Genomic DNA, 41952 nt, shown 5'->3' with positions numbered 1-41952 from the left:
ATGACGAAAGCAGGTATGCCTGAAAGTGTGCGTATTGCCTGAAAACACAACCCGCTACGGGGGAGACTTACCCGAAATCTGATTTATTCAACAAAGCCCAGAAACTTATCAAGGAACTGACGGGTACGCGGTTGCTGAGGATCGGCAAATACCGCCTTCGCAGGCCCCTGCTCCACAATCCGCCCCTGGTCCATAAAAATAACCCGGTCAGCAACATCCCTGGCAAAGCTCATCTCATGGGTAACAATCACCATGGTGCGCTTCTCCAGCGCCAGCTGGCGCATCGTATTCAGCACCTCACCAACCAGTTCAGGATCCAGCGCCGAGGTCGGCTCATCGAATAAAATCACTTCCGGGCGCATGGCCAGTGCCCGGGCGATGGCCACCCGCTGCTGCTGCCCCCCGGACAACCGTTTGGGATAGCTATTTTCTTTACCGGTTAACCCCACTTTCGCCAACAGCTCAAGGGCCCGGGCGGTGGCCTCCGCTTTTGGCTCGCCTTTCACAATCACCGGCCCTTCAATGATGTTCTCCAGCACAGTGCGGTGCGGGAACAGATTAAAGCTCTGGAACACAAAACCGACATGCTGGCGCAGCGCCCGCACTTTCGCCTTCTGGCGGCTCAGCGGCTGGCTGGCGTCAATCGAGATATCCCCAACGGAAATAATACCGCTCTCGGGCTTTTCCAGCAGGTTAATACTGCGCAACAGGGTTGTCTTACCGGAGCCACTGGGCCCGATAATGGCCACCACTTCCCCGGACTGCACATCAAGATCGATGCCGTGCAGCACCGTTTGTCCGTTAAATTGCTTCACCAGCTGTTTGACATTAATGGTACTCATTTGCTGTCACGCTCCTGGCGGTTCAGTTGTTGCTCAAAATAATTTTGTAATACCGACAGCACCGTCGCCATAACCCAGTAGATTAACGAGGCAGCCAAATACATGGTAAAGACCTCCAGAGTACGGGAGGTGATCAGCTGTGCCTGGCGGAATAACTCCGGCACCTGGATAGTCGCCGCCAGGGAGGTGTCCTTCACCAGGCCGATAAAGCTGTTGCTCAGCGGCGGCAGCGCCACCCGGGCCGCCTGTGGCAAAATAGCCCGGCGCATGGTCTGCCACGGGCTCATACCGATACTGGCCGCAGCTTCCCACTGGCCTTTATCAATCGAGCCAATGGCTGCCCGCAGTGTTTCTGCCGCATAAGCCGCGGTATTCAGGGATAAGCCAATCATTGCGGCGGGGATGGGATCCAGCTCAATGCCAAATTGCGGCAGACCGTAATAGATCATAAACAACTGGGCAATCAGAGGGGTGCCCCGGAAGACGGAAATATAAAAGCGCGCCAGCCAGGAGAGTGGCCAGACCGGGGACAGGCGCATCAGCGCCAGGATAAACCCCAGTACCAGACCAAAAAACATCCCGCCAATACTGAGTTGCAGCGTAAAGACGGCGCCTTTGAGTAAAAACGGTGCTGAATCCAGCACCAGTTGAAGACTTTCTTGCATTAGTAATTATATCCTGCCAGAGGGCTGGTCAAACATGGGGATGATAGGCGAACAGCGCCGGCGCCCCGCCGGTGTGCACAAACAGGATGGCGCCATCGTCTTTAAAACGTTTACGGCTGATACCATCAATAAGCCCGGCCATCGCCTTGCCGGTGTAGACCGGGTCCAGCAAAATCCCTTCCAGGCTGGCCAGGAGTTTTACGGCCTCATTGCCGGCGTCATTTGGCATACCGTAACTGGGGGCGAAATAGTCATCCCACAGCGTAATCGGTGCTGTCGCCGTGATCTCCAGCGCATTTGCCACGCCCTGCTGCAGGGCGACGACTTTAGGCTGTTGCTGCGCCACGGTACGCGAAACGGTAACCCCGATCACTTCGACCTCAGGAAGCAAATGTTCAAGGCCCACCGCCAGCCCCGCATGGGTACCGGCACTGCCGGAAGCCACGACAACGCTGGAAAGATCAATAATATCTTCGCACTGGTGGGCAATTTCCAGGGCGCTTTCCACATACCCCAATGCCCCCAGGGCGTTAGAGCCGCCAACCGGCACCACATAAGGACGAAAGCCCTGCGCTTCGAGGCGTTCCGCCAGTTCAGCCAGTTGGCTATCCGGGGCATCCAGTGCGGCGCACATTTCGACTTGTACGTTATACAGATCCAGCAACAGGCGGTTGCCGTTAGTGAGGTAATTTTCCGCCGTGGTGCCAATGGGGTTTTCCAGCAGCGCGACACAATGCAGGCCCAGTTTCGCCGCCACGGCCGCGGTTTGCCGTACATGGTTTGACTGTATCGCCCCGGCGGTCACCAGTGTGTCAGCCCCTTCCCGTAACGCCTCGGCGGCCAAAAACTCCAGCTTGCGCAGTTTATTACCACCCATGCCCATCGGGGTTAAATCATCACGCTTAATATAAATTTTCCGGCCGAGATGATCAGAAAGCCGCGGCAGATACTCCAGCGGTGTGGGCGCGCCAATCAGCTCCAGGCGCGGAAAATGAGTGAGATGTTGCAGTGGCATATAACCTCCAGACGCACAAATTCTGCTTGATGCTGGTTATTATGCACCAGCACAGCAGGATCCAGGCCCCGGTAATGAAAAAAGGTGCTGTTTTCAGCACCTTTAAGATAAACAGACGAGCATTATTTAGTAACGTCGGCACCAAACCATTTCTGGGACAGTTTCTCCAGCGTACCGTCCTGATGCATCTTCGCGATCGCATCGTCCACCGCCTTGAGCAGATCCTCATTACCTTTACGCAGGGCAACACCGGATTCCTGACGGGAGAACGGCTCACCGGCAACCGCCAGTGTGTTATTGGTTTTCTTCACCAGATCCAGCGCCGCCAGGCGGTCAACCAGAATGGCATTGATACGGCCAACGCGCAGATCCTGGTATTTCGTCGGATCATCGTCATAGGTGCGAATATCCACACCCGGTACGTTCTGGCGCAGCCACTCTTCATAGTTGGTGCCCAGGCCGACGCCCACTTTCTTACCTTTCAGGTCAGCAGCGGTTTTAATGGTGTTTTCATTGCCCTTTTTCACCAGCGCCTGAATACCGGAAACGGTATACGGGGTGGAGAAATCATATTTTTTCTTACGCACATCAGAGATAGTGACCTGATTGATCACCACATCAATACGTTTCGAATCCAGAGACGCCAGCATCCCATCCCATTTGGTGGGCTTCAGATCGGCTTTCACGCCCAGATGCGCAGCCAGTTGCTGGGCAAACTCCACTTCAAAACCGGTAAGTTTGCCGTCATCGCCCTGGTAACTGAACGGCGGATAGGTTCCTTCCAGCCCCACCAGCAAGGTGCCGCGCTCTTTAACTTTATTTAACAGTCCTTCAGCAGCGACAGCCTGAACACTGGCGCCAGCAACCATCACGACAGCCAGAGCCCCCAACAGGGAACGGCGACCAAATTTTGCAAAATTCATAGATACCCCAAATCAATAATTTATTGCTAGTGTAGAACGATGCACTCCGTTGCGTTACAACGCTACGCTACAAATTATTCCTTTTCGTTATATAGGGAAAGTAGACTTTTCTCAGCGTTTGTGAGCGCTGCCGCAATCGAATAATATTCCTCCAACCTGCGGCTATTTTTGCCACCCCCTCCATACTCAATAATTCTATTCGCTGGCGAGGTGATTATGTCCAATCCAACATTATTGCAATGCTTCCACTGGTACTACCCGGCAGGCGGCAAGCTCTGGGAGACGCTGGCATCTGAAGCCCAGCACTTTCAGGCGCTCGGCATCACGATGGCATGGCTGCCCCCGGCCTATAAAGGCGCCTCCGGTGGCTATTCTGTTGGTTACGACAGCTATGATCTGTTCGACCTGGGCGAGTTTGATCAAAAAGGCAGCGTCGCCACAAAATACGGCACCAAAGCACAACTGCTTGAGGCGATCCGCGCCCTGCAGCACCAGCAGATTGCGGTTCTGATGGATGTGGTGGTTAACCACAAAATGGGGGCAGACGAAAAAGAGTCAATTACGGTGAACCGGGTCAATGCGGATGATCGCACCCAAATAGACACCACCCCAATCCCCTGCGAAGGCTGGACGAAGTACACCTTCCCCGCTCGCCAGGGGCAATATTCGGCGTTTATTTGGGACTTTCGCTGTTTCAGCGGTATTGATCATATCGAAAACCCGGATGAAGACGGGGTATTTAAAATCGTCAATGACTACACCGGAGAGGGCTGGAACGACCAGGTGGATGACGAAATGGGCAATTTCGACTACCTGATGGGCGAGAATATTGATTTTCGCAATCGGGCGGTAACCGAAGAGATCAAATACTGGGCCCGCTGGATGCTGGAGCAAACTGGCTGTAACGGCTTTCGCCTTGATGCGGTCAAACACATCCCCGCCTGGTTCTATAAGCAATGGATTGACCATGTGCAGGAAACCGCCCCCGATCCGCTGTTTATTGTCGCGGAATACTGGTCCCACGAAACGGATAAACTTCAGGCCTATATTGACCAGGTGGACGGCAAGACCATGCTGTTCGATGCCCCGCTGCAAATGAATTTTCATACCGCCTCGCGCCAGGGGCGTGACTATGATCTGAGCCAGATCTTTAGCGGCACCCTGGTCGAGGCCGATGCATTTCATGCCGTCACCCTGGTGGCTAACCACGACACCCAGCCTCTTCAGGCCCTGGAGGCCCCGGTCGAAGCCTGGTTTAAACCGCTGGCCTACGCCTTGATCCTGCTGCGGGAAAATGGCGTCCCCTGCGTTTTCTGGCCGGATCTCTTTGGCGCGGGCTATGAGGATACCGGCGATGACGGCAACACCTATCACATCGACATACCGGCCATTGCGGTACTACCGTCGCTACTTACCGCCCGTCAGCGCTTCGCGCATGGTGTACAAACTCTGTGGTTTGATCATCCCAACTGCATCGCCTTTAGCCGCAGCGGTACCGCATCGCAGCCAGGCTGTGTGGTGGTAATGTCAAACGGCGATGAAGGGGAAAAGGTTATCCCACTGGGGGAAAATTTTGCCGCGAAGGTATGGTGTGATTTTCTCGATCCTGAACGCCAGCACGTCGCCTGCGATGATCAGGGCCAGGGAACCTTCAGTTGCCCGGCGGGTGGGGTCAGTGTTTGGGTATTGCAGGAGGTGCTGGATCAGTAGTGATATACTGTCAGCCCGGGACCTTCCCGGGCAGCAGCCCTGAAATAAGACGCTTCAGGCGATTATTTGATACTGGCCGGTAACGGATGTTTAGCCAGGTAATCGGTACATTCTGGTGTCAGGCGGTTCACCTTGTGGAAGGTCATCCCGGCATAATTCAGGCTGGCAGTGTCGAGAGCAATATCGTAGATCTCAAGCTTACTGGTCACGTTATACAGATAATCATCCCGGCGCATTAATTTCCCCGGCACGGCAATCACCCGCTGCCATTGCCGGCAATCCAGGGTATCCCCATCTGCGGTAACCACCAGGCTGGCGATGGCTTCCGGGCTGACCAGTTTGCTCTGCGGGCCACTGCTCTGCCAATACCCAACCATTTCCTGAGGTGCGGGCACTTTTACAACGTGTTGGTAGTTGTCCACCTGCACACAGCCACTAAGTGCCAGTGCAGTGGCCAGAATTGCTATTTTTTTCATCCTCTTCCCCGATGCGGAGCAAAAAAATATTTTGGCATTAAAGCTCGCCGCCCGCCACCCCTGTAAGCACCGCGGTGAAAATTGATCAGGGATAAATAATCACCACATTGAGTAGTGGTTCTGATGGGTAAGGCGTATGATTCGCGCCTTACCTTTTGGCGCCCCGGCGCACAGAGTGACGATTCCGTCTGAGTTCAGAGGATAACCGCCATGTCCTGGCACGACTTCAAGCAACAATACCTTATCAAATTCTGGTCACCGGTTCCGGCGGTTATCGCCGCCGGCCTACTCTCTACCTATTACTTCGGGATAACCGGCACCTTCTGGGCGGTTACCGGTGAATTTACCCGCTGGGGGGGCGAACTGCTCCAGCTTGCGGGGGTTCATACGGAAACCTGGGGCTATTATAAGCTGATGCATCTGGATGGTACCCCATTGACCCGCATTGATGGGGTGATGATTATCGGCATGTTTGGGGGCTGTTTTGCCGCCGCCTTATGGGCCAACAATGTAAAACTGCGCTTTCCGCAGCATAAAATCCGGGTATTCCAGGCCATCATCGGCGGCGCCATTGCCGGGTTTGGCGCGCGCCTCGCCATGGGGTGTAATCTGGCTGCCTTCTTTACCGGGATCCCGCAGTTTTCACTGCACGCCTGGCTGTTCGCGCTGGCAACCGCCATCGGTACCTGGTTCGGGGCCCGTTTTACCCTGCTGCCGATGTTCCGTATTCCGGTGACATTGCAAAAAGTGACTGCCGCCACCCCCTTTACCCAGCAGCCGGATCGCGCTAAACGCCGCTTTCGCCTCGGAATGCTGGTGTTTATCGCTATGCTCGGCTGGGCCGCGTCCCTGGCTCTCCATCAGCCCAAACTGGGGATGGCGATGCTGTTTGGGGTGGCATTTGGCCTGCTGATTGAGCGGGCGCAGATCTGTTTTACCTCCGCGTTCCGCGATCTGTGGATCACCGGGCGCACCCAAATGGCCAAAGCCATTCTGGCGGGGATTGCCGTCAGCGCGCTGGGGATTTTCAGCTATGTGCAACTGGGCATGGCGCCAAAAATTATGTGGGCAGGCCCCAACGCCGTGATCGGCGGGCTACTGTTCGGGTTTGGTATTGTGTTGGCGGGGGGCTGTGAAACCGGCTGGATGTACCGCGCCGTTGAGGGCCAGGTCCACTACTGGTGGGTGGGTATTGGTAACGTGCTGGGCTCCACGCTGCTGGCCTGGGTATGGGACGATATCTCAGCACCGCTGGCAACCCGCTGGCCAAAAGTTAACTTACTGGAACGCTTTGGCCCACTGGGCGGCCTGCTGGTGACCTATCTGCTGTTACTGGCCGCGTTTTTGCTGATCGTCGCCTGGGAGAGACGCTTCTTCCGCACGAAAAAAGCTGCCGCCCCGGCAGCCACAATGGAGAATTCCCTGTGAACCAGCCTGTCCCTGATTTTCGGCTTGATATGCGCGGTGAGCCCTGCCCTTACCCGGCGGTGGCGACCCTTGAGGCACTTCCTCAACTGGCCAAAGGCCAGATCCTTGAAGTGATCAGCGACTGCCCGCAGTCGATTAATAATATCCCCCAGGATGCCCGTAACCACGGGTACACCGTACTGGATGTGCAGCAGGATGGCCCGACCATTCATTATCTGATCCAGCGCTGATCCCCGGCCCGGGCTACCCGGGCCTATTTACCCGGTACCACCCACGCCCCGCTGCGTATCATGTAATTTTCGGCGTGCTTAATCCGCTCCACCGCCTGGGCGCCGTGGCGGTTAACCAGCGCCGCCAGCAGTGATTCTGCCACCCCCATCCCGGCCACCACCGACGGGAAAAAAGACGGGCCATCGGTAGGAAACCAGAGGGATTTCGCCGCCCCCGCCGCCAGCGGAGAGGTCATCGCGTCCGTTAACGCAATAATTGTCGCCCCCACAGCACGGGCCGCCTCATGAACCATCAGGGACTCCCGGGAGTATGGGGCAAAACCGATAATCACCAGCACATCCTCAGGGCCAATCTCACGGGTAAACATCTCGTCATTACTGGCGAAGCCGTCGATCAGCGACACCTGCTTATTAAATAGCCGGTAGACATAATAAACCGACCAGGCAATGGGGAAGCTGGCGCGGAAGCCACAAATATAGACATGCTCAGCATCATCCATCAGAGCGATAGTCTCCCCCATGGCGGCGCGATTTTCATCGCGGCAGCGGGCCATATTGCGGGTATGGGCGGCAAACATATCGTCATACAGCCGGGCAGGATCGTTGGCCTCCTCCACCAGCCGTCTGGCCCGGCGGGTCGGGCTTTCGGCACTCACTGTCAGGCTGGTAATAAAGTCGTGCTTTAATGCCGCCCAGCCCTCATAGCCCAGGCGCTGCGCCAGGCGATGCAGAGTGGCGGGCTTCACCCCGGCGTTATGTGCGTAAGCGCGCATGGATAAGGTCATCACATCGTGGCTGTGGGTCAGGGTAAAGCTTGCCGCACGCTGCAGCTCAGGGGTAAGGAGCGATAATGACTGCTGGATACGTTGTCTGGGATGCATCTTTTTTATCCTGGTCAGTAACGGGCGTAACCTGTTGCTAATCATGAAGAATTAATGAAGTATCACAGCGTTATATCGCGAAAGGCTCAGGATAGGCAGAAGAAAAGATGAGAACCGGATCAATATCTCAAAATACAGAACCCGGGCAGGCCCCGGGTATGGTTTAACCCCCATCCGGCGCTTATCTCCGGCACTCACTTGCTGTGGCTTAGCTCTTGAAAGGGGTGAAGGAACTATACCCCATAGATGGCAATCACGCTTAGCTATTGTTGCCATGACAATAGTTATCACGGTAATTATTTTACAGAATTATCTGTTCCCCCGGGTTACGCATTCTCCCCGGAAGATCCCTCAACAAAAATCCCGTCCGGGTGGCCTTTTTCATTAAAAAACCAGATGCCCATAGGGTAATCTTCCAGAGAGACTAGGTACATTGTCCCTTCGCTAAACGCCTCAACCGCCAGCACAACACCAGGCCGACGCGGGCCACCATCTGTTTTTACCGTTACCCGATCGTTAATATTCATATAACCTCCAAATTTCTCTCCTCGCAGTGTAGCCCAAAACACAGGCAGTGATAATCATTCCCGTTTTGCGCCCTGCCGGGCAGAGAAATTCACGCTGCCCGCTATACTCTTTAATGGGCACGTAACCAGGGGTCCAGCAAATGAAACGTACAATACCCACCTTCCGTGCTGCCACGCAGACGCACGCAGATGTTGATGTTGATGCTTTGCTGGCGGCAATAAATGAGATCAGCGAGAGCGAAATCACCCTGACTGGCGGTGACGAGGACCCACAGCAAGTGACGATTGGCGGTTCCCGTTATCACACCCTCAGTGAACTGGCAGAAGCGTTCGAGCTGGATATCCGTGACTTCAGTAGCGTGGAATGTAATCGCTGAAGAAAAAGATCCCCGCATACGCGGGGATCAAGCTTGCCTGAGCAAGAAGCAGTTGAAAATTCGTTACACCAGGAACCCGATGCCCAGACAAGATATAGAGGTTTAATCTGCCAGACAAGCCCCATTCTGCCACCTATTTATTCTGTTTAACTCTCTGTTTTTGCTATACCCTGCCCAAGCCAGGCAGGGTGCCGCCCCGGCCGGTTTCCCCCGATAATCATCTGCAATCATCTGCGGGATCAATCACCATAATTGGTGGGTGGCGGTTCACCGGTACAGACCTGATCGCGGCCGTGAGTTTTCGCATAATACAGCCGTTTGTCGGCCCGGTTTTGTAAATGGGTAAAATCATCAGGCCCCGATTCGGTGGTGCAACTGACCCCAAAGGACGCGGTAATGCGGATAGTAGTCCCGGCATGCACCAGCAGCTCTTTGCTGCTGATGCGCTGGCGTATACGTTCCGCCACCAGCCCGGCATCCGCCAGGTTGACCCCGGGTAATAAAATACAGAACTCCTCGCCGCCAACCCTGCCGGCCACATCAGCACTGCGCAGGGCCGTCATGATTGTCGCCCCGGTATGGGCAAGGACCTTATCACCGGTGCTGTGGCCGTGTTCGTCGTTGATCCACTTAAAGTGGTCGAGATCCATCTGGATAACCGATAACGGCAGGTGCTGCTCGCGGCACGTTTTCATCTGCCGGTTGGCACTATCATAAAACGCCCCCCGGTTATATAACCGGGTCAGGGTGTCAAAGTTAGCCCGCCAGCTAAGCGCCCCCTGCAGGCGAATCATGCTGCTGACCAGCCGTAACATGACATACCAGCTCACCATCAGGATCACACTGCACAACACCCCCAGCAGCAGCAAAACACTGCTGATATTCCCGAACTCCCCTTTGATCCCTTCCCGCAGGGTATGGATCTTCACCAGAACCCCATCATAGCTTTTTAGCTTCGCCCAGGAGACAAAACGCGACCCCATGCGCACATAGCCTTCCATTTGATCACCGCTCACCACACTGCTCAACTGGTGCATCTGAGCCTGGCTAAAAAGGGGGTTCTGGGGCGGGAAAAAGGCACTCGATGCTATCTGATCGAAGTGGCGGTTGAACAGTAAAATGGTGCCATCACTTTTATTATGGATAGCGTTAAGCAGAAACGCATGGATAGAGTCCAGCGAGAAGTCCATTCCCAGCACCCCATACCAGTTCATGTCCATATCCAGCGGAACACTGGCAGTGATTCCGCGCAGCGGGTAGATGCTGGCGGTCCAGATAACCCCCCGGGAGCGGTTGACGTGCTCCCGGTTGCCCCCGAACCATGCGGCATCCAGAATCTGCGGCATAATCCGTTCACTGCGGTTACCCGAGGGCAGTGGCGAGGTGCTCATATAGTATCCCGCCCGGGAGACGTAAAACACCCGGCGCTGAAAATCCCGGCTGTAATCAGCAAGCTGTAATATATAACTGAGTTCGAGGGTCGCCGTCAGCTCACCGTCCAGATCGTCAAAATCCCGGGTCAGCGGCGGGTGGTGTTCAACAAACCCATCAGAGACACCATAAATCGGCAGGCCGCGCTGTTGATCCAGGCGGATCATCCAGTCGGGATCAGTACGCCGGGCATCGAATTGCCGAATAGCCTCGCGGACTTTATCGGTGGATGCCGGGGACTGGAGCGCATAGTGCATAGTGCTGCGGTAGAATAACAGATTGTCCACACTGCGCTGGAACTGGCGATCCACGGTGGATGCCACCCCTTCCAGGCCGGAAAGTTGCTCCCCGATGTAGGCCCGTTCCAGCACCACAGCAACCCGCCATGACAACAGTAACGACAACAGCAATACTGCACTAAAACAGCAGTTCACTACCCGAATCGGGTTTTTGATCCGGCTCAGCATTTGCCGGATAGAACCGTTGGACACTCGTGTACTCCCTGATACATCACAGGCACTCACCACAAAGACCAGGTAAGTAACGCGGTTAATTAGCGATTACCGGGCACCAGAGCCCCGCAATCCGGCATAAAGAATAATCTGGCGTACAAAACAATCTGGCACACAAAAAGAGTGTAGCGGTTCTGCACACATCGCACGCGGGAATCGCCTATCCCCCCTGCCCTATGACTCGCAATGCAAAAAACCCTCCGAAGAGGGTTTAGGGAGCGGTGCTGTACAAATGTTGCGAGGTGGCCGGGAAATGACAGTTCTCCGGCCAGAGATTAACGTTCACAGGCGAAAGCCTGCTCGCCCGGTAACAGTTCATCTTCGTGAAAAGCCTCACGCTGCACGGCGTAACCATCATACCAGCGGCACTCAACCATGCCGCTGGACAGCCCGGTTACCACCATGCGCTGCCCGCCACTCTTGTGCATCACTTCATCACTGACCACATAGACCATAAATGACTCCGGTATCAGGGGTGAAAATTCAGTGGTAAAACGTATTCAGCCAGCTCACCGTCGTACTTCTGACATGCAGCACGGTGGCAGCGCAACAAAACACATCCCTGAGTCTCACCCCGCTGGGGAGGTCACGCCTTCCGCGTTCTACCGTAATGCCGATCGCGAGAAGCGCCGCATTGCCACCCACCTGCACCTTGAATAATAGGGTATAGCTAATAGTGGCAATTTTGCGCAACATATATACAACATTTTTTTAATGGTCACCACCCCCGCGCAGGTGCTGAATGAATTCAACAACTAAAATAATCACGCCGCCACAAATAGCACCGGTCACAATGTTCACCACCGACGGTAATAACATCTCCCCCACGGCCCCCCCGGCGGCAGCCCACTGTGCTGTCAGATGATGCAACGGCGCGATACCGTGTACCAGAATGCCGCCCCCGACCAGGAACATCGCAATGGTCCCCACCACGGTGAGCAATTTCATTAGCCGTGGCGCCAGGGCCAGTAGCCCGCGGCCGAGCAGTTTTGCAGCACCGCTGTGGCGCTCAACCAGCCAGTATCCCATGTCGTCCAGTTTAACGATCACCCCGACAATGCCATACACCCCGATGGTCACCAGCACGGCTATCCCGGCGAGGATAATTATCTGATTCAGCAGCGGCGCCCCGGCCACGATCCCCAGGGTGATGGCGACGATCTCGGCAGATAAAATAAAATCGGTGCGAATCGCCCCTTTTACTTTATCGCGTTCATAGACCTGCATATCCGCGCTGTTTAGTGCTTCCAGCCGCTGGATCCGCGCCTGTTCAGGATCAACACCTTTATGCCGGGACAGACTATGGATAACCTTTTCCATCCCTTCGAAGCATAAAAAAGCCCCGCCCATCATCAGCAACGGCGTGATAGCCCAGGGAATAAATGCACTGATCAACAGCGCCAGCGGCACCAGGATAACTTTGTTCAGTAGCGACCCTTTGGCCACCCCCCATACCACGGGCAGCTCCCGGTTAGCGCGCACGCCAGACACCTGCTGGGCGTTGAGTGACAAATCGTCCCCCAGCACCCCGGCGGTTTTTTTCGCCGCAACCTTGCCCATCACTGAGATATCGTCCAGCAGCGTGGCGATGTCATCCAACAGCGTTAATAAACTACTTCCAGCCAACTTTTTATCCTTTTTTATACGTCATTACCGCCACGTAGTATGGACGAAAATAAACGGACCTTAAACATTTAACGCCGTCAATTAGAATTAACAAAACAGATACAATTAAATAACTCGCCAGCTATCTGTTTTTCTCGTTTACTAATAGCCTTGATCGTTGGTGTCACTGCTGCGAGGCTGTATGCGTGTTGGTCGTCTGTTACCCCTGCTCGGCGCGCTGTTTGCGCTCTACATCATCTGGGGCTCTACCTATTTTGTTATCCGTATTGGTGTTGAAAGCTGGCCACCGCTACTGATGGCCGGTATCCGTTTCAGCGTGGCCGGGTTACTGATGCTGGGGATCTTACTGGTACGCGGCCACAAGCTACCCGCCCTGCGGCCAATGCTGAATGCGGCACTATTGGGCTTTTTATTACTGGCAATGGGTAACGGCTGTGTCACCGTGGCGGAACACCAGAACGTGCCCTCCGGTATTGCCGCGGTCATGGTGGCCACGGTGCCATTATTTACCCTGTGTTTTAGCCGGTTATTCGGCATCGCCACCCGTAAACTGGAATGGGCGGGGATAGCCATCGGCCTGAGCGGTATTATTTTGCTCAACAGTGGGGGAAATCTCAGCGGTAATCCCTGGGGAGCCCTGATGATCCTCGCCGGCTCCCTAACCTGGGCTTTTGGCTCGGTCTATGGCACCCGTATTGAACTCCCCCAGGGGCTGATGGCGGGCGCGATTGAAATGCTTGCGGCCGGGCTCCTGCTGCTGCTCGCCGCCGGCATCAGCGGTGAAAAACTCGAGCACGCGCCGTCACTACAGGGCTGGCTGGCGGTGGGTTATCTGGCGGTGTTTGGCTCGATGATAGCCATCAGTGCTTATATGTACTTGATTCGCACCGTCACCCCGGCGCTGGCCACCAGCTACGCTTATGTAAACCCGGTGGTGGCAGTCTTGTTAGGCACCACCTTTGCCGGTGAGTCACTGTCGCCGCGGGAGTGGCTGGCCCTGGGGGTGATTATTCTGGCAGTGGTGCTGGTCACCCTGGGCAAATCGCTGTTCCCGGATAAACCCCGGGTAGTGCCCTGCAAGCGCGCGGACTGATTAATCAGGCAGGTCGCTGGTGTGGATCCCCTCAGGATCAATCTGCGCCAGCGGCCCTCCCGCGCACAGCCACTCTTCAATACGTTCGGACAACCACTCATCGTCCCGGCGTAACTTACCCCGCAACGCACATTCCCAGATGATCAGTACCCGCCAGCCATCGTCCCGCAGCTGGCGGATAACCAGGTTATCGCGGCGCACATTGGCGGCAATCTTGCTCAGCCAGAATTCAGTACGGGTAGCCGGAACCTTAAAGAGATAACAGTGGTGGTGATGCCAGAAGCAGCCGTGGGTAAAAATCACACTCCGGTAACCCGGGATAACAAAATCCGGCTTACCGGGCAGCCCCTGCCCCTGTGGCTGCCAGTCAACGCCGGTCTGCGTCAGCAATCCGGCGAGCCGTTTTTCAATGGCGGTGTCCCGGGTGCCGATGGCGCGCATATTTTTGCTGCGCACCGCCTTACTGTGAACGTCCACCCGGGTAACCCACTCAGCGCAGCGCGACCGCGCGCAATATCCGGCTTTCGAGTAACCTGGCCACGGCGGCAAACGCCGGGACAACCACTGAGTTACCGAACTGACGGTAGGCCTGAGTATCAGATACCGGCACCCGAAACGGCAGGCCACCCGGGGTTTCAAACCCCATCAGCCGGGCGCATTCCCGGGGGGTTAACCGCCGCGGGCGGCGTTTTTGGTTCTCCGGATCGGCAAAGTTCAGCTCCCCCAGCGCCTTGTCCCACCCGCGATCGACCAGAATCTCAGCGCCATCTTTAAAGTAACGGGCAGAGAGCGTGCGGGCCACACTGTGGGGGTTGGTCGGATCCACCAGCCCATAGCCAAATCCGTTGCCTTTGGCCTGGTGCTTGCGGGCATACTGGTAAAGGTAGTGCCACAGGGTTGGGGTTAAGACATATTTGGCATCCACCACTGGCTCAAGCAACTCGCCAAAGGTCGGCCGACGGGCAGGATAGAATTGGGGTAAATCCCGCAGGGTAAATCCGGGATGCAGATTCAGATCGCGGCGGAAGCCCACCAGCACGATACGCTCCCGGTGCTGGGGCAAAAAATGTTTACCGTCAACAATTTTCGGATCCGGCGCCCCGGTAACATCGGCATCAGCAACTTCATACCCCAGCTCATCCAGGGTCTGCATAATGATCCGAAAGGTATTGCCCTGATCGTGGCTTTTGAGGTTTTTGACATTCTCCAGCACAAAAATCGCTGGCCGCCTGGCGGCGATGATCCGCGCCACATCAAAGAATAAGGTCCCCTGTGTTTTACAGGCAAACCCGTGGGCGCGCCCCATGGCGTTTTTCTTCGACACCCCGGCCAGCGAGAACGGCTGGCAGGGGAACCCGGCCAGCAGGACATCATGAGCGGGCAGGGTCTGGCGAATATGTTCAGCGGCCTGCTCATCAGACACCGCGGGCTGATTACTCAGGGTCAGGCTACGGATATCCTGATTAAAATGGTGCTCCGGCCCGCAATACCAGTTGGCTTTATACGTGCGTACCGCAAATTTATTCCACTCGCTGGTGAAGACGCACTGGCCGCCAATGGCTTCAAACCCCCGGCGAATGCCGCCAATACCGGCAAACAGATCGACAAAGCGGAAACGGTAATCGGGATGGATAGCGGGAGGGGCCGGTAATAATTGCACCAGCGCGTGATATTCAGCGCTGCTGATACCTGCGACATTATTATCTCCGTCCAGCATGCGCTGCAACAGAGGGCGAGTCCATTTGCGTTCACCAACGGCATTCATCTGCGCCAGTAGCGCTACCGGGCGATAGATATCCAGTACCTGCACTAAAACATCAAGTGCCGGGGTTATATCCGGCGCGGCGTGGTGATCACGTTGTTTATTGTTGAATACACTGACTTCGGGCATCACGTCGACCATTTCTTCAATCGAAATAAGGACCAGAGTATCACAAAGCAGTTAACACAATAGGGGTTTTGATCGCGAAGCGCAGGCAACCTGGCAAACACGGGTAACGTGTTCGCCAGCGTGACAGTATTCTGCTGGCGGCGGCCTGCCCCGGGCATCAGCGCCAGAGGCAGACACCGGATATCACCAGATAACCGCCGGGATTAGTGGTGATGCCGCCGTGGCCGGGTGTACCAGACCAGCGCCCCCAGCAGCGCACACACGCCGCCCAGGACCATAAAGCCGCACAGTGCGCCCAGCCAGATCCCGGTTGCAGAGTTCAGCTCTGACGCCCCTGCCCCGCTGGTTGCGGGATCGGTGCCGCCAACGACCCAAAAATAACGACCCATTGCCCATACGGAGTAGAGGCAAAAACCATAAAATAACCACAGTGCCAGACGTCCACCTGGATCACGTGTCGGTTTTTCATCCATTACCTGAGACATACCTTCTTCTCAAATTTATTAGTTGCTTACCTGCGTTAATGCGCATTTATCGCGTGATTTATATCACAATTTGAAAGCATGTTCCTGGTATAACAGTCCTAAAATCCGCAGTTAGTACCGTTCCCGATAAATTACATTGCGCTTTATGCTAACGATTTGGGCAACTGCTAATCGAAAAGCCTGTCATCTCCTGGGCAGATAGTGGGTACCACTGCCCAATAAACAGACACCAGACAGTAAAATTAGCACAGATGGCGCAGAGAACAGTCTGAATCCCACAAATAGGTAACAAAATGGCCGGGCCGTCTCCGGATGCCATCCCCCACGCCCCCGGCACACCAGCGCAAGCAAAATGGCGACGTGAAAACCAACCGTCCGCCTGGGAAAATGCAATAAGCGCAACGGTAAAATAATATCTGGCTAATTTTTAATACAGTAAAACGAGATAATATTGATAGTAGTTCGCATTTACTTATACGGGCCATCCCGCGCATTTAATTTACGATAAGGCCTTATTATTTGCCTGGGGAAGGTGCGAACAAGTCCCTGATATGAGATCATGTTTGTCATCTGGAGCCATGGAACAGGGTTCATCATGAGTCATCAACTTACCTTCGCCGACAGTGAATTCAGCAGTAAGCGCCGTCAGACCAGAAAAGAGATTTTCTTGTCCCGCATGGAGCAGATTCTGCCATGGCAAAACATGGTGGAAGTCATCGAGCCGTTTTACCCCAAGGCTGGTAATGGCCGGCGACCTTATCCGCTGGAAACCATGCTACGCATTCACTGCATGCAGCATTGGTACAACCTGAGCGATGGCGCGATGGAAGATGCTCTGTACGAAATCGCCTCCATGCGTCTGTTTGCCCGGTTATCCCTGGATAGCGCCCTGCCGGATCGCACCACCATCATGAATTTCCGCCACCTGCTCGAGCAGCATCAACTGGCCCGTCAATTGTTCAAGACCATCAATCGCTGGCTGGCCGAAGCAGGCGTCATGATGACCCAAGGCACTTTGGTGGATGCCACCATCATTGAGGCACCCAGCTCTACCAAGAACAAAGAGCAGCAACGCGATCCGGAGATGCATCAGACCAAGAAAGGCAATCAGTGGCACTTTGGCATGAAGGCCCACATTGGTGTCGATGCCAAGAGTGGCCTGACCCACAGCCTGGTCACCACCGCGGCCAACGAGCATGACCTCAATCAGCTGGGTAATCTGCTTCATGGAGAGGAGCAATTTGTCTCAGCCGATGCCGGCTACCAAGGAGCGCCACAGCGCGAGGAGCTGGCCGAGGTGGATGTGGACTGGCTGATCGCCGAGCGTCCCGGCAGGGTAAAAACCTTGAAGCAGCATCCGCGCAAGAACAAAACGGCCATCAACATCGAATACATGAAAGCCAGCATCCGGGCCAAGGTGGAGCACCCATTTCGCATCATCAAGCGACAGTTCGGCTTCGTGAAAGCCAGATACAAGGGGTTGCTGAAAAACGATAACCAACTGGCGATGTTATTCACGCTGGCCAACCTATTTCGGGCGGACCAAATGATACGTCAGTGGGAGAGATCTCACTAAAAACTGGGGATAACGCCTTAAATGGCGAAGAAACGGTCTAAATAGGCTGATTCAAGGCATTTACGGGAGAAAAAATCGGCTCAAACATGAAGAAATGAAATGACTGAGTCAGCCGAGAAGAATTTCCCCGCTTATTCGCACCTTCCCCAGCATACTGCGGTGATTATTCCACGAACCGGCACTGGCAGAACCGGTGGCGGCGAAGGTCCACAGTGGGCGTTTGCGGATCAGGTTCACCGCAGCAGAAGGGTCACCGGTGCCCTGCAACAGCCCCGCCGCCCCCCGGACCACTTCGACACGCTCATAAAATGCCGTATCAAGTACCCCTTCCCCCGGCGTGTAATCACCGGAGATCGGCGTGGTCGGCACGCCGTCATACTGGAAATTCCTGATCCTGAACCCCCGGGCGTAGTAATTCACCCGCTCGGAATCGAGCGTGGTCGACGATACCCCGGTGGTATTGGCTAATACATCATTTATTGAATTCAGTTGCAGATCGTCCATCCGCTGGCGGGTCACCACAGAGGTGGACTGCGGCGTTTCACGGGGGGTCAGCGAGAGCCCGGTGGCAGAGTGCATTTCCCCGGCAGCCCAGGAGGAGTCGCTATCGGTGTCACTGCTCTGGCTGCTCTGGGCCGCTGCCGACACCACCAGCGTGTCCCCAGCGGGGGCATTGTGCTGCTGTTCCCCCCCGGTGGTGGCGGAAGATGCGCTATCGGCCGCCTCTGCGCTGGCGGCCCAGGTGGGAATCACCGCCAGAGCACACAGGCATGACATCGTGCTGAACCTTATATTCAGGGCGTGCAAAGCCCTATGGCGATACATAGCCATTGATTACTCCAGACATTACATGGCGCCAGGCGCAATAGCGCGATGACACGCGATAATTCGCCCGGTTATCGGGAAGACAGGGTGTGGTAAAACCGGCACAGCGCCGGCTGGCAATACAGAAGGCCGTTACAGGACCAGGGGCAGGTTATTATCCCACCGTATACGGGTCACTGCCGATTAGCCCATGACTCCGGGGGCGATGCCTCACCACCATTAATGCTGGCGCGGCGCTCACTGAGAAAACGCCGGGGCGGTGCGCCGACCATTTTTCTGAACATGGTGATAAATGCACTGGGGCTGTCATAGCCCAGACCATCGGCAATAACCTTGAGCGGCTGGCCCTGCGCTAATAACGGTAAAGCGGTGATAACATGCATATGGCGGCGCAACTTACTGACGCTGAGCCCGGTTTCCGCCACAAACAGCCGCGCCATATTGCGCTGGCTCATGCCTATCTGGCTGGCCCACTGATCGAGGGTGGCATGGGTGGCGGGTGCCGATAACATGGCGTCTGCCAGTTTGCGTAACCGCGGATCCGCTGGCATCGGCAAGTGCAACTGCTCTTGCGGTGCAGCAACAATTTCATCCAGTAATACCGTCATTAACCGTCCCTGACCGCCACGGGTATCATAATCCTCCGGCAGCGCGGCGGTGCGCTCAAGTAACGCCCGCAAGAACGGGGATACCGCCAGGGTACGGCACTGGCAAAACGCGCCATCAATGATGTCCGGCGCAATAAAAACGGCATATCCGCGCGGATTACCGCTATTCCTGGCCCGGTGCATCAGTCCGCCAGGTATCCACACGGCGCCCTGGGGTGGCACCACCCACACACCCTGTTCTGTTTCGAGGGTGATAAGCCCGGTATCGGCAAACAACAGCTGTGCCTTACGGTGCCGGTGAAACGGAAATTCCCAGATATCCGTGGTGCTGTTAAGTGCCATCACCGCCACAGGCCGGGCAATATGGTCCGGGTAGTCCGGGGCATACGCTACATCCACCTTACGCTTCCTTATTGATTGGTGAGTTTCAGAGACTGAGCAGTGATATAACTTTGATGCGGGCTTCCTGCTCACTGCCAACAACAAACATCGGATACCCCCAAAAATAAGCGAATGCCAGCGAGAATGTCTCTGCCGCCTGGCGAGCATCAGGGTCGGTAATAATCTGCACCTGGCCTTTGACCAGTCGCGACAGCGCCGCCCGGTTGATCCTCATCCAGCGAGAGACCACCCGGGCATCTTCCGGGTCTCCCCCACCGTCGAGGGGCAGGCCCTCCCCAATAAAGACAAACGCTTCTTCCCGGGCAAGCAGGCGAGAAAACTCGGCCAATACGCAATCTATCGCAACGCGGTGCGCAGGTTTACTATCTATGCGGACAACGGGGTACTCGCTAGCATCAATCTTCATGGCTGATTCTCTGTGACTCACACAACACAAACAAGAATCATTATCATATGAAAATTGTTACCGCGTGACATTACACACTTCAGACAAAAAATAGTGCAATCCGGCCAGTTATGACACTGCCGGGCCAGAAACCGGAGATGATTGGAAGGAATAGTGTGCTCAGCGGGCCGCTGGAGAGGCTTGATTGAGGGGAGATTCCGGCACAACCGCACCGACAGAGTGGCGGATAATCAGCTCCCCGGCCAGGGAGGATTCACTCACCTGGGGGATACCCAGTAAATAGGCAACCGCCTGTTGCACCATCGGGATCAGCGGAATATTGACCGTGGTTAACCCCGGGGAGACAAACGCCGACACCCGGGCATTATCGAACCCGGCCACAGAGCAGTCTTCCGGGATCCGATACCCGCTATCCTGTAGCGCCTTCATCGCCCCAAGGGCCATATCGTCGTTCCCGGCCAGGATGGCGCTGAACGGAATATTGCTTTCCAGCAACCGGCAAGTGCTCTGGTAACCGCTCTCCATTGTCCAGTTCCCCTGGACGATATACTCCTCGCCCAGCGCGATCCCCCGGGAAGAGAGCCCGTCACGCCATGCCTCCAGGCGCATTTCATTGGTCGGGGAATGGCGGTTACCGCTCAGAAAAGCGATATGCTGATGGCCGCAATCCAGTAAATGCGCCACCATCAGCGCCGCGCTGGCGTAATGCGGTAAGGCAACGCAGGCCCCGGGATGTTTGTCCAGTTGACGGTTCAGGACCACAATTGGCACCGGACTACGGGTAATTATCTCATCCAGCTCCGCGGTGGTCAGGAAACCGGGATACACAATAATACCGGCGCATTTCATTCCCACCAGGCAATCAATCGCCTGTTTTTCTTCATCGGCAGAATGTTTACCGTCAGCAAAGATCAACTGGTGCTGGTATTTTTCACTGCAGGCGGCGGCCCCGTACACCAGGGTAGAAAAGTAAGGGCCATCGTACAGGGTGTTTGTCATGACAAAGCCGATCATCCGGCTTTTTTGGGTGGCCAGTTGCTGGGCCAGTAGATTGGGGCGGTATCCGGTCTCCTGGATGGCTTTATACACGCTGGCTTTGACTTCTTCGCTGACAATATCTTTGCCATTGAGCACCCGGGACACCGTGGATTTAGAAACGCCAGCGGCTTTTGCAACATCCGTCATTTTTACCATACAACCCTTCCCCAGCAGGCGCTTCATTGACTGTCTACAACCTTCGAGAATGTAATGCGTTTTACCCACAACGGCAAACGGAATCTCGAATACCAGGCTGCACCGTTAACCGGGCAGCCTGGTCAGGATTATGCCAGAGACATCAGTGAATTACCGGCGACGATTTTGCCGCTTCCCTGATGAACCGTCAGTTGATAATCCTCGCTGTTCATCACCAGGAACGGCGTGGTGATATCGTAACCGCTGGCAATAATGGCGTCTTTATCGAAGTAAATTAACGGCGCCCCGGCGGTTACCCGATCACCCGGTTTCACCGCGGTACGAAAGTGCTGGCCGTTCAATTTTACCGTATCCAGCCCCACGTGAATCAGCAGCTCCGCGTCGTTATCACAGCGCAGCCCTACCGCATGGCCGGACTCAATCACCGTGGCAACTTCGGCATCGCACGGCGCAACAATCACCCCTTCGGACGGGATAATCGCCACACCATCACCCAGCAGTTTTCCGGCAAAACTCTCATCCTTCACCTGGCTTAAGGCAATAACCTCTCCCCCTACCGGGCTGACCAGCGCCACAGGCCCGCTGGACGGGGCTGCCGGGGTGCTGTCCGCAGCCGGTTTTTCTGGCTGAGACGGCTGATCACCGGGCATATCCGGCTCGCGAAAGCCAACAATAAATACTAACGCCGTGGTCAGGACCACCGTGACACCCAGCCCCATCACCATGCCGGTAAAGGATTCCGGATTTTCCGGGCTGATGGCGTTAACAATGGTCAGTAACCCCGGCAGCCCGGCATAGGCGTAGTAATAGCTACTAAAGAAGCTGGCAACCACTGCCCCCGCCGCCCCGCCAATACAGCCGCAGATAAACGGTTTTTTCAGTCGCAGCGTGACACCATAAATAGCCGGTTCAGTGATACCGAACACCCCGGTAAAACCGGCAGACCAGGCAACCGGTTTAAAGCTTTTCTGCCGGGTTTTCATGGCCACGGCAAACGCCGCCACCATCTGGCCGACCACAGCCAGGGTCTGGAATGCCTGGAACGAATCCCGGCCATACATATCAAAGTTGGCCATGATGACTGGCGTAATCCCCCAGTGCACCCCGAAGATAACAATCACCTGCCACACCCCGCCGATTAACGCCGCAGCCAGCGGTGGTGCTGCTTCAAATAACCAGTTGTAACCGTGGGCAATACCGTTGGCCAGGCCCGCAGTGAGCGGCCCTATCAGCACCAGGGTCAGGGGGACCATCACCACCACACAGATCAGTGGTGTAAATAGCGGCGCGACCACGCTGTGCAGCACCCGGTTAACGCCCCGCTCCAGGTAAGAAAGCCCCCATACCAGGAACAGAGGCGGCAATACCGATGAGGTATACACCGTTTTAGCCAGCGGCAGGCCGAGGAAGGTCAGCCCCTCACCGCTGGCAATTTTGGCCGCCAGCGCGGCCCAGTCCGGGTTGATCAGGGCACAGCAACATAACAAAGCAATATAGGTATTACACTTAAAATGCTTTGACGCCGTGAGTGCAATAAATACCGGCAGGAACGCAAAAGGCGACCAGGAAATAAAGTTAAGTACCGCAAATGTGCCGGTAGTATTAAACGCCGGGAAGAAGTGCTTAATGATAATTAACGCACCCTGCAATAACCCCGCGGCGGCAAGAATATAAACAATCGGTGCAAACACCGCCGACATGGTAGAAATAACTGCATCCAGTGGGCGCTTTTTCTGGCTGGCCTGTGCCTGTAGCGCATTATTATTTACCAGTTCTGACATTGCCTGATAGACATCCGCCACATGGGTACCAATTACCACCTGGAACTGGTCACCACTCAGCACCACCGTGATAACGCCGGTGAGTTTTTTTACCCGCTCAACGGCCTCCGGGGGGATTTGTTTTAACTCCAGTCGTAGCCGGGTAGCGCATCGGGTATAGCCGATCAGGTTCGCCTCCCCTCCTACCTCCTGAAGGATATCGCGCGCCAGCGCTGAATAATTTCGTATCGTGCCCATAAGTGACCCTTTTATGATAATTATCTGGTAATCATTGTCTGCAACCGGTTTCAATGTATCGCGACGTCAATCACCTGCAACCGGTTTCAAAAGGATTTGCCCGGAGGATCACAAATTTACGTTAGGCATTGCACAATACGTTACATCGCTTATCCGGCAAGAAACACCCTGTTATTTACATAAAACACCAGACATTAAAAAAATTAAAATCGCACGTTCTGGTATTTATATAAACAATCAACTGAATAGCAGATGAAAAATAACATCAGCCGCCCCTGAGAGGCATTTATGACTAAAAAAATGCCCGTCGTTAGCGGCGGGCATTTTCAGAAATGACGCAACAACCTGTCTGCTGGATTGAAAAGATTAAATTTGATAATCAATAGAAAGTTCTTCGGGCTCGAGAGCCTGGCGCTTGATCTCTTCCAGGGAGAGCGCTTCATTGCACAACTCAATAAAATGCCAGACATAATTGCGCTGCAACTGGCCGCGCTTGATCCCCAGCCACACGGTGTTCGCCTCAAATAAGTGGCGGGTATCCAGCTGTACCAGATGCTGGTTTTTCTCTTCTCCCCCGGCTTGTTCAGCCACCAGGCCTATCCCCAGTCCCAGCTCAACATAGGTCTTAATCACGTCCGAGTCCTGTGCGCTCAGTACCACATCCGGGGACAGCCCGCGGCGCTGGAAGGCGTCATCAATACGCCCGCGCCCGGTGATGCCCTGGCGATAGGTGATCAGCGGCCACTGGGCTATCTGCTCCAGGCTGAGGGGCGACTGGTTGACTAACGGATGCCCGGCGGGCACCAGCAGGGTGTGGTACCAGCGGAACCAGGGATAGGCCACCAGCAGCGAATCGTTATTCAGCCGCTCGGTGGCAATGCCCACATCGGCCCCGCCATTATGCAGCAGGGTTTCAATCTCCTGGGGGGTGCCCTGAATCAGCTCGAGGCGTACATCCGGGAAACGCTCACGAAAGGTTTTAATCACCGAAGGCAGGCTGTAACGCGCCTGGGTGTGGGTAGTGGCGATGGTCAATACCCCGGACGCATCGTCAGTAAATACCTCTGCCAGGCGGCGTACGTTACTGGCTTCATTGAGGATCCGCTCAGCAATGACCAGCAGCGCTTTCCCCGGCTCCGTCATCCCCAGCAGGCGCTTCCCGCGCCGGATGAAGATCTCAATCCCTAACTCTTCTTCCAGTTCCCGAATATGGCGGCTGACGCCTGACTGTGAGGTATATAGCATGCCGGCGACATCGGTGAGATTGTAATCCCGCCGTGCCGCCTCACGGATAATTTTAAGTTGCTGGAAGTTCACTCTGCCTCCACGGGCTGATCAGATGCGATAACCTATTGTTAAGGCCTGACAGCAGCGGCAACAAATAATAAAAACCAGCAACATATAACCAGTAAGAATATAGCGCCTATCCCACCAGTTGCAGTTCGCGGCTTTCCACCATCGGATGTAACACCAGCGACATCAGAATTTCTTTAACGGCCTGGGACTGCGGGGTCAGCGGCAGGCGGGCAGACAAATTCAGTGAGAGCGGCAGCGTAAGCGAGGGGGCGGTCATGCGCGCCATCCAGCCGTTACAACTGGCCACCAGCGAACGCGCGGCGGACTCCGGCAGTACCGTCACCCCCATTCCGCTGGCAATCGCCGCGGTCATGGTGGTGAGTGATTCAATCTCCCCCACTACTTTTGTGGTCAGCCGGCGCAGTGAGAAAGCCTCATCCACCCGTTTGCGTACTGCACTGTAATCCCGGGGCAGGAACAGGTTCATCTCGGCAACGGCGGCCAGATCGATATGTTTACCGGGGCTGTCACCGCTGCCCACCAGGTAGAGATCCTCTTTGAGGAGCGGCTGGCTGATTATTCTGGCCACCGGGGCCTTATCGTAAAGCACCGCCATATCCAGCTGGCCAGACAGCAATTTCTCATTGAGTATCCCTCCGCTGTTTTCATGCAGAAAAATTTGCACATCGGGCAAGCTGCTGCGTACCGCCTGCAACAGCGGCATCATAATTGACGAGGCCGCCGTCCCCGGGGCCAGCCCGATAGAGACCTGCCCGCCCAGCGTTTGGCCAACATTATTCACCGCCAGTTGCGCCTGTTCACACTGGCGCAGGATTGCCCTGGCGTGGGCATAAAGAATTTTACCTGCCTCGGTAGGGGTGACCCCGCGTTTGGTGCGGATCAGCAATTGTTGATCCATCTCCCCTTCCAGGGTCGCAACCTGCTGGCTTAACGCCGGTTGCGCAATATGTAACACTTCTGCGGCCTGGGTCAGGCTACCGATATCCACGATTTTCACGAAATATTTAAGTCGTCTCAGGTTCATTTTGCCTCCAGAACGGGGTACCGGAACGGTGGTTATCTCATTCTGGACGTTGCAATATGCTTGCCACCTTTATCCAGCCCGCCCCAAAGGGCTAAAAATAAGAGAAAGTGATAATCTGCCGGCCATGATTGCCCGCCAAACGCGCCGCGGATGCCCCAATAACGGTAAACGCGCACCATAACAGTGCGCGATATTCTGCTGTGCGGGTAAAATTGCGGATTTTTACCGCGGACTGCTGAAATTGTCGGCAATCGGTATTGGCGCGTGAATTTCACCTTTGACAAGCCGGGTGCACCCCGTTAATATGCGCCCCGTTCACACGATTCCTCTGTAGTTCAGTCGGTAGAACGGCGGACTGTTAATCCGTATGTCACTGGTTCGAGTCCAGTCAGAGGAGCCAAATTTAGAAAAGCCTGCTTTCTAGCGGGCTTTTTGCTTTTCTGCTTATCATATCTGGCTGGCGGATTTTCCCCGTTCAGGCCTGTTCAGATAACCAATTCCGCTCCCCTTGCCATGCCCTTTCTATACCTCAATTTACATGGATATAAAAACAGTATTGACATGGCGTATTAAAACGGTATGTTGGTACTTAACCACACGAGGAGTAAGCCTAAACGGTTACCATAAGGTACTTAAATTACTCAGGTTATCAGGTAGTTTGGGTACCCGCCGTGTGAATGCGATAAAGGCCACGATGTATGTTGTATGGGATGTCGTTGCGGGTAGTTTAGCATACTCTCTTCGATTCGCTTTCAGGCCATGTAGTCAGTAACGACAATCGCAGGGTGTGGACCATAACGCGATGATGTAAGGCTTTGTTTGACAGAGTTATTGCGCCGGTCAGGTAATTGCAGCAGACCGGGCGCGCATAAAGCCACGCATCAAAGAGTATATGTCGCGAAGGGGGATGTACCACCAGGATCCATCAGGTGCCGTACATTTGATGCAGTATCAACAATGTGTTTTCGTTATTAAGTTAATTGATGTTTAACCCTGATAGTGTAGTAACCTAAAGCCCCGACGAATTCCGCCGGGGCTTTTTATTTTGGTAACCTTCCCCTTCCCCCTGCTGTATTCCGCTCCTGGCGGTAACCTGCCGCGCCAATTTATGTTTCGATCTCAGCAGCCGATGGCATACACTTTGATAACACGCGTTTAGGCTTTACGCGTTATTAAAGGAGAGCAGATGAATCATACCGCGCTGACCCCGGCCCAGGCGCTGGACCAACTGGAAGTCCTCTACACCGCATCCGTTGCGGCATTGCGGGAAGCCATTTCCACTTTTATTCACCACGGAACCTTACCGGATGAACAGCGCTGTGCCAGTGGATTGTTCGTTTATCCACGTCTGAAAGTCAGCTGGGACGGCAATGCTGTGCGCCACCAGAAAACCCGGGCTTTTGGCCGTTTCACCCATCCAGGTTGCTACGCGACAACCATCACCAACCCGGCGCTGTTCCGCAGCTATTTGCTGGAGCAACTGACACTGCTGGTTGAAGACTACGGCGCCACCATTGAGGTGGAGCCCTCTGAACATGAAATTCCCTACCCGTATGTGATTGATGGCTCCAGCCTGTCGCTTGATCGCACCATGAGTGCCGGACTGACCCGCCACTTCCCGACTACCGAGCTGTCACAGATTGGTGATGAAACCGCGGATGGCCTGTTCCACCCGACGGAGATCTATCCACTCTCTCACTTTGACGCCCGGCGGGTCGATTTTTCCCTCGCCCGCCTGAAGCATTACAGCGGCACCCCGGCAGAACATTTCCAGCCATTTGTGCTGTTTACCAACTACACCCGCTATGTGGACGAATTTGTCAGCTGGGGATGTAGCCAGCTTCTCGATCCCGACAGCCCGTATATTGCGATGTCCTGCGCCGGTGGCCACTGGATCACCGCCGATACCGAAGCGCCAGAGCGCACCATTAACGATCTGGCATGGAAAAAGCACCAAATGCCGGCCTGGCACCTGATAACCAAAGACGGCCAGGAGATCACGCTGATTAATATCGGGGTTGGCCCTTCAAATGCCAAAACCATTTGTGATCATCTGGCGGTCCTGCGCCCGGATGTCTGGCTGATGATTGGCCACTGCGGCGGGCTGCGTGAAAGCCAGAGTATTGGCGATTACGTCCTGGCCCACGCCTACCTGCGCGATGATCACGTGCTGGATTCAGTATTACCGCCGGATATTCCGATCCCGAGTATTGCTGAGGTTCAGCGCGCGCTGTATGACGCGACGAAGCTGGTGAGCGGTATGCCGGGGGAAGCGGTGAAGCAGCGGCTGCGCACCGGTACCGTGGTCACCACAGATGATCGTAACTGGGAGCTGCGTTATTCGGCCTCTGCCCTGCGGTTTAATCTGAGCCGCGCCGTGGCGATTGATATGGAAAGCGCCACTATTGCCGCCCAGGGGTATCGCTTTCGGGTGCCTTACGGCACGCTGCTGTGTGTATCGGATAAACCCCTGCACGGAGAGATAAAACTGCCGGGTCAGGCTAACCGCTTCTATGAAGGGGCTATTTCTGAGCATTTGCAGATTGGCATTCGGGCGATTGACCTGCTGCGCGCCGAAGGAGAACGCCTGCATTCCCGTAAGTTGCGCACCTTTAGCGAACCACCGTTCCGTTAATCTTGCCGTGGCCCTGGTAGCACAGTGTCTGAGCGGTGTCTCTATATTGTGCCGCTGCCGGGGCCCGGATCGGCGGGGTAATGCTTATTTTTACCGCCAATTGGGGGATTTATCAGCAAACGTGCTAAAAATCATAATCAGGCTTTGACAAGCCCCTGCCCCACCGCTACTATTCGCCTCGTTCACACGATTCCTCTGTAGTTCAGTCGGTAGAACGGCGGACTGTTAATCCGTATGTCACTGGTTCGAGTCCAGTCAGAGGAGCCAAATTCTGAAAAGCCTGCTTTCGAGCGGGCTTTTTGCTTTTCGATTCATCAGGAATTTATTCAGGTTTATATCCCCCGGCCCGGGCACTCTCACCTGTAGTTCTTGATTTGACCACCGAGTCAGAATAGATATCTTCCGGCAAATAAAATATGCACCGGATTATATACCCCCCCTATTAGCGTAAAATTTTACCTTCAAGATACGTTATAAATGCTTTTACTTCATCAACCGTAGTATGCCACTCGGAAGCTTTCTCTCCCTCTGAATATTCATCATACTCACCAGAGTATTTGTTTATTTCCTCTATAGAAAAATCACTTATCTCGTCAATAAATACTATTTTATTCTGAATAATGACATTTTCACCCCTAAAATACAGAACCCATGAAAATAAAAAACGCGCATCTTCAGGGGAATACATAGAAACAACCAGCGTTGCATTTCTGCACTCACTCATCCCTTTTTTTAAAGAAGAAAGCCAGCTAGCATAGTATTGTTCAATATCCCAGTAATCGACAGGGATCTGCAACCCCTCGTTAAAATCACCAATAATAATTAAAGCAGGCAATACTGTTTCATTAAATTCAGACTTAATAGTTTTATCTTCTGTAAAAATACCAAACATGTCATCACCCTTTTATTCTGTTTAAGTCTTTGTCATATGTCCCTAAGCGAACGCCTTTTTTACTAAATCTCTTCCATCCTTCAGAGATATTATGCCCATCAACATCCGGTGTTATATAGTCCTTGCCATTAAAAAATGCAGGTTGTCCGTGGGTATTAAAGGGCGTTTTATTCGGAGCAATGCGTCGATTATAACCAAGTTTCCTCGCTGCATACTCCGCATCTTTACCTTTAAGGACAGCACTAAGGTAGACATAAATCGGCGGTATATCTGAAACAGGAAGGATAAGAATATAATCCGCAAATGCCCGCTCCTCCGGTGCTGGCGTGGCCGTTGCGCCAAGGCGGGTATCTGCCGGTAGCGGATCAACAACGACCGGATTCGGTATTCTTACCGGGTTCTGATTTCCTGTATTTAAAAGAGCACCGACACCGGAACGCTCTGGCGTCCAGATGATAGTAATACGCGGATCGTCTTCTGTGGTGAACGTATACGCTTTTCGGCTGCTATCCCACGCCATTTTGCGCACCCGCACCATATCTTTACCAGGTGGTGTATGCCAGCCATGAGGAATCGGGTTACCTTTATCGTCCTGTTCCCACGTATAACGCACACGCGTTGGCGCTTCACGCAGCTGTTCCAGACGCATCCGGTCAATAAAATCCTGCTCACCCTCATTAAGCTTACCGGGATACATGCCTACCAGTAATGCGGTTAATGGTGCTCCGGGGCCTGCTGCCGCGATTCCCCCTACCGCCGTGGCACCACGAACAGCCCATGTTCCTGAGGTAATAGTACGTCCGCCAATCAGACCAAGGACACTGGCCCCTTCAATAGCCATTTGAGCATTAGCAGCACTAGCAGCAGCGGCTTTTGCCGCCTGGTAATCCATTCCCTCATGATTACCGAACCACCATTTATACAGCGCGCTCCGTTGCTTCGGTTCCGCGTGCTCTTCTTCTGCTGGTTTCTTTTTCTTCGTGGTCTAGGCATGCTGGATCACATCATTATCTGATGGTGGATCAGTGGGAGGGAGAGACTGATAAAATGCCATGTCAGCGAAATGGGTATGTGGCTCGCGCTGTTCTCCGGCATCCGTATTACCGTTGCCACGCATGCTGGATTTGGCAAATACCGGAATAACGTTAGCCTTTATAGCCGCTGTGGCCAAACGGCCAACAGCGCGGGTAATAGATTGTGTGGCAGAACTCGCCGCAGTTGAAACAGGGCCCTGGATCTCATTCTCATACTGTATTGCTGGATATTTCGTGACAATAAATGTTGAGCGGCACGGGCAACTACTTACGCTATCAAGCGTTCCGGCGATGGCGCGGCGGGAATCCCCTTCCACATCCGTCATAAAACGAATACCGCCGACAATGGTATATTGCCCTTTATATTTACCACAGGTAACGCTATCGCCATGACGGGCGATGGGTCTTGCATGTGCAATCCGGTTCGGATTACCACTTATTATCTTGCCACCGCAGGTGGTTTTATCTCCCTGACATAAAACATAGCCCTTCGCCATGGTCATCCCCCTCGGCCCGGAATTCCACAATAGATCTCCATCCCGCGAAATAACAAATTAATCGAAATCACCCGTTAAATTAAAAAAACATCGCCTGACCATGCAACATGAACACCGCCAAAAATATTCAAAATTTTATTATTAACAGACTTAAAAACACTCTCAAAAATACAACATTGCCGCAATCACAAAAACCATAAAATAAAAAACAAGCAGGCAATTAACCATGAGACGGTTAATTATTAATATCCATATATTATAAGAACAGTATTTCTGGGCGGAAAAATACAGGCCGGGTGCCCCCAGCCTGTCCGGTGGCCCGGTAAACGCGGTATCGGGATTAACTGCAGAAGACGTTCTCAGGCTACATCATGATCACCAACGCCAGGCCATCAATACTCCTGATTACGCTGGCTCAGCCACTGGGCCACCGTACCGGCAAAGTATGTCAGTATGCCGTCTGCCCCGGCGCGTTTGAAACACAGTAGGGACTCAAGCACCGTTGTTTCTTCATCCAGCCAGCCATGACGGAACGCGGCCATATGCATCGCATATTCACCGGAAACTTGATAGGCAAAAATCGGTGCGGTAAAGGTATTCCTCGCCTCTCGGATAACATCCAGATACGGCATGCCGGGCTTCACCATCACCATATCAGCCCCTTCCTGCAAATCCTGGGCTATCTCGTGCAGCGCTTCCCGCGCGTTTGCCGGGTCCATCTGGTAGTTTTTCTTGTCCCGTTTCCCCAGCGCCGCCGCTGATTGCGTTGCCTCACGAAATGGGCCGTAATAGCTTGAGGCATATTTTGCCGAATAGGCCATGATCTGGGTATTAAACAGGTCATTCGCTTCAAATGCCTGCCGGATATCACCAATACGGCCATCCATCATATCGCTGGGCGCGACGATATCGGCCCCCGCCCTGGCGTGGGTTAGCGCCTGGCGGACCAGGATCTCTTTTGTCGGCTCGTTAAGCACATAGCCATTGTCATCTACCACACCGTCCTGGCCGTGGGACGTATAGGCATCCAGCGCGACATCAGTAATGACACCCAGTTCTGGGTAGGCCTTTTTCAGTGCCCTGACCACCCGCGGCACTAACCCCGCGGGATCCCACGATGCTTCAGCCCCAGGGGACTTCTCCGCCTGCTCAATACACGGGAATAAAGCGATGGCCGGGATACCTGACCGGACATATTGCGCCGCATCCTGAAGTAACTGGTCAGCAGACAGACGGAACACCCCTGGCATCGACGGTACTTCCTGGCGCTGGTTTTGCCCCTCAATAATAAATACCGGCAAAATCAGATCATTTACGCTCAGTTGATTTTCAGCCACCAGGCGGCGGCTGAAGGCATGGGTACGCGAACGGCGCAGTCGCCTCGCCGGGAAAGAACCAGAAATTATCACACTCACAACACCCACCTTTTTACCTGCTCAGGCATTCGCGACGCCAGAGCATATTAAACCGGACTTGCCGCGCTAATTAATCAACGAGGATCGCGCCGTGGGCCTGCGGTCGGGGCGTCATCTGGGCCCGGCGTTTCACATGCCGTCGTGATGGTCACCGGTTCGGCATGTAAATAACCGTCCTGGATAATATCGACAATAAAGCCGTCGCCCATCACCCCGGTTTCCGCAGCGAGGAAACAAAAATCAATCACCGTCAGCCCATGAATAAAACCTTTCACGATCCCCTCCTGAATAAATACGCAGCGGCAAAAAAAGAATAAAACCGCAGGCGTAATGGACGGTATTCCCCATTACGCACTGCGCGTAGTCAGCAATTCAGAATTCATTACGCAACCGCTGATACCCCTCCACCAGCTTGACGTTGGTACGGGCCACCTCTTCTGAAAACTGTAACGAGGCGGGATCTACCTGAGGATACTGATGCAGATCGGAATCAGGCCCGACACGCTCTGTCGACGGGATATAGGTATTTTTCGGCAAGGTAACGCCATCCACGACAGCGTTATAGCGAACCACGCAGCCCATCTGGATATGGCAGTTAAACAGCACACTGTTGAAGCCAATAAAGACACGTTCATCAACCTGACACGGGCCATGCACGATGGCGCGGTGAGCAATCGAGCTACCGCTGCCGATGGTAACTGGCGCGCCGCTTTTTGAATGGATGACCACACCATCCTGAATATTCGCGTGGGAGTGAATAATAATTGGCTCCATCTCCCCCCTGGCATTCAGTTCATCCGCCCGAATAACCGCATAAGGGCCGACGTAAACATAATCATGGATCACAACATGCCCACAAATGACCGCGGTAGGGTCAATATAGGCATGAATGGACACCACGGGAGTATGGCCGGACGGGTTTTTACGTAGCATGATGGCCCCCCTTTCCGTGAATACGGGCAACTGCATTATGCGGATGCAGGCTTTCCTGATGCTCAACCCTGATGTCGAAGGTGTCGCAAAAAGGCGCCGCACAAAAAATATGGTGCAGCCGGCGGGCCGCATCTTCGCAAAACATCAGATTCTGGCCGTTAGCCACCGCAAAGGCCTGTTCATCACTCCGTTTGACCACGGTCTGCACCGCAGTGCCAAGGGCAATTTCAGCATAATCAATCAACTGGAGCACCGGCAGTGATGCGGCGTCGGAAGGCAGCCGGATACTCACCCAGGCCCAGCTGCGCTGGCTGTGTGGGGTGGCCGGCATACCTTTTTCCCCAAGCCATTGGGCAATCTCTGTGGCCGACAGGGGGTCTATCCGGTTACCGAAGTCGTGGCGGAACTGCCACTCAGCCACCTGGCGGCTAAGCGCCGCCGACGCCGGACAGGTAGATGAGTACGGGATGCCCACGCTAAGGGTCACGGTAAAAGACGGCGTAAGTCCGGCATTCAACACCACGGGGTAGGCTTTCCAGCCAGCGTGGTTAGAATTTAACGACTTGCGTGATAATAATAATTCCCCTGAAACCTCAATACTGGCTTCATTACTGCGCCCCTGGTGGGAAGCCAGAAACGCCCCCAGCACATGCTGCAATAACGCCGGGGTCATTTCCCCCTGGGTCAGCTCATCCAGCAGTAAATAGAGACGGGACATATGGATCCCTTTCTCCGCATCAGGTGAGCTGAGCAGGTTTATACCGGCATTAACCTTTGCCGATACCGGCCGGCCGGCGATCTCTACCGGTAGATCTATCTGCTCCATACCAACCCAGGACAATGCCTCGCCGTTGTTGTCACATTTAGCGGCCTGAATATCCGGTAGCCTGTCGGGGCATACGTTTTTTTTCACTGTGATACTCCTCAATACCAGCCTGATCTGCGCGTTGTTGTTATTGCTATTCGGTTTGCCCGCTCCGGGCTATTTCTTGCGGTACTGAACCTCAACTTTCTCCGCCTTGGTTTTGGCTTCAATGCCTAATTCGGCCGTAGGCCTGAGGAGCAGGCGCGGCAAGCCGATAGGGTCCCCCGTCTCCCGGCAGTAGCCATACTCGCCTTTTTGCAGCCGCACCAGCGCGGCGTCATATTTCGGCAACAGGCGGCTTTCGCGGTCTATCTGCCTGAAAAGCAGACGTAACTGCTCTTCACGCAGGGCGATATCCCCTTCGTCACCCGCGGGCGGGCTCTCCTGCAATTGGTGCTTCATCTGCTCAATATGCTCAAGTAGCGCCGCTCTTTCGTGGCGGAGAAGCCGCCGGAAATAGTCCTGTTGCAGGTGGTTCATATACTCTTCCGGCGGCATCGTCAGGATGTATTCTCTTTCAGCGTGGGTCGGTTTAGTCATCTCGCGGTATCAGTTAAATTACTATTTAGATACGTTATAACATAACATTAATTAGCGCTGCAAAATAACCTTTCACGCCAGCCGCGCCACGTGCGTCGGCCAGGGATCGCTGAACACGCCCCCTTGCTGCCACCAGGCAATTTCTGCCTCCGTGAGCAGGCACTGGCGTAAGGCACGGGCAAAGTCGTCGATCTCTTCGCTCTCGCCAATCACCGTCAGGCGGCAGCGCCGGTCACCAAACCTGCCGGGCAGGCTTGCCAGTTGCTGGCGAATAATGACGCGCTCTTCCTCTGTCAGTGCGTTATCCGTATGGGTAAGAACCCCGGCTTTCCAGTAGCTGATAAACTCAAGATTGATACTGCCTGCGGCCTGGTTCCACAGTAAGGCCAGATCATCCCTTCCCGGTAGCCAGAAAAACCCCTTGCTGCGGTAAACCCCTGCCCCCATAAAGCGGTGGCAGGTATCCCACAACCGCTGAGGGTGAAACGGACGGTCGTCTTCAATAACCCGCCAGGCAATGGCGGCGTTTTGCTCCGGGCCATCCGCAGCAGTGGCGTCTATCTCCTGTTGCAGCTCATCGATAAGCAGCGCCACCCGGTGAAAGTCATAATCCGGTATGGCAAGCAAGGTATCCAGTTGCAGATTTCCCCAGGGCACTGCCATCACCGCCACCTGGGGATTAAGGGGGTGGATCGCCCGGGCCACATCGCTCACCACCTCAAAGGGCAGCCGATCGTTTTTGGTCAGCAGCAGCGTATTGCAGAACATAATTTGCTCTGCCAGCAGGTTTTCCACCCCCCGGGTTCCGTTACTCAGGTGTTGCTGAAACAGCGGAATAAGCTGCTGGCCGCCGTCGTAGTCATCATTGAGCATCACCGTATCGACCAGTGACACCAGCGCGTTGAGCCTGACCTGAGGATGGTCACGCAAATAGCGCACCAGAGGGAGCGGATGGCTACTGCCTGACGTTTCCAGCAATATCAGCGCCGGGTGGCGTTTTTCCAGCAAGGTCTTCAGCGCGCTGTCCAGCTTCTGAATACCGCTGCGGCTGCTGATACTGTCGGCGGAAATACTGACAAAATTACGGCTCGCCGCATCAACAATTTCCGTATTGGCAATCAGCACACCGTCCACATCCAGCTCACTGATGTCATTCACGATGACCGAGACCGCCATCTGGCGCTTGTGCGCCTGGGCCAGCAGATTTTTTAACAGCGTGGTTTTTCCTGCCCCCAGAAAACCATTAAGGATAATCAGCGGTATTTTTTTCATAGCGTCTCTTCTTTATGCGCCCTGTCAGGCGCCCAGACATTAATGCAACTGAGTTGCAATAATACGAACTTCCTGCCAAAATTCCAGCACCACTACGCGAAGGGAACAGATGACAATGGCCGTGGCCAACACCAACACCGAGAACTGGAAGGGCAGATTGCGCGCCCGGGGATTGCGGGCAACCCCATCCACCCTGGCGACGCTACAGTGCCTGGAGCAGCGCGGCCAGGCCATGAGCCACGACGATTTAACCCAGACGTTCGGCGACCAGGCCCCCGATCGGGTGACCTTATACCGCATACTGGAGCGCCTGGTGCAGGCGGGTATTGTTCAGCGTTATACCGACTCCACAAGAACCCAGCGTTTCGCGTTGATCGAACGGGTGGTCGGGCTGTTTGAATGCGATAACTGCCATCATGTTATGCCTATTGAACATGATCCGGCCCTGGACGCCGCCATTGAAATAGTGAAGTCACACCTTACCGGTCACGGTATCAGCGAGCGGGAAATCACCCTGTCCAGCCACGGTATCTGCCCGGACTGTAACCGTACACAGACGAAATAACCGTGTTGCATACGCCTGACCACCACCTGTTCACCCACCCCGCCATAGCGTGCCGCGATGCAACATAATGCGGGGTGGAAAAAATTTCAGCGCTACATGTTACGTTATAACGTTATAAAAAGGGAAATTTATGAGTCAACCACGCGATGTAATCATCGTCGGGGCAGGCCCGGCAGGCATGGGCATTGCCGCGCTGCTTCGCCGCAGCGCCGTACAGGACATCCTGGTCATGGACAGCCACGAAGTAGGAGCGTCCTTTATGCGCTGGCCAGAAGAAACCCGCTTGATTACCCCCTCGTTCTTTTCCAATCCGTTCGGGCAGCCGGATCTCAACACGGTGACCCCGGACAGCTCACTGGCGCTTTTTTGCGGGGAAGAACACGCCGGGGGAAAGGCCTATGCCAGCTATCTTAACGCGGTGCGGGAAGCGTATCAGATCCCCGTTCTGGCCCCTGCCCGGGTTGTCAAGGTGGCGTTACTGAGTTCAGGCCACTTTAGACTGACTACCGAAACCGGTGAACAATTTGAAACCCGGGTATTAATCTGGGCGACCGGTGAATTTCAGTTTCCCGACCGGCACATTTTCCCGGGGGCGGAAATGTGTTGCCACTATGCGGATGTCTCCAGCTGGAAGGACTACGGGAAGGGGGAATACCTCGTGATTGGCGGCTATGAAAGCGCCGTGGATGCCGCGGTAAACCTGCTGGAGAATGGTGCATCGGTCAAGATGCTGACCCGCTCCGCCCCCTGGTCATCAAGCCATATCAGCGATCCCAGCGTGTCGCTTTCGCCCTATACCCGTGAGCGGCTAAACAACGCGATGCACCACCCGCAATTCGCTATTTATGAAGATGCAGATGTTTGTAAGGTTATCAGCACCCCCGGCGCCGGCAGCGCCTACGAGGTGCACACCACAAACGGCAGCGTATGGACCACTGACCAGGTCCCCATCCTGGCTACCGGCTTCCAGTGCGGTGGGGGCGCAACACAATTGAGCGCCTTTTTCGAGTGGAATGACGATGGCTACCCGGTGTTGACGGACCAGGACAGTTCAACCCTGTTCCCCGGTTTGTACCTTGTCGGCCCCCATGTCCGGCACGCGGGGAATATCTACTGCTTTATCTATAAATTCCGCCAGCGCTTCCCCGTGGTGGCAGAAAGCATCACCCGGCATCTGGGGCTCTCCAGTGAAGGGCTGCGGGACTGGTGGGCTCTGCCCCCGGAACCGGACTGCTGTGCCGGTGATAGCTGCGCATGCTGAGGCCCCGGTTATGCAATCATTTGTGTTAATGGGGTTAGAAAGCGCAGGGAAATCAACCCTGTTTAATCTCCTGACCGAAAGCGCCGCCAGTGATGAGCGCAATTTCAGAGGATCGACCGTTGTCTGCCGCGAAGGTGTTATTAAGGATGCGGGAGTCAGCCTGGTGGATACCCCGGGTATCCGCTTTCAGAGCGACAGTGAAACCACCGCGCTCACCCTGAATACGCTAACCCAGCATGATGGCGTTATCCTGGTATTGCGGGCCACGGATGCCCAGCAGGAGTGGCAAACCCTCAGCCCGCTCATCCCGCCACAGATAAAGCAGCTGATCATCCTGCTGACCTTTGCGGATAAGATTAAAACGGGGCTTGGAGAGGTGACCGCATACCTTGGCGAAATCACCGCGGTTCCGGTGATGGCCACCAATGCCAGAGACGCGGACAGCCATGTTCGCCAGGCTATCTTACCGCTGATCCTGGGGGCCAAACCCGCCCCGGCCCCTGCCCCGCTCACCGGGCTGCGGATACCGATTATTAATCTGCTGGCCGAGTCCCCTCAGCACACGCTATTTGAATACCGCGGCTGGGGCCAGATTGCGGCCATCGTCTGCCTGTTTCTGCTGTTTGCCGTTCCGGTATGGGCGGCATGGCTGCTATCCGATGCCATCCAGCCTGTGGTCGATAACCTGGTGATTGACCCACTAAAACAGCAAACGGCCCACTGGCCGGCGGGATTAACCGCCTTATTTGTCGGCAATTATGGCCTGTTTAGCCTGGGGCTCTACTCTTTCATCTGGGCTTTTCCGGTGGTGTTGCTGGTCGGCCTTTCACTCTCACTGACGGACGACAGCGGGCTTAAAGAGCGTATCACCACAACACTGGACCCCTGGCTACGGAAAGTGGGCCTCAGTGGCCAGGATCTGATTCCGGTATTAAGCGGCTTCGGCTGTAACGTGGTGGCGGTATTTCAGAGCCGTTCATGTTCGCGCTGTACCCGCCAGGCCTGTATCAGCATGATAAGCTTTGGCTCCGCGTGCAGCTATCAGACCGGCGCAACGCTTTCGCTGTTTAATGCCGCCCACCACCCCTGGCTCTTTGTGCCCTATCCCAGCCTGCTTTTTATCACCGGCGCACTACACACCCGGCTGTGGAACCGGCCGTTACCCGCAGACAAAAATCCGCGTCTGACAGAGCTTACCTGGCTGCAGTGGCCGCGCCTGCGCAACGTTGTGTGGATGCTGAAAAATATCCTCCGCCAGTTCCTTTTGCAGGCCATGCCGCTGTTCCTGATTATCTGCCTGATTGCGCAGGGGCTGGACTACACCGGGATCACCCGCTGGCTGAGCGACACCAGCGCCCCGCTGCTGCATCTCCTGCACCTTCCGGCAGAGCTGATGCCCGGGATAATCTTTTCACTGTTCCGAAAAGATGGCCTGATGGTGCTGAATCAGGATGGCGGCAGCGTATTACAGTCACTTAGCACCCCTCAGCTTCTGTTACTGATCTGGCTCGCCTCCACCCTGATGGCCTGCCTGGTCACGGTATTTACCATCGCCCGGGAAATAAACTGGCGGTTCGCCGCACTCATCGTGGCCAGGCAAGCGTTAAGCTCCCTGGCGGTGGCCCTGATGATATCCCTGATATTTATTCATGGAGCATGATGATGATCCCTACCACTTACCCGCAATGGTACCAATGCATTACCGAAGAATGTGGCATCCCCCTGACCCCGGCATTTGTTGCCGGGCGTCTGGCGATTCTGGAAAACCCGGCACATCAGGAAACCCGGCGTTTTGTCTCGTTATACGGGCAAGCACATCTGCGCCTGATTATTCAGTGGTATAAACGGGCCGCGGCATCGTAATGTCGGCCGTTTTCTTTTGACTGGCTGACTGCCGGTGGCGACGGCAACGCCGCCACCGGGATAAACCTCACCTCCCCTCATCACACTGGTCGGTAAATCGTGTAAACTACCTTTGGTAGAAAAATAATATGAGGAAATTATGGTTGTTAAGCGGCTAAGAAAAGAAGACCGCCGGGTACAGTTGCTGGAAGTTGCGCGCGGGATCGTGCGCCAGCAAGGCACTGAGGCACTGACACTGGGCTATCTGGCAGAGCGGGCCTGCGTGACAAAGCCTATCCCCTATGATCACTTTGGCGATCGTGAAGGGTTATTGATGGCGCTCTATCAGGACTTCAGTGATACACAGCTAAAAAAATTCCGTGCAACCCTGGCCGTCGATAATAAAACCCTGGAGAACACGATTCGCTTTTTCAGCGCCGCCTACATTGATTGCGCCATCAGCGCCGGGCCTGAAACCGGGCCGATTGCGGCCGCGCTGTCTGGCTCCCGGGCGCTACTGGCATTCAGGGAGACATGCGTCGCCGATTGTGCAAACTGCCTGCGTAGCGCACTTGCGCCTTATGTCGTGCTGAAAGGCGTTCGGGGGGAAGCCGCACTAACGGCGATTATTGGCGCGGCAGATGCACTCAGCAGCGCCGCCAGCAGCGGGGCTCTCGCGCGTCACGTCGCGGAAGACATGCTCAGCGGCGCCATGTCTGGCGTGCTGGAGGTCTACGCCGACAACACCAAATGATTGCGTCAGACAGATTGACAGCTAAGTTACCAATAGTAATATAATCGGTAAGCTAATTTCCCTGTTTGAGGTGGTTATGTCTGTAGCAAATGCCGTGAATAATGTGCTGATCGTAACAGCGCACCCTGTTGCTAATTCGTTGTCCCATTCACTGACAGCACGCATTGCCGCGCGTCTGCGCTATCAAGGGGCCCAGGTCGACATTGCCGATCTCCATGCCGACGCCTTCTCCCCGGCAATGCGCCGCGCCGATCTTGAGGTCTACCACGGGGATACCCAGGCCCTGCCCGCGGATATCCTGCGCGAGCAGCAGCGGGTGGAGCGTGCAGATATGCTGGTGTTTGTCTTCCCGGTGTACTGGTGGTCTGTTCCCGGCTTGCTGAAAGGCTGGTTTGACCGGGTACTAACCCTGGGCTGGGCGTATAAAACCGCAGAAGATGGCCGGATTATTGGCAACTTACCCGATATCCCGGTGCGCCTTGTGGCCACCGCCGGCAGTGATCTCACCGGCTTTGACAAACACGGCTATACGACGGCGCTACACACCCAGGTTGTTGAAGGTGTGTTCGGCTTTTGTGGCCTGAAGGACGTGACACTTAATATCCTCTATCAGGCGGATTCCGCCACCCCGGAACAGGTTGAGGACTTTCTGAAAGACCTCGACAACGTCATCTGACCGCCGACGGTATACACCGCCCCCAGCCCGCCAGGGGCGGTGTATATTCTCACCACCAGGCGGTTTATCGTTACGGTGATCTGACCAGTTGAATAAGAATAAATACCCCGCCAATACCCGCCGTAATAATACCAATCGGCAGCTCCTGGGGGGCCAGTATTGTCCGGCTGACAATATCGCCACCACACAGCAACACCGCCCCCCATACACCACACAATGGCAACAACAGCAAGTGCTTAACACCGGCAAAATGGCGGCATAAATGCGGCACCATTAAGCCGACAAATCCAATAACACCGGTCAGGGAGACCAATAATGAGGTTGCCAGCGCACAGCAGAGAAAAATCTCAACCCGCAGCCGCCGGACATCAATCCCCAGCGACAGCGCGGTCTGCTCCCCGGCCAGCACACCGTCCAGCCAGCGCCAGCGCAACAGGATAAAACCAGCCAGCAGCGCCAGACTCAACACCGCAAAAGGCAGATTGTCCCAACTGGCTAACCCCAGCCCCCCCAGTGACCAGAACAACACCGCACTGGCCGCCCGCTGATCACCGGAAAAAATAAAATAACTGGTCAGCGCGCCAAATAAAAAAGAGATGGCCAGCCCGCAGAGCACCAGGTGCTCTGCGCCGCGCTGCTTTCTAAAATGAAACAGCGTTATTACCGCAATGGCGGAACACACCCCACCCGCAAATGCCGATATCGGCAGAGTAAATGCCCCGAGCCGCTCACCATAGCGGGTGACAACCAGCACTGCCCCCGCAGACGCCCCGGAGGATAGCCCGAACAAAAAAGGATCGGCCAGGTCATTCCGGGTGGTGGTCTGTAACAACGCCCCCACCATCGCCAGCCCGGCCCCGGTCAGCACAGAGAGTAACATCCGCGGTATGCGTAATTCGGTGACAATCCGGCTGATCATGGCGGGCACAGGGTCATCCACAAGGTGTAACGCACCCAATACCTGGAATAGCGAGAGCGAAACGGGCCCTCTGGCCACGCTAGTCAGCATAACGCCGATCAGCACCACTACCGCCCCCCACATCGCCAGATGATAACGGTAACCGGTGCGCATTACCGGGCCGCCGCCGGGTACAATGCCTGCGCCAGTTTTTCCACCGCATGCACATTGGCAGGCCCCGGGGTCAGCTCCGCATACTGTAGCTTCAGGTAGCGGTGATGCAGAACCGCCGGGGTCAGTGCCATTAATGGATGATGTTCCAGCGTGTGGCGCAGTGCATCAGCACCGCTACCGGTCTGATAATCCAGCAAAATAATCAGGTCCGGCTCAG

Annotated in this window: 45 protein-coding genes and 2 tRNA genes (1 of these 47 cut by a window edge); 16 read left to right on the top strand and 31 right to left on the bottom strand. The window is 54.9% G+C overall.

The genetic code is table 11. From position 1 onward, the window contains the following. Positions 1-83: 83 nt before the first annotated feature. From tcyN to tcyJ, 4 genes are all read right to left on the bottom strand, one after another. The gene (gene tcyN, locus F9C28_RS07325; RefSeq protein ID WP_199014574.1) at positions 84-842 is read right to left on the bottom strand and encodes an L-cystine ABC transporter ATP-binding protein TcyN; all 759 of its coding nucleotides are present in this window, start codon (positions 840-842) and stop codon (positions 84-86) included. Beyond that, positions 839-1507, bottom strand: a complete 669-nt coding sequence (gene tcyL / locus F9C28_RS07320) for a cystine ABC transporter permease (protein ID WP_199014573.1) — start codon at positions 1505-1507, stop codon at positions 839-841. The genes tcyN and tcyL overlap by 4 nt, the downstream gene beginning before the upstream one ends. A gap of 28 nt (positions 1508-1535) precedes the next feature. Continuing rightward, complete coding sequence (gene dcyD / locus F9C28_RS07315; RefSeq protein ID WP_199014572.1) at positions 1536-2522, bottom strand: D-cysteine desulfhydrase; 987 nt, start codon at positions 2520-2522, stop codon at positions 1536-1538. A 122-nt stretch (positions 2523-2644) separates the two neighbouring features. Beyond that, positions 2645-3445 carry a cystine ABC transporter substrate-binding protein gene (gene tcyJ / locus F9C28_RS07310; RefSeq protein ID WP_199014571.1) on the bottom strand — a complete coding sequence of 267 codons (801 nt, stop codon included), beginning with the start codon at positions 3443-3445 and terminating at the stop codon, positions 2645-2647. 216 nt (positions 3446-3661) lie between these two features. Between tcyJ and amyA the strand changes: the two genes are divergently transcribed. Continuing rightward, the gene (gene amyA, locus F9C28_RS07305) at positions 3662-5155 is read left to right on the top strand and encodes an alpha-amylase (RefSeq protein WP_199014570.1); all 1494 of its coding nucleotides are present in this window, start codon (positions 3662-3664) and stop codon (positions 5153-5155) included. Positions 5156-5217: 62 nt separating this feature from the next. Here the strand turns inward: amyA and yedD are convergent, their stop codons facing one another. Beyond that, positions 5218-5631 (bottom strand): lipoprotein YedD, encoded by a 414-nt coding sequence (gene yedD / locus F9C28_RS07300; RefSeq protein ID WP_199014569.1) that lies wholly within the window; start codon positions 5629-5631, stop codon positions 5218-5220. Positions 5632-5841: 210 nt separating this feature from the next. Between yedD and yedE the strand changes: the two genes are divergently transcribed. Beyond that, on the top strand, positions 5842-7059 hold the full coding sequence (yedE, locus tag F9C28_RS07295; RefSeq protein WP_199014568.1) for a selenium metabolism membrane protein YedE/FdhT: 1218 nt from the start codon (positions 5842-5844) through the stop codon (positions 7057-7059). Then, positions 7056-7289 (top strand): sulfurtransferase-like selenium metabolism protein YedF, encoded by a 234-nt coding sequence (gene yedF, locus F9C28_RS07290; protein WP_199014567.1) that lies wholly within the window; start codon positions 7056-7058, stop codon positions 7287-7289. Before yedE ends, yedF begins: the two co-directional genes overlap by 4 nt. 23 nt (positions 7290-7312) lie before the next feature. Here yedF and F9C28_RS07285 read toward each other — a convergent pair whose 3' ends face one another. Continuing rightward, positions 7313-8170 carry a MurR/RpiR family transcriptional regulator gene (locus tag F9C28_RS07285; protein ID WP_199014566.1) on the bottom strand — a complete coding sequence of 286 codons (858 nt, stop codon included), beginning with the start codon at positions 8168-8170 and terminating at the stop codon, positions 7313-7315. 326 nt (positions 8171-8496) lie between these two features. Next, positions 8497-8697 carry a protein DsrB gene (gene dsrB, locus F9C28_RS07280; RefSeq protein WP_199014565.1) on the bottom strand — a complete coding sequence of 67 codons (201 nt, stop codon included), beginning with the start codon at positions 8695-8697 and terminating at the stop codon, positions 8497-8499. A 140-nt stretch (positions 8698-8837) separates the two neighbouring features. Here dsrB and F9C28_RS07275 point away from each other — a divergent pair, with 140 nt between their 5' ends. After that, a complete protein-coding gene (locus tag F9C28_RS07275) occupies positions 8838-9074 on the top strand; it encodes a DUF2525 domain-containing protein (RefSeq protein WP_199014564.1) in 237 nt (78 codons plus the stop codon). Between the two features lie 239 nt (positions 9075-9313). Here the strand turns inward: F9C28_RS07275 and dgcQ are convergent, their stop codons facing one another. Both dgcQ and F9C28_RS07265 read right to left on the bottom strand, forming a co-directional pair. Further along, positions 9314-10996: a cellulose biosynthesis regulator diguanylate cyclase DgcQ gene (gene dgcQ, locus F9C28_RS07270; RefSeq protein ID WP_199014563.1), complete on the bottom strand. Its 1683-nt coding sequence runs from the start codon at positions 10994-10996 to the stop codon at positions 9314-9316. A gap of 296 nt (positions 10997-11292) precedes the next feature. Continuing rightward, a complete protein-coding gene (locus F9C28_RS07265; RefSeq protein ID WP_199014562.1) occupies positions 11293-11472 on the bottom strand; it encodes a YodC family protein in 180 nt (59 codons plus the stop codon). Between the two features lie 31 nt (positions 11473-11503). Between F9C28_RS07265 and F9C28_RS07260 the strand changes: the two genes are divergently transcribed. Then, on the top strand, positions 11504-11677 hold the full coding sequence (locus F9C28_RS07260) for a hypothetical protein (RefSeq protein WP_199014561.1): 174 nt from the start codon (positions 11504-11506) through the stop codon (positions 11675-11677). Positions 11678-11728: 51 nt separating this feature from the next. On the opposite strand, the gene F9C28_RS07255 is transcribed toward F9C28_RS07260, so the two are convergent. Next, a complete protein-coding gene (locus F9C28_RS07255; protein ID WP_199014560.1) occupies positions 11729-12643 on the bottom strand; it encodes a DUF808 family protein in 915 nt (304 codons plus the stop codon). Positions 12644-12824: 181 nt separating this feature from the next. Here F9C28_RS07255 and yedA point away from each other — a divergent pair, with 181 nt between their 5' ends. After that, the gene (yedA, locus tag F9C28_RS07250) at positions 12825-13736 is read left to right on the top strand and encodes a drug/metabolite exporter YedA (RefSeq protein WP_199014582.1); all 912 of its coding nucleotides are present in this window, start codon (positions 12825-12827) and stop codon (positions 13734-13736) included. On the opposite strand, the gene F9C28_RS07245 is transcribed toward yedA, so the two are convergent. The 3 genes from F9C28_RS07245 to drpB all read right to left on the bottom strand — a co-directional run bounded on the left by F9C28_RS07245 (position 13737) and on the right by drpB (position 16100). After that, positions 13737-14213 carry a very short patch repair endonuclease gene (locus tag F9C28_RS07245; protein ID WP_199014559.1) on the bottom strand — a complete coding sequence of 159 codons (477 nt, stop codon included), beginning with the start codon at positions 14211-14213 and terminating at the stop codon, positions 13737-13739. Between the two features lie 13 nt (positions 14214-14226). Beyond that, on the bottom strand, positions 14227-15627 hold the full coding sequence (locus F9C28_RS07240; protein ID WP_233148964.1) for a DNA cytosine methyltransferase: 1401 nt from the start codon (positions 15625-15627) through the stop codon (positions 14227-14229). Between the two features lie 203 nt (positions 15628-15830). Continuing rightward, positions 15831-16100, bottom strand: a complete 270-nt coding sequence (gene drpB, locus F9C28_RS07235) for a cell division protein DrpB (RefSeq protein ID WP_199014581.1) — start codon at positions 16098-16100, stop codon at positions 15831-15833. Positions 16101-16707: 607 nt separating this feature from the next. Between drpB and F9C28_RS07230 the strand changes: the two genes are divergently transcribed. Beyond that, positions 16708-17688 carry an IS5-like element IS5 family transposase gene (locus F9C28_RS07230; protein ID WP_213082774.1) on the top strand — a complete coding sequence of 327 codons (981 nt, stop codon included), beginning with the start codon at positions 16708-16710 and terminating at the stop codon, positions 17686-17688. Positions 17689-17796: 108 nt separating this feature from the next. On the opposite strand, the gene F9C28_RS07225 is transcribed toward F9C28_RS07230, so the two are convergent. The 7 genes from F9C28_RS07225 to nac all read right to left on the bottom strand — a co-directional run bounded on the left by F9C28_RS07225 (position 17797) and on the right by nac (position 25482). Next, on the bottom strand, positions 17797-18465 hold the full coding sequence (locus tag F9C28_RS07225; protein WP_199014557.1) for a TonB-dependent siderophore receptor: 669 nt from the start codon (positions 18463-18465) through the stop codon (positions 17797-17799). A gap of 221 nt (positions 18466-18686) precedes the next feature. Next, entirely contained in the window at positions 18687-19520 is an 834-nt protein-coding gene (locus F9C28_RS07220) for an AraC family transcriptional regulator (RefSeq protein WP_332909404.1), read from the bottom strand. A gap of 28 nt (positions 19521-19548) precedes the next feature. Further along, the gene (locus F9C28_RS07215) at positions 19549-19929 is read right to left on the bottom strand and encodes a hypothetical protein (protein ID WP_199014556.1); all 381 of its coding nucleotides are present in this window, start codon (positions 19927-19929) and stop codon (positions 19549-19551) included. Between the two features lie 159 nt (positions 19930-20088). Then, entirely contained in the window at positions 20089-21114 is a 1026-nt protein-coding gene (locus tag F9C28_RS07210; protein ID WP_199014555.1) for a LacI family DNA-binding transcriptional regulator, read from the bottom strand. A 137-nt stretch (positions 21115-21251) separates the two neighbouring features. Next, positions 21252-23141 carry a glucose PTS transporter subunit IIA gene (locus F9C28_RS07205; RefSeq protein WP_199014554.1) on the bottom strand — a complete coding sequence of 630 codons (1890 nt, stop codon included), beginning with the start codon at positions 23139-23141 and terminating at the stop codon, positions 21252-21254. 366 nt (positions 23142-23507) lie between these two features. Next, the gene (gene cbl, locus F9C28_RS07200) at positions 23508-24458 is read right to left on the bottom strand and encodes an HTH-type transcriptional regulator Cbl (RefSeq protein ID WP_199014553.1); all 951 of its coding nucleotides are present in this window, start codon (positions 24456-24458) and stop codon (positions 23508-23510) included. Positions 24459-24564: 106 nt separating this feature from the next. Next, entirely contained in the window at positions 24565-25482 is a 918-nt protein-coding gene (gene nac, locus F9C28_RS07195) for a nitrogen assimilation transcriptional regulator NAC (protein ID WP_199014552.1), read from the bottom strand. A gap of 324 nt (positions 25483-25806) precedes the next feature. Between nac and F9C28_RS07190 the strand changes: the two genes are divergently transcribed. The 3 genes from F9C28_RS07190 (at position 25807) to F9C28_RS07180 (ending at position 28384) form a co-directional block, all read left to right on the top strand. Further along, positions 25807-25882: transfer RNA gene (locus tag F9C28_RS07190), tRNA-Asn, on the top strand. 786 nt (positions 25883-26668) lie between these two features. Beyond that, on the top strand, positions 26669-28117 hold the full coding sequence (locus tag F9C28_RS07185; protein ID WP_199014551.1) for an AMP nucleosidase: 1449 nt from the start codon (positions 26669-26671) through the stop codon (positions 28115-28117). Between the two features lie 191 nt (positions 28118-28308). Beyond that, positions 28309-28384, top strand: a tRNA-Asn gene (locus F9C28_RS07180). Between the two features lie 175 nt (positions 28385-28559). On the opposite strand, the gene F9C28_RS07175 is transcribed toward F9C28_RS07180, so the two are convergent. The 9 genes from F9C28_RS07175 to F9C28_RS07135 form a co-directional block, all read right to left on the bottom strand. Beyond that, positions 28560-29009 (bottom strand): hypothetical protein, encoded by a 450-nt coding sequence (locus F9C28_RS07175; RefSeq protein WP_199014550.1) that lies wholly within the window; start codon positions 29007-29009, stop codon positions 28560-28562. Between the two features lie 4 nt (positions 29010-29013). After that, complete coding sequence (locus F9C28_RS20085; RefSeq protein ID WP_233148963.1) at positions 29014-29901, bottom strand: S-type pyocin domain-containing protein; 888 nt, start codon at positions 29899-29901, stop codon at positions 29014-29016. Positions 29902-29994: 93 nt separating this feature from the next. Further along, the gene (locus F9C28_RS20080) at positions 29995-30540 is read right to left on the bottom strand and encodes a PAAR domain-containing protein (RefSeq protein ID WP_233148962.1); all 546 of its coding nucleotides are present in this window, start codon (positions 30538-30540) and stop codon (positions 29995-29997) included. A 392-nt stretch (positions 30541-30932) separates the two neighbouring features. Next, positions 30933-31955, bottom strand: coding sequence for a porphobilinogen synthase (gene hemB / locus F9C28_RS07160; RefSeq protein WP_199014549.1), 1023 nt, complete (start codon positions 31953-31955; stop codon positions 30933-30935). A 74-nt stretch (positions 31956-32029) separates the two neighbouring features. Next, complete coding sequence (locus F9C28_RS07155; RefSeq protein WP_199014548.1) at positions 32030-32230, bottom strand: hypothetical protein; 201 nt, start codon at positions 32228-32230, stop codon at positions 32030-32032. A gap of 97 nt (positions 32231-32327) precedes the next feature. Further along, positions 32328-32888, bottom strand: coding sequence for an LbetaH domain-containing protein (locus tag F9C28_RS07150; protein WP_199014547.1), 561 nt, complete (start codon positions 32886-32888; stop codon positions 32328-32330). Further along, complete coding sequence (gene folE2, locus F9C28_RS07145; protein WP_408641452.1) at positions 32878-33801, bottom strand: GTP cyclohydrolase FolE2; 924 nt, start codon at positions 33799-33801, stop codon at positions 32878-32880. The genes F9C28_RS07150 and folE2 overlap by 11 nt, the downstream gene beginning before the upstream one ends. A gap of 69 nt (positions 33802-33870) precedes the next feature. Next, a complete protein-coding gene (gene dksA / locus F9C28_RS07140) occupies positions 33871-34293 on the bottom strand; it encodes an RNA polymerase-binding protein DksA (protein WP_199014546.1) in 423 nt (140 codons plus the stop codon). 72 nt (positions 34294-34365) lie between these two features. Further along, positions 34366-35565 (bottom strand): CobW family GTP-binding protein, encoded by a 1200-nt coding sequence (locus tag F9C28_RS07135; protein ID WP_199014545.1) that lies wholly within the window; start codon positions 35563-35565, stop codon positions 34366-34368. A gap of 109 nt (positions 35566-35674) precedes the next feature. Here F9C28_RS07135 and F9C28_RS07130 point away from each other — a divergent pair, with 109 nt between their 5' ends. The 6 genes from F9C28_RS07130 to F9C28_RS07105 all read left to right on the top strand — a co-directional run bounded on the left by F9C28_RS07130 (position 35675) and on the right by F9C28_RS07105 (position 40663). After that, entirely contained in the window at positions 35675-36130 is a 456-nt protein-coding gene (locus tag F9C28_RS07130; protein WP_199014544.1) for a Fur family transcriptional regulator, read from the top strand. Between the two features lie 130 nt (positions 36131-36260). Further along, positions 36261-37391, top strand: coding sequence for an NAD(P)/FAD-dependent oxidoreductase (locus F9C28_RS07125; RefSeq protein ID WP_199014543.1), 1131 nt, complete (start codon positions 36261-36263; stop codon positions 37389-37391). Between the two features lie 10 nt (positions 37392-37401). Continuing rightward, complete coding sequence (locus tag F9C28_RS07120) at positions 37402-39051, top strand: nucleoside recognition domain-containing protein (protein WP_199014542.1); 1650 nt, start codon at positions 37402-37404, stop codon at positions 39049-39051. Next, positions 39048-39254, top strand: a complete 207-nt coding sequence (locus F9C28_RS07115) for a hypothetical protein (protein WP_233148960.1) — start codon at positions 39048-39050, stop codon at positions 39252-39254. Before F9C28_RS07120 ends, F9C28_RS07115 begins: the two co-directional genes overlap by 4 nt. 139 nt (positions 39255-39393) lie before the next feature. Continuing rightward, positions 39394-39987, top strand: a complete 594-nt coding sequence (locus F9C28_RS07110; RefSeq protein ID WP_199014541.1) for a TetR/AcrR family transcriptional regulator — start codon at positions 39394-39396, stop codon at positions 39985-39987. 76 nt (positions 39988-40063) lie between these two features. Next, positions 40064-40663, top strand: coding sequence for an NAD(P)H-dependent oxidoreductase (locus F9C28_RS07105; protein ID WP_199014540.1), 600 nt, complete (start codon positions 40064-40066; stop codon positions 40661-40663). Positions 40664-40733: 70 nt separating this feature from the next. On the opposite strand, the gene F9C28_RS07100 is transcribed toward F9C28_RS07105, so the two are convergent. Then, entirely contained in the window at positions 40734-41735 is a 1002-nt protein-coding gene (locus F9C28_RS07100; protein WP_199014539.1) for a FecCD family ABC transporter permease, read from the bottom strand. Next, on the bottom strand, positions 41735-41952 hold the end of the coding sequence (locus F9C28_RS07095; RefSeq protein WP_199014538.1) for an ABC transporter substrate-binding protein. It continues 739 nt past the right edge of the window; 218 of the gene's 957 nt are visible here — the last part of the coding sequence; its start codon lies off the right edge, out of view; its stop codon occupies positions 41735-41737. The genes F9C28_RS07100 and F9C28_RS07095 overlap by 1 nt, the downstream gene beginning before the upstream one ends.

This window comes from Shimwellia pseudoproteus, from assembly GCF_016415625.1.
Taxonomy (GTDB): domain Bacteria; phylum Pseudomonadota; class Gammaproteobacteria; order Enterobacterales; family Enterobacteriaceae; genus Shimwellia; species Shimwellia pseudoproteus.
This window is presented reverse-complemented; position numbering and strand designations above follow the sequence as displayed.

Coding starts and splice junctions, on each gene's coding strand:
- yedE (WP_199014568.1), top strand. CDS start 5,842: ATGTCCTGGCACGACTTCAAGCAACAATACCTTATCAAATTCTGGTCA.
- tcyJ (WP_199014571.1), bottom strand. CDS start 3,445: ATGAATTTTGCAAAATTTGGTCGCCGTTCCCTGTTGGGGGCTCTGGCT.
- F9C28_RS07215 (WP_199014556.1), bottom strand. CDS start 19,929: ATGAAGATTGATGCTAGCGAGTACCCCGTTGTCCGCATAGATAGTAAA.
- F9C28_RS07225 (WP_199014557.1), bottom strand. CDS start 18,465: ATGTCATGCCTGTGTGCTCTGGCGGTGATTCCCACCTGGGCCGCCAGC.
- F9C28_RS07240 (WP_233148964.1), bottom strand. CDS start 15,627: ATGCCCGAAGTCAGTGTATTCAACAATAAACAACGTGATCACCACGCC.
- dcyD (WP_199014572.1), bottom strand. CDS start 2,522: ATGCCACTGCAACATCTCACTCATTTTCCGCGCCTGGAGCTGATTGGC.
- F9C28_RS07185 (WP_199014551.1), top strand. CDS start 26,669: ATGAATCATACCGCGCTGACCCCGGCCCAGGCGCTGGACCAACTGGAA.
- F9C28_RS07205 (WP_199014554.1), bottom strand. CDS start 23,141: ATGGGCACGATACGAAATTATTCAGCGCTGGCGCGCGATATCCTTCAG.
- F9C28_RS07265 (WP_199014562.1), bottom strand. CDS start 11,472: ATGGTCTATGTGGTCAGTGATGAAGTGATGCACAAGAGTGGCGGGCAG.
- F9C28_RS07120 (WP_199014542.1), top strand. CDS start 37,402: ATGCAATCATTTGTGTTAATGGGGTTAGAAAGCGCAGGGAAATCAACC.
- F9C28_RS07135 (WP_199014545.1), bottom strand. CDS start 35,565: ATGAAAAAAATACCGCTGATTATCCTTAATGGTTTTCTGGGGGCAGGA.
- F9C28_RS07285 (WP_199014566.1), bottom strand. CDS start 8,170: ATGCATCCCAGACAACGTATCCAGCAGTCATTATCGCTCCTTACCCCT.
- tcyN (WP_199014574.1), bottom strand. CDS start 842: ATGAGTACCATTAATGTCAAACAGCTGGTGAAGCAATTTAACGGACAA.
- yedA (WP_199014582.1), top strand. CDS start 12,825: ATGCGTGTTGGTCGTCTGTTACCCCTGCTCGGCGCGCTGTTTGCGCTC.
- F9C28_RS20085 (WP_233148963.1), bottom strand. CDS start 29,901: ATGGATTACCAGGCGGCAAAAGCCGCTGCTGCTAGTGCTGCTAATGCT.
- F9C28_RS07105 (WP_199014540.1), top strand. CDS start 40,064: ATGTCTGTAGCAAATGCCGTGAATAATGTGCTGATCGTAACAGCGCAC.
- drpB (WP_199014581.1), bottom strand. CDS start 16,100: ATGGATGAAAAACCGACACGTGATCCAGGTGGACGTCTGGCACTGTGG.
- F9C28_RS07100 (WP_199014539.1), bottom strand. CDS start 41,735: ATGCGCACCGGTTACCGTTATCATCTGGCGATGTGGGGGGCGGTAGTG.
- dsrB (WP_199014565.1), bottom strand. CDS start 8,697: ATGAATATTAACGATCGGGTAACGGTAAAAACAGATGGTGGCCCGCGT.
- F9C28_RS07230 (WP_213082774.1), top strand. CDS start 16,708: ATGAGTCATCAACTTACCTTCGCCGACAGTGAATTCAGCAGTAAGCGC.
- nac (WP_199014552.1), bottom strand. CDS start 25,482: ATGAACCTGAGACGACTTAAATATTTCGTGAAAATCGTGGATATCGGT.
- yedD (WP_199014569.1), bottom strand. CDS start 5,631: ATGAAAAAAATAGCAATTCTGGCCACTGCACTGGCACTTAGTGGCTGT.
- tcyL (WP_199014573.1), bottom strand. CDS start 1,507: ATGCAAGAAAGTCTTCAACTGGTGCTGGATTCAGCACCGTTTTTACTC.
- F9C28_RS07150 (WP_199014547.1), bottom strand. CDS start 32,888: ATGCTACGTAAAAACCCGTCCGGCCATACTCCCGTGGTGTCCATTCAT.
- F9C28_RS07130 (WP_199014544.1), top strand. CDS start 35,675: ATGACAATGGCCGTGGCCAACACCAACACCGAGAACTGGAAGGGCAGA.
- F9C28_RS07125 (WP_199014543.1), top strand. CDS start 36,261: ATGAGTCAACCACGCGATGTAATCATCGTCGGGGCAGGCCCGGCAGGC.
- amyA (WP_199014570.1), top strand. CDS start 3,662: ATGTCCAATCCAACATTATTGCAATGCTTCCACTGGTACTACCCGGCA.
- F9C28_RS07210 (WP_199014555.1), bottom strand. CDS start 21,114: ATGACGGATGTTGCAAAAGCCGCTGGCGTTTCTAAATCCACGGTGTCC.
- F9C28_RS07275 (WP_199014564.1), top strand. CDS start 8,838: ATGAAACGTACAATACCCACCTTCCGTGCTGCCACGCAGACGCACGCA.
- F9C28_RS07115 (WP_233148960.1), top strand. CDS start 39,048: ATGATGATGATCCCTACCACTTACCCGCAATGGTACCAATGCATTACC.
- F9C28_RS07110 (WP_199014541.1), top strand. CDS start 39,394: ATGGTTGTTAAGCGGCTAAGAAAAGAAGACCGCCGGGTACAGTTGCTG.
- F9C28_RS20080 (WP_233148962.1), bottom strand. CDS start 30,540: ATGGCGAAGGGCTATGTTTTATGTCAGGGAGATAAAACCACCTGCGGT.
- F9C28_RS07175 (WP_199014550.1), bottom strand. CDS start 29,009: ATGTTTGGTATTTTTACAGAAGATAAAACTATTAAGTCTGAATTTAAT.
- dksA (WP_199014546.1), bottom strand. CDS start 34,293: ATGACTAAACCGACCCACGCTGAAAGAGAATACATCCTGACGATGCCG.